Origin of the sequence: Kitasatospora sp. NPDC097605 (assembly GCF_040302725.1) — a bacterium.
GTDB lineage: Bacteria > Actinomycetota > Actinomycetes > Streptomycetales > Streptomycetaceae > Kitasatospora.
Window position 1 is genome coordinate 231,300 of the sequence record NZ_JBEOSF010000002.1, and the last position, 57,671, is coordinate 288,970.

At 74.9% G+C, this 57,671-nt stretch carries 41 protein-coding genes and 1 pseudogene (1 of these 42 only partly in view); 15 read left to right on the forward strand and 27 right to left on the reverse strand.

The window, feature by feature from the left end; all coding sequences use genetic code 11:
- Positions 1-153 precede the first annotated feature (153 nt).
- From ABTX81_RS03110 to ABTX81_RS03145, 8 genes are all read right to left on the reverse strand, one after another.
- Positions 154-1,944 carry a non-ribosomal peptide synthetase gene (locus ABTX81_RS03110; protein ID WP_350541193.1) on the reverse strand — a complete coding sequence of 597 codons (1,791 nt, stop codon included), beginning with the start codon at positions 1,942-1,944 and terminating at the stop codon, positions 154-156.
- A gap of 60 nt (positions 1,945-2,004) precedes the next feature.
- Positions 2,005-6,462 carry a non-ribosomal peptide synthetase gene (locus tag ABTX81_RS03115; RefSeq protein ID WP_350541194.1) on the reverse strand — a complete coding sequence of 1,486 codons (4,458 nt, stop codon included), beginning with the start codon at positions 6,460-6,462 and terminating at the stop codon, positions 2,005-2,007.
- Between the two features lie 44 nt (positions 6,463-6,506).
- On the reverse strand, positions 6,507-11,204 hold the full coding sequence (locus ABTX81_RS03120; protein ID WP_502892702.1) for an amino acid adenylation domain-containing protein: 4,698 nt from the start codon (positions 11,202-11,204) through the stop codon (positions 6,507-6,509).
- A 193-nt stretch (positions 11,205-11,397) separates the two neighbouring features.
- The gene (locus ABTX81_RS03125) at positions 11,398-12,660 is read right to left on the reverse strand and encodes a glutamate synthase-related protein (protein ID WP_350541196.1); all 1,263 of its coding nucleotides are present in this window, start codon (positions 12,658-12,660) and stop codon (positions 11,398-11,400) included.
- Positions 12,657-13,667, reverse strand: coding sequence for an asparagine synthetase A (locus ABTX81_RS03130; protein ID WP_350541197.1), 1,011 nt, complete (start codon positions 13,665-13,667; stop codon positions 12,657-12,659). The genes ABTX81_RS03125 and ABTX81_RS03130 overlap by 4 nt, the downstream gene beginning before the upstream one ends.
- Positions 13,664-15,136, reverse strand: a complete 1,473-nt coding sequence (locus ABTX81_RS03135) for a methylaspartate mutase (RefSeq protein ID WP_350541198.1) — start codon at positions 15,134-15,136, stop codon at positions 13,664-13,666. Before ABTX81_RS03135 ends, ABTX81_RS03130 begins: the two co-directional genes overlap by 4 nt.
- Positions 15,133-15,618: a cobalamin B12-binding domain-containing protein gene (locus tag ABTX81_RS03140; protein ID WP_350541199.1), complete on the reverse strand. Its 486-nt coding sequence runs from the start codon at positions 15,616-15,618 to the stop codon at positions 15,133-15,135. The genes ABTX81_RS03135 and ABTX81_RS03140 overlap by 4 nt, the downstream gene beginning before the upstream one ends.
- 111 nt (positions 15,619-15,729) lie before the next feature.
- Positions 15,730-16,989, reverse strand: a complete 1,260-nt coding sequence (locus ABTX81_RS03145) for a helix-turn-helix domain-containing protein (RefSeq protein WP_350541200.1) — start codon at positions 16,987-16,989, stop codon at positions 15,730-15,732.
- 298 nt (positions 16,990-17,287) lie between these two features.
- Between ABTX81_RS03145 and ABTX81_RS03150 the strand changes: the two genes are divergently transcribed.
- Entirely contained in the window at positions 17,288-18,229 is a 942-nt protein-coding gene (locus ABTX81_RS03150; RefSeq protein WP_350541201.1) for an ankyrin repeat domain-containing protein, read from the forward strand.
- Positions 18,230-18,290: 61 nt separating this feature from the next.
- On the opposite strand, the gene ABTX81_RS03155 is transcribed toward ABTX81_RS03150, so the two are convergent.
- The 4 genes from ABTX81_RS03155 to ABTX81_RS03170 form a co-directional block, all read right to left on the reverse strand.
- Positions 18,291-19,934, reverse strand: a complete 1,644-nt coding sequence (locus ABTX81_RS03155) for an alkaline phosphatase D family protein (RefSeq protein WP_350541202.1) — start codon at positions 19,932-19,934, stop codon at positions 18,291-18,293.
- A 204-nt stretch (positions 19,935-20,138) separates the two neighbouring features.
- A complete protein-coding gene (locus ABTX81_RS03160) occupies positions 20,139-21,164 on the reverse strand; it encodes a hypothetical protein (protein ID WP_350541203.1) in 1,026 nt (341 codons plus the stop codon).
- A complete protein-coding gene (locus ABTX81_RS03165; protein ID WP_350541204.1) occupies positions 21,161-22,438 on the reverse strand; it encodes a hypothetical protein in 1,278 nt (425 codons plus the stop codon). The genes ABTX81_RS03160 and ABTX81_RS03165 overlap by 4 nt, the downstream gene beginning before the upstream one ends.
- 4 nt (positions 22,439-22,442) lie before the next feature.
- A complete protein-coding gene (locus ABTX81_RS03170) occupies positions 22,443-28,277 on the reverse strand; it encodes a tetratricopeptide repeat protein (protein WP_350541205.1) in 5,835 nt (1,944 codons plus the stop codon).
- A gap of 738 nt (positions 28,278-29,015) precedes the next feature.
- Here ABTX81_RS03170 and ABTX81_RS03175 point away from each other — a divergent pair.
- From ABTX81_RS03175 to ABTX81_RS03205, 7 genes are all read left to right on the forward strand, one after another.
- Entirely contained in the window at positions 29,016-29,861 is an 846-nt protein-coding gene (locus ABTX81_RS03175) for an SAM hydrolase/SAM-dependent halogenase family protein (protein ID WP_350541206.1), read from the forward strand.
- A 7-nt stretch (positions 29,862-29,868) separates the two neighbouring features.
- On the forward strand, positions 29,869-30,873 hold the full coding sequence (locus tag ABTX81_RS03180) for a DMT family transporter (RefSeq protein ID WP_350541207.1): 1,005 nt from the start codon (positions 29,869-29,871) through the stop codon (positions 30,871-30,873).
- Positions 30,870-31,841, forward strand: coding sequence for a quinone oxidoreductase family protein (locus tag ABTX81_RS03185; protein WP_350541208.1), 972 nt, complete (start codon positions 30,870-30,872; stop codon positions 31,839-31,841). Before ABTX81_RS03180 ends, ABTX81_RS03185 begins: the two co-directional genes overlap by 4 nt.
- Positions 31,842-32,037: 196 nt before the next feature.
- A complete protein-coding gene (locus ABTX81_RS03190) occupies positions 32,038-34,047 on the forward strand; it encodes an FAD/NAD(P)-binding protein (protein ID WP_350541209.1) in 2,010 nt (669 codons plus the stop codon).
- A 279-nt stretch (positions 34,048-34,326) separates the two neighbouring features.
- Positions 34,327-36,195 carry an amidohydrolase gene (locus tag ABTX81_RS03195; protein WP_350541323.1) on the forward strand — a complete coding sequence of 623 codons (1,869 nt, stop codon included), beginning with the start codon at positions 34,327-34,329 and terminating at the stop codon, positions 36,193-36,195.
- Between the two features lie 91 nt (positions 36,196-36,286).
- A complete protein-coding gene (locus ABTX81_RS03200) occupies positions 36,287-36,811 on the forward strand; it encodes a DoxX family protein (protein ID WP_350541210.1) in 525 nt (174 codons plus the stop codon).
- Entirely contained in the window at positions 36,792-37,520 is a 729-nt protein-coding gene (locus tag ABTX81_RS03205) for a YoaK family protein (protein WP_350541211.1), read from the forward strand. The genes ABTX81_RS03200 and ABTX81_RS03205 overlap by 20 nt, the downstream gene beginning before the upstream one ends.
- A gap of 177 nt (positions 37,521-37,697) precedes the next feature.
- Here ABTX81_RS03205 and ABTX81_RS03210 read toward each other — a convergent pair whose 3' ends face one another.
- From ABTX81_RS03210 to ABTX81_RS03225, 4 genes are all read right to left on the reverse strand, one after another.
- On the reverse strand, positions 37,698-38,732 hold the full coding sequence (locus tag ABTX81_RS03210; RefSeq protein ID WP_350541212.1) for an alpha/beta hydrolase: 1,035 nt from the start codon (positions 38,730-38,732) through the stop codon (positions 37,698-37,700).
- Between the two features lie 54 nt (positions 38,733-38,786).
- The gene (locus tag ABTX81_RS03215; protein WP_350541213.1) at positions 38,787-39,758 is read right to left on the reverse strand and encodes an AraC-like ligand-binding domain-containing protein; all 972 of its coding nucleotides are present in this window, start codon (positions 39,756-39,758) and stop codon (positions 38,787-38,789) included.
- Positions 39,759-39,873: 115 nt separating this feature from the next.
- The gene (locus ABTX81_RS03220; RefSeq protein ID WP_350541214.1) at positions 39,874-42,621 is read right to left on the reverse strand and encodes a helix-turn-helix transcriptional regulator; all 2,748 of its coding nucleotides are present in this window, start codon (positions 42,619-42,621) and stop codon (positions 39,874-39,876) included.
- A 105-nt stretch (positions 42,622-42,726) separates the two neighbouring features.
- Complete coding sequence (locus ABTX81_RS03225) at positions 42,727-43,839, reverse strand: hypothetical protein (RefSeq protein ID WP_350541215.1); 1,113 nt, start codon at positions 43,837-43,839, stop codon at positions 42,727-42,729.
- A gap of 249 nt (positions 43,840-44,088) precedes the next feature.
- Here ABTX81_RS03225 and ABTX81_RS03230 point away from each other — a divergent pair, with 249 nt between their 5' ends.
- The gene (locus tag ABTX81_RS03230) at positions 44,089-44,688 is read left to right on the forward strand and encodes a hypothetical protein (protein ID WP_350541216.1); all 600 of its coding nucleotides are present in this window, start codon (positions 44,089-44,091) and stop codon (positions 44,686-44,688) included.
- 226 nt (positions 44,689-44,914) lie between these two features.
- On the opposite strand, the gene ABTX81_RS03235 is transcribed toward ABTX81_RS03230, so the two are convergent.
- The 3 genes from ABTX81_RS03235 to ABTX81_RS03245 all read right to left on the reverse strand — a co-directional run bounded on the left by ABTX81_RS03235 (position 44,915) and on the right by ABTX81_RS03245 (position 47,239).
- On the reverse strand, positions 44,915-45,217 hold the full coding sequence (locus ABTX81_RS03235; RefSeq protein ID WP_350541217.1) for a cupin domain-containing protein: 303 nt from the start codon (positions 45,215-45,217) through the stop codon (positions 44,915-44,917).
- Between the two features lie 103 nt (positions 45,218-45,320).
- The gene (locus ABTX81_RS03240) at positions 45,321-45,992 is read right to left on the reverse strand and encodes a response regulator (protein ID WP_350541218.1); all 672 of its coding nucleotides are present in this window, start codon (positions 45,990-45,992) and stop codon (positions 45,321-45,323) included.
- On the reverse strand, positions 45,989-47,239 hold the full coding sequence (locus ABTX81_RS03245) for a sensor histidine kinase (RefSeq protein WP_350541219.1): 1,251 nt from the start codon (positions 47,237-47,239) through the stop codon (positions 45,989-45,991). The genes ABTX81_RS03240 and ABTX81_RS03245 overlap by 4 nt, the downstream gene beginning before the upstream one ends.
- A gap of 133 nt (positions 47,240-47,372) precedes the next feature.
- On the opposite strand from ABTX81_RS03245, the gene ABTX81_RS03250 reads away from it, so the two are divergent.
- Positions 47,373-48,593, forward strand: a complete 1,221-nt coding sequence (locus tag ABTX81_RS03250; protein WP_350541220.1) for an alpha/beta hydrolase family protein — start codon at positions 47,373-47,375, stop codon at positions 48,591-48,593.
- 119 nt (positions 48,594-48,712) lie between these two features.
- On the opposite strand, the gene ABTX81_RS03255 is transcribed toward ABTX81_RS03250, so the two are convergent.
- From ABTX81_RS03255 to ABTX81_RS03280, 6 genes are all read right to left on the reverse strand, one after another.
- Entirely contained in the window at positions 48,713-50,224 is a 1,512-nt protein-coding gene (locus ABTX81_RS03255; protein ID WP_350541222.1) for an alpha/beta hydrolase, read from the reverse strand.
- Positions 50,225-50,439: 215 nt separating this feature from the next.
- Positions 50,440-50,844, reverse strand: coding sequence for a hypothetical protein (locus tag ABTX81_RS03260; protein ID WP_350541223.1), 405 nt, complete (start codon positions 50,842-50,844; stop codon positions 50,440-50,442).
- Positions 50,845-50,901: 57 nt separating this feature from the next.
- Positions 50,902-51,270 carry a hypothetical protein gene (locus ABTX81_RS03265; protein WP_350541224.1) on the reverse strand — a complete coding sequence of 123 codons (369 nt, stop codon included), beginning with the start codon at positions 51,268-51,270 and terminating at the stop codon, positions 50,902-50,904.
- Between the two features lie 82 nt (positions 51,271-51,352).
- Positions 51,353-51,619, reverse strand: a complete 267-nt coding sequence (locus tag ABTX81_RS03270; protein ID WP_350541225.1) for a hypothetical protein — start codon at positions 51,617-51,619, stop codon at positions 51,353-51,355.
- A gap of 31 nt (positions 51,620-51,650) precedes the next feature.
- Positions 51,651-53,126 carry an NF041680 family putative transposase gene (locus ABTX81_RS03275; RefSeq protein WP_350541324.1) on the reverse strand — a complete coding sequence of 492 codons (1,476 nt, stop codon included), beginning with the start codon at positions 53,124-53,126 and terminating at the stop codon, positions 51,651-51,653.
- Positions 53,127-53,262: 136 nt separating this feature from the next.
- Complete coding sequence (locus tag ABTX81_RS03280; protein WP_350541226.1) at positions 53,263-54,384, reverse strand: serine hydrolase domain-containing protein; 1,122 nt, start codon at positions 54,382-54,384, stop codon at positions 53,263-53,265.
- Between the two features lie 215 nt (positions 54,385-54,599).
- On the opposite strand from ABTX81_RS03280, the gene ABTX81_RS03285 reads away from it, so the two are divergent.
- Entirely contained in the window at positions 54,600-55,124 is a 525-nt protein-coding gene (locus ABTX81_RS03285; RefSeq protein ID WP_350541227.1) for a P-loop nucleotide/nucleoside kinase family protein, read from the forward strand.
- A gap of 163 nt (positions 55,125-55,287) precedes the next feature.
- Here ABTX81_RS03285 and ABTX81_RS03290 read toward each other — a convergent pair whose 3' ends face one another.
- Positions 55,288-55,461, reverse strand: coding sequence for a hypothetical protein (locus ABTX81_RS03290; RefSeq protein WP_350541228.1), 174 nt, complete (start codon positions 55,459-55,461; stop codon positions 55,288-55,290).
- Positions 55,451-55,912 (reverse strand): ATP-binding protein, encoded by a 462-nt coding sequence (locus ABTX81_RS03295; RefSeq protein WP_350541229.1) that lies wholly within the window; start codon positions 55,910-55,912, stop codon positions 55,451-55,453. Before ABTX81_RS03295 ends, ABTX81_RS03290 begins: the two co-directional genes overlap by 11 nt.
- A 141-nt stretch (positions 55,913-56,053) precedes the next feature.
- On the opposite strand from ABTX81_RS03295, the gene ABTX81_RS03300 reads away from it, so the two are divergent.
- From ABTX81_RS03300 to ABTX81_RS03315, 4 genes and pseudogenes are all read left to right on the forward strand, one after another.
- Positions 56,054-56,929 carry a helix-turn-helix domain-containing protein gene (locus tag ABTX81_RS03300; RefSeq protein ID WP_350541230.1) on the forward strand — a complete coding sequence of 292 codons (876 nt, stop codon included), beginning with the start codon at positions 56,054-56,056 and terminating at the stop codon, positions 56,927-56,929.
- A gap of 2 nt (positions 56,930-56,931) precedes the next feature.
- Positions 56,932-57,117: a DUF397 domain-containing protein gene (locus ABTX81_RS03305; protein WP_350541231.1), complete on the forward strand. Its 186-nt coding sequence runs from the start codon at positions 56,932-56,934 to the stop codon at positions 57,115-57,117.
- A 62-nt stretch (positions 57,118-57,179) separates the two neighbouring features.
- Positions 57,180-57,362 (forward strand): DUF397 domain-containing protein, encoded by a 183-nt coding sequence (locus ABTX81_RS03310; protein WP_350541232.1) that lies wholly within the window; start codon positions 57,180-57,182, stop codon positions 57,360-57,362.
- A gap of 54 nt (positions 57,363-57,416) precedes the next feature.
- A pseudogene (locus ABTX81_RS03315) lies at positions 57,417-57,671 on the forward strand (mycothiol transferase) (its annotated part continues 36 nt past the right edge of the window); the annotation flags it as partial.

The window sequence follows — 57,671 nt, forward strand, 5'->3', positions numbered from 1 at the left end:
GCAACGGGCGGGCGTTGCGGGCCGAAAGCGCGGGCGCAGCGACCGGCGGGCGGGCGCCGGGAGCCAGCGGCGCGGACGCAGGAAGCAACGGGCGGGCGTTGAGGGCCGAAGGCGCGGGTGCGACGGCCGGGCGGCGGGGGGATGGGCGCGGGGTCATCGGACGGCCGGGCGGCGGGCGGTGAGGGCGGGGCGGGCGGGGGCGGGGCCGGCGGCGGTGGCGCGCTGCACGGCGGCGGTGAAGGCGGCCAGGTCGGCGGCGTCCAGCAGGTGGCGCAGCTGGAGTTCGACGTTGAGCTTGCGGCGCAGCAGGTGGACGACGCGCAGGGCGGCGAGCGAGTGGCCCCCGAGGGTGAGGAAGTCGTCGGTGGGCAGCACCTCGGGGACGCCGAGCACGGTGCGCCACACCTCGGCGACCTGCTCCGCCACTCCCCCGCCCTCGCCCGACGGCACCGCCTCGGCGGCGGGCGCCGGCAGGGCCCGGTGGTCGGCCTTGCCGTTCGGGGTGAGCGGCATGGCGTCCAGCACGGTCACGGTGGACGGCACCAGGTGGGCGGGCAGGGTGCGGCGCAGTTCGGCCAGCAGGGCGGCGGGCTCGGCCGACGGCCCGGTGACGTAGGCGGCCAGCCGGGTGTCCCCGGGGGCCGGCTCGTGCATGGTGACGGCGGCGGCCGTCACGCCGTCCAGCGCCGCCACCGCGTGCTCGACCTCGCCGAGTTCGATCCGGAAGCCGCGCAGCTTGACCTGGCGGTCCACCCGTCCGACGTACTCCAGCAGCCCGTCCGCCGTGCGCCGGGCCTGGTCGCCGGTGCGGTACATGCGCGCGCCGGGGGCGGCCGGGTCGGCGACGAAGCGCCCGGCGGTCAGCCCGGCCTGCCCGGCGTAGCCGTGCGCCAGGCCGGGCCCGCCCAGGTACAGTTCGCCGACCGCGCCGGGCTCGGTGACCGGCGCCAGCCGCTCGTCCAGCAGGTGCACCCGGACGCCGGGCAGCGGCGCGCCCAGGTGCGGGCCGGGGCCGGTGATCCGGGCGGCGATCGCGTCGACCGTGCACTCGGTGGGCCCGTACAGGTTGAACGCCTCGACGCCGCCGTCGGCCAGCTCGCGCCAGGTGCGCTCGGGGACGGGCTCGCCGCCCATGAACAGGCGCGGGACGCCCGCCGCGCCCCCGAGCAGCGGCTCGCGGAGCAGCTGCCAGTGGGACGGCGTCAGGTCGAGGTCGGTGACGGCGTGCTCGGCGAGCAGCGCGGCCAGCGCGGCCGGGTCGGCGCGCCGGGCGTCGTCGACGACCACCAGGGTGTCACCGCGGCAGACCCGGATCCACTGCTGGACGGAGGCGTCGAAGGAGACGCTGGCGTTCCAGGCGACCACGGACGGCACGGGCCGGTAGGCGCCGATCCCCTCCAGGCCGGCGGCGAGGTCGGCGACGGCGCCGTGCGGCACCTCGACGCCCTTGGGGCGGCCGGTGGAGCCGGAGGTGTAGATGACGTAGGCGGGGTCCAGCGGGTGCGGGGCGGCGGCCTGGAGCGGCGCGGGCGCGGCGGCGTCCGGGCGCAGCACCGCGACCCCGGCCGGGACGGGCGGCGCCGCATCGGCGCTGACCACGGCGGTCAGCCGGGCGTCGGCGGCCATGAAGGCGATCCGCTCGGCCGGGTAGGCCGGGTCGAGCGGGACGTACGCGGCGCCGGCCCGCCAGACGGCGAGCAGGGCGACGGGCAGGTCGAGGGTGCGGGCGAGGTGGACGCCGACCCGGTCGCCGCGCCGGACGCCGGCGGCGCGCAGGGCGCCGGCCAGGCCGTTGGTGCGGCCGTCCAGGGCGGCGAAGTCGAGGCTGCCGTCGGCGGCGTGCACGGCGGGCCGGCCGGGGTGGGCGGCGACGGCGGCGCGCAGCCTGGTCAACAGGTCGGCGGTGGAGGGCGCGATGGTGGCCGGCTCCGCGAAGGTGGTCATGGCGGGGGTACTCCTCGGTGAAGGTCGGGTGGGGGTGGGACGGCGGTGCTCGATGCCGGGTCAGACGTCGGCGGCCAGGCGGGCCAGGGCCGCCGCGTAGACGTCCGTGAACTCCTCCGCCGTGGCGTCGTCGACCAGCGCCCGCTGGTGGTCCACGGCGAGCAGCACCCGCTGGGTGACCGGGTCCTGGATCAGCGAGGCGCCGAAGGTGAAGCTGTTCGGCTCGTGCCGGTAGGTGGGCTCGGTGCCGATCCGGCCGTCCTCGATGCGGGCCGCGCTGAGCCGGCCCAGGGCGTGGAAGCGCAGGTAGCCGAACTGGCTGTCGAGCGCGGTGTCGGCCATCATCCGGGCCAGCCGGGCGAACGGCACCCGGCGGTGCGGCATCATGTCCAGTTCCTCGCGGTGCACGTGCCGCACCAGCGCCGCCAGGTCCTCCCCCGGTTCGGCGACCAGCGGGACGGTGTTGAGGAAGAGCCCGTACACCTCGGTGCCGCCGAGCCGTTCCAGCCGGCCGTTCATCGCCAGCCCGGTGGTGACCCGGCGCCGCCCGGTGATGTGGGCGAGGGCGTGCAGATGGGCGGCGAGCGCCACGGACTTGACCGGGACGGCGAGCGCGTCGGCGACGGCCCGCAGCTGGCCGGGCGCGTCCGGCAGCACCCGTTCGACGGTGCGCGGCAGCTCGTGGACGTGCTCGCTGCCGGGCCAGAGCTGGCCGGTGGCGCCGTCGAGCCGCTGGTGCCAGTAGGCGAGCGAGTCCGGGTCGGCGGCCGCCGCGCGTTCGACGGCCACGAAGTCGCGGAAGGCGGTGCGCGGCGGCGGAGTGGGCGCGGAGACGGGGTCGGCGGCGAGCGCGGCGTGCCGTTCGAGGATCTCGGTGAGCAGGGAGGTGAAGCTCCAGCCGTCGAGGATCGCGTGGTGCTCGGAGATGGTCAGCTGGAAGGCGTCGGCGGCCAGGCGCTGCACGGTGATCCGGAACAGCGGGGGCGCGGTGAGGTCGAACGGCCGGTCGCGGTGGTGCTCGAAGACGGCCCGGATCGCCGCGTCCTGGTCCGCCTCGGTGCGACCGCGCAGGTCGGCGAACTCGACGGGGGCGGGCAGCGTGCCGTGCACCAGCTGCAGCGGTTCGCCGTAGCCGGAGAGGTCGAGGCCGGTGCGCAGCACGGCGTGCCGGGCCATCGCCTCGTTGACGGAGCGGCGCAGCGCGGTCTCGTCGAGTGCGCCGGCGAAGCGGTAGGAGTTGACGTTGTGGTAGCTGTCGGTGCCGCCGGCGACCTCCATGTGGAAGACCATCGACAGCTGCATGGAGACCATCGGGTAGGCGTCGACGATGCCGGGCGGCAGTTCGGCGCGGTCGTCCTCGTCGATCAGCGCGAACGGCCGGTCGGCGCCGGGGTCGGCCTCGACGGGCCGGGCCAGCGGCAGCAGGGCGGCGACGGTGGGCGCGTTGAAGACGTCCCGCAGGGAGAGCTGCCAGCCGCGGTCGTGCAGGGCGCCGGCCAGCTGGACGGCGCGGATGGAGTCGCCGCCGAGGTGGAAGAAGTCGTCGTGGACGCCGATCCCGGACACCCCGAGGACCTCGGTCCAGACGGCGGCGAACAGCTCCTCCTCGGGGGTGCGCGGCTCGACGTGCCGCCCGGCCCGTTCGGGGGCGGCGCGCCCGGGGGCGGGCAGCGCGGCCCGGTCGGCCTTGCCGTTGACGGTGAGCGGCAGCGCGTCCAGTACGGTGACGCTCGCCGGGACCATGTAGGCGGGCAGCGAGCGGGCGAGGAAGCCGCGCAGGTCGTCGGGGGCGCGGCCGGTGACGTACGCGGCGAGCCGGTCCTCGTGCACGGTCACCACGCAGGCCTCGACGTCCGGGTGGGCGGCGAGGGCGTTCTCGATCTCGCCGAGCTCGATCCGGAAGCCGCGCAGTTTGACCTGGAAGTCGGCGCGCCCGACGTACTCCAGGCCGCCGTCCGGCAGCCGTTTGGCGACGTCGCCGGTGCGGTAGAGGCGGGCGCCGGGCGGGCCGGCGGGGTCGGCGACGAAGCGGCCGGCGGTGAGGCCGGGGCGGCCCCAGTAGCCGTGGGCGAGGCTGCCGCCGCCGATGTACAGCTCGCCGGGGACACCGGGCGGGCAGGGGCGCAGCCAGTCGTCCAGGACGGCGGCGGTGAGGTGGGGCATGGGCTCGCCGATGAGGCTGCGCCCGAAGCCGGCGCCGCCCTCGGCGACGTCGTGGACGGTGACGTGGACGGTGGTCTCGGTGATGCCGTAGAGGTTGCAGAGCCGGGCGGGCGGCAGCGGGTCGAGGTCGTGCCAGCGCTGGACGACGCCCGGGTCCAGGGCCTCGCCGCCGAGCATGATCCAGCGCAGTGCGGGCAGCGCCCGGGGGCGGCGGCGCAGGGCCGGTTCGAGCTGGCGCAGCGCGGACGGGGTGAGGCAGAGGTGGGTGACGCGCTGGTCGTCGAGGAGTTCGGCGAACTCCTCGGGCGAGCGGCTGGTCAGGTAGGGCACGACGAGCAGCCGGGCGCCGTGCAGCAGCGCGCCCCACAGCTCCCAGACGGTCCAGTCGAAGGCGTAGCTGTGGAAGAGCGTCCAGGTGGTGTCGGGGCCGAAGCCGAAGTGGTCGCGGCCGGAGTCGAGCAGCCGGCTGACGTGCTCGTGGGCGACGGCGACGCCCTTGGGGCGGCCGGTGGAGCCGGAGGTGAAGATCAGGTAGGCGAGGTCGCCGGGGCGGCCGGCGGCGGGCGGGCGGGTGTCGGGGTGGGCGGCGATCTCGGCGGCCCGGGCGGTGAGGTCGAGGGTCTGCCAGGGGCCGGCGGGGGCGCGGTCGGGGCGGTCGGTGAGGACGGCGGTGACGGCGGTGTCGCCGAAGACCAGGGCGGCCCGGTCGGCGGGGGCGGCGAGGTCGACGGGTACGTAGGCGGCGCCGGTCTTGAGGACGGCGAGGATCGCCACGGGGACGGCGACGGTGCGTTCCAGCAGCAGGCCGACCCGGTCGCCGGGGCGCACCCCGCGGGCGCGCAGGGTGTGCGCCAAGCGGTTGGCGCGGCGGTCGAGTTCGGCGTAGTCGAGGCTCTCCTGCCCGTCGTCGACGGCCGGCCGTTCGCCGTACGCGTCGGCGGCGCGCTCGAAGAGGTGGTGCAGGCAGTGGCCCTGGTCGAGCCGGGCGGGGCGGGGCCGTTGCCCCGCCGCGGTGAGCCGGAGCACGGTGGCGTCCGGGTCGGCGAGGGCGGCGTCCAGCAGGGCCGCGTAGTCGGCGGCGAGGCGGCGGACGGTGGCCGCGTCGAAGAGGTCGGTGCTGTACTCGGCCTCGCCGCGCAGTTCGCCGCCGGCGCCCTCGGCGGGTTCGAAGACGGACCAGGTCAGGTCGAACTTGCTGGTGCCGTTGGAGCGGACGGTGCGCCGGCCGGTGGCGGCGCCGAGCACGAGCGGGGTGTCGTCCTCGCCGTGGGCGCCGAACACCACCTGGACCAGCGGCGGGTGCTGCGGGGTGCGGGCGGTGCCGAGGTGGTCGACCAGCTGGTCGAACGGCACGTCGAGGTAGCCGAAGGCGTCGAAGGCGCCGTCCTGGAGGTCGGCGACCAGCTCGCGGAAGGTCGCCCCCGGGGCGAGCCGGATGCGCAGTGGCAGCAGGTTGACGAAGTAGCCGATCAGATCGGCGAGTTCGGGCCGGTTGCGAGTGGTGACCGGGGTGCCGACGAGGAGGTCGTCGGCGCCGGTCCAGCGGTTCAGCAGCAGGGCGAAGGCGGCGAGCTGGACGGTGAACGGGGTGGCGCCCTCCTGTTCGGCGAGGGCCCGGACCCGGGCGGCGGCGCCGGGGGCGAGGCCGAAGTGCTCGGTGGCGCCGCGCTCGCCGCGTTCGGCGGGGCGCGGGCGGTCGCCGGGCAGGTCGAGCAGGGCGGGGGCGCCGTCGAGGCGGTCCTTCCAGTAGGCGAGGTGTTCCTCGTAGGAGGTGTGCCGCTCCTCCTCGGCCCAGTCGGCGTACTGGGTGCCGAGGGCGGGCAGTTCCGGGGCCCGCTGTTCGGCGAACGCCCGGTAGCACTCGGCGAGTTCGCGCTCGAAGAGTTCGGCCGACCAGCCGTCCCAGATGATGTGGTGGACGACGAGGAGCAGGGTGGTGCGCTCGTCGGCGAGCCGGATCGCCTCGGCGCGCAGCAGCGGGCCGGCGGCGAGGTCGAACGGCCGGGCGGCCCGTTCGGCGATCAACTGCTCGGCCCGGTCCTCCCGTTCGCCCTCCGGGAGGGCGCGCAGGTCGGTGACGGCGAGCGGCACGGCGAGGCTGTCGTGGACGTGCTGGCGCGGCCCGTCGGGGTGCAGGGCGAAGGTGGTGCGCAGCGCCTCGTGCCGGGCGGTGACGGCGTCCAGGGCGCGGGCCAGCAGGCCGAGGTCGAGCGGGCCGGTGACCTCGTAGGTCCAGGGGGTGGTGTAGGTGATGCTCCGCGGGTCCAGGTGGTCGAGGAACCAGAGGCCGCGCTGGAGCCCGGAGACGGGTGCGGTACGGGCCGGAGCGGCCTGGGCGTCGGCGGACGGGCGCACGGCCTCGTTCCCTTCGGTGCGACGGGTGTCGGGGCGGCCGGCCATCACGAGGCCAGCCGTTCGGCGATGGCGCCCACGGTGCGGCCGCGGAAGACCACGTGCGGCGGGACGCGGGTGCCGGTCTGCTGCGAGAGCTTCATGGCGACCCGTACGGCGGCCAGCGAGTTGCCGCCGATCCGGAAGAAGTTGGCGTCCGGCCCGACGTCCTCGGGCAGGTCGAGGACGGCGCGCACGGCGTCGGCGACCAGCCGCTGGTGCGGGGTGAGCGTGTCGGCCGGCTCGGCGGCGCGGCGCCCGGCGGGGGCCGGCAGGGCCTTGCGGTCGATCTTGCCGTTGGAGTTGAGCGGCAGCGCGTCCAGCACGTCGACGGTGGCGGGCACCATGTGCTCGGGCAGCAGGGCGGCCAGGTGGTCCAGCAGCGCCTCGGGGTCGGCCCCGTCCGCGCCCGCGTCGAGGGTGACGTAGGCGGCGAGCCGGTGGTCGCCGGGGGCGGGTTCATGGACGGTGACGGCGGCCTCGCGGACGGCGGGGTGGCGGGTCAGCGCGTCCTCGATCTCGCCGGGCTCGACCCGGAAGCCGCGGACCTTGATCTGGTCGTCGATCCGCCCGGTGATCTCCAGCAGGCCGTCCGGGCGCCGGTGGCCGAGGTCGCCGGTGCGGTAGAGCCGCTCGCCGGGGGCGCCGAACGGGGAGGCGACGAAGCGCTCGGCGGTCAGCGCGGGCCGGCCGACGTAGCCGTGGGCGAGGCCGCCGCCGGCCGCGTAGAGCTCGCCGGTGGCGCCGTCGGGGACGGGCCGCAGCAGGTCGTCGAGGACGTGGACCGCCTTGCCGTGCAGCGGGCGGCCGATCGGGATGGCGGCGCCGGCGGCGTCCCCGGGGGTGGCGCGGTGGCAGGTGGTCAGGCCGAGGCTCTCGACCGGGCCGTAACCGTTGGCGACGACCAGGTCCGGGTACTGGCCGAGCGCCTTGCCGACATGGGTGACGGAGGCCCGCTCGCCGGCCGTGAAGGCCACCCTGAGGTCGTCGTAGGTCTCCGGGAACTCCTCCAGCAGGAAGTTGAACAGGCTGGCGGAGAGCTGGAGCTGGGTGACGCCGTGGCGCCGGGTCAGCTCGGCGATGGCCTGCGGGTCGGGCCGCTGGCCGGGCTGCAGCACGCAGACGCCGCCGAAGGCCAGCGCGCCGTACAGTTCCAGGGCGAAGGCGTCCCAGGAGACCGGGGAGCACTGCAGCCAGACCTCGTCGGGGCCGAAGCGGGCGTAGTCCTGGCCGAGGTAGGTGGTGGTGAGTGCGCGGTGCGGCACGGCGACGCCCTTGGGGCGGCCGGTGGAGCCGGAGGTGAACATCACGCAGGCGAGGTCGTCCCCGGCGACCGGCACGCCCGGGTCGTGGCCGGGGCGGGCGGCGATCGCGGCGGCTTGCCCGTCCAGGTCGAGGTGGCGCCCGACGGGGAACGGCGGGCTCGCGTGCCGGTGGGTGACCAGCAGGGCGGCGGCGCTGTCGGCGACCGCGCCGGCCAGCCGCTCGGCCGGGAAGTCCGGGTCGAGCAGGGTGTAGGCGGCGCCGGTCTTGAGCGCGGCGAGCAGGGCGACCACCAGGTCCGGGCCGCGCTCGACCAGGACGGCGACGGTGTCGCCGCGCCCGATCCCGGCCCCGGCCAGGTGGTGGGCGAGCCGGTTGGCCCGGGTGTTCAGCTCGCCGTAGGAGAGCCGGTGCTCGCCGGAGACGACGGCGAGCGCGTCCGGGGCGGCGGCGGCCCGGGCCTCGACCAGGGTGTGCACGGGCGCCTCGACGGCGGTGGCGAGGGTGCCCAGCCAGGCGTCGCACAGTTCGGCCATGGTGGCGGCGTCGAACAGGTCGGAGTCGTACTCGAAGCGGCCGGTGAAGTCGGTGCCCCGGTCGTCGACGGAGATCGACAGGTCGAAGCGGGAGACCGGGTTGGAGTACAGCTCGCGGGTCACCTCGGTGCCGCCGACGGTCAGCGGGCGGGTGTCCAGCGGGTGCAGCTCCAGCAGCACCTGGCAGAGCGGGTTGCGGTTCTCGGCGCGGTCGTCCGGGCGGTCCTCCAGGACGCTCGCCGCGATGTCGTCGAACGGCGCCTCCTGGTGGCGGTAGCCGGCGATCGCCACCTCGCGCACCTGCCGGACCAGGTCGCGGAAGCCCATCGACTCGTCAAGTCGCACCCGCAGCGGCAGCAGGTTGACGAAGTAGCCGACCAGGGCGTCGAGTTCGGCCCGGCCGCGGACGCTCACCGGGGAGCCGAGCACCAGGTCGCGCTGCCCGGTGCGGCGGTGCAGGGCGAGCGCCAGGCCGGCCAGCAGCACCATGAACGGGGTGGCGTCCTCGCTGCGGGCCAGCGCGCGGACCGCCTCGGCGACCGGGCGCGGCATCGCGAAGCGGTGGAAGTCGCCGCGGAAGCGCTGCACCTCGGGCCGGGGGTGGTCGGTGGGCAGCGCCGGTTCGGTCGGCGCGTCGGCCAGGTGCTCGCGCCAGTGGGCGAGTTGGCGCTCGGCGTGCTCCGGGTCCCGGTAGCGCCAGGCGCTGTAGTCGGCGTACTGGACGGCGGGCTCGGGCAGAGCGGCCGGACGGCCGGCGGCCAGCGCCTCGTACAGGGCGGCGAGTTCGCCCTCCAGGACGGGCAGCGAGCCCTCGTCCCAGACGATGTGGTGGCAGAGCAGCAGCAGGGTGGCGGTGTCACCGGTGCGGTAGAGGTGGGCGCGCAGCAGCGGGCCGCGCTCCAGGTCGAAGGGCACCAGCGCGGCCTCGGCGACCAGCCGCTCGACCTGCCCGGCCTCGGTGTCCAGGACGGCGAACGGCACCTCCACGGACGGGTGGACCAGCTGGCGGGGGCCCTCCTCGGTCAGCTCGAAGGTGGTGCGCAGTGCCTCGTGCCGCGCCACCACGCCCTCCAGTGCCCGGCGCAGCAGCCCCGGGTCGACCGGACCGGCGAAGCGGAACACCCAGGGCACGATGTAGGTGGGAGCGTCCGGGTTCCACTGGTCGAGGAACCAGAGGCCGCGCTGGTACGGCGAGAGCGGCGCCGACGTGGCCCCGGCCCGGGTCAGCGGCGGGCGCTCGCCGCCGGCCGCTGCGGTGACGGCGGCGGCGAACTCGGCGAGGGTGGGGGCGTCGAAGATGGTGTACGGGGAGATCATGCCGAAGACGTCGAAGACCCGGCCGACCACCCGCACGGCGGTCAGCGAATCGCCGCCCAGGTGGAAGAAGTTGTCGTCGGCGCCGACCTCGGGCACGCCCAGCACATCCGCCCAGACCGCGGCGATCAGCTGCTCGGCGGGGGTGCGCAGCGGCCGGCCGGCCGGAGCCTCGGCGGCGGGCGCGGTCCGCGGGTCGGGCAGCGCGCTGCGGTCGATCTTGCCGCCGGCGGTCAGCGGGAAGGCGTCCAGCGCGGTGATGGTGGCCGGGACCAGGTGCTCGGGCAGCCGCTCGGCCAGGTGGGCGCGGAGCGCGGCGGGGTCGGGGTCCTCACCGGTGACGTAGCCGGCGAGCCTGCCCTCGTGGGCGACGACCACGGCGCCGGCGACGCCGGGGCGGGCGGCGAGCAGTTGCTCGATCTCGCCGGGCTCGACCCGGAAGCCGCGGATCTTCAGCTGGTGGTCGGCGCGGCCGACGAACTCCAGCGGGGCGTCCGGGCCCTCCCGGCGCACGACGTCGCCGGTGCGGTACATCCGGGCGCCCGGCTCGGGCGCGAACGGGTCCGCCACGAACCGGCCCGCCGTCAGGCCCGGGCGGCCGTGGTAGCCGGAGGCGAGCAGCGGCCCGCCGAGGTACAGTTCGCCGCTCTCGCCGGGCCCGGTGACCGGCCGCAGCCGGTCGTCCAGGACGTAGGCGCGGCGCTCGCCGAGCGGGGTGCCGATCGGGACCGGCTCCGCCCCCGAGGGGCCGGACAGCTCGTGGACGGTGGCGGTGACCACGGTCTCGGTGGGCCCGTAGGCGTTGAGCAGCGGCACCCCGGTGGCGGCCCGCCAGCCGGCGGCGGTGTCCGGGTAGAGGCGGTCGCTGCCGGAGATCATCAGCCGCAGGGTGCGCGGGGCGCGGCCGCGGGCGCGCAGCGCCGTCACCACCTCCTGGAAGTAGCCGGCGGCCAGGTTGGCCACGGTGACGCCCTCGGCGTCCAGCAGGTCCAGCAGGGCGTCCGGGGCGAGCAGGTGCTGCTCGGGGACGAGCAGGCAGGCGCCGGAGGACAGCGCGGTGAGGGTCTGCTCGACGGCGACGTCGACGGTGGGGCGGGCGAGGTGCAGCACGGTGTCCTCGGCGGTGAGGCCGAAGCGGTCGACGGCGGCGGCCAGGTGGCCGGTCAGCGCGGCGAGCGGGACGTGCACGCCCTTGGGGCGGCCGGTGGTGCCGGAGGTGTAGATGAGGTAGCCGGGGGTGGGCGCGGCCTGGCCGCCGTCCTCGGACGGCCGGAGCTCGACGAGCTCGCCGTCGGTGAGGGCGAGGCCGGCGCCGGCGTCCTCGCGGATCCAGCGGTTGCGCTCCTCGGGGGCCTCCCGGTCCAGCGGCAGGTAGGTGGCCCCGGCGCGGAGGGCGGCGAGCAGGCCGACCAGGTGGTCCAGCCGGTCGCGGCCGGTGACGGCCACCGTCCGTCCGGGGGCGATCCGGGCGGCGAGGGCGCCGCTCAGCTCGTCCAGCTCCCGGTAGCGGACGGTCCGGGCGCCGAGCCGTACGGCCGGCCGGTCCGGGAACCGGCGCGCGACGGATATGAAGGGGAAACCGCGAGATTCCATCATCCAACCCCGATGAATTAACGACGCTGCGGGCAGTGGTTCGACGATAGGGCGGCGTTCCGGAACCGATCGGCAGAATTCCCGGAAGACGAACGGCAGTTTCAACTGCCGCTTGGCATAAGGGCGTTGACACAACGCGACCGGCCCGCCGGGGCGCACGGAGGCGCCTCGACGGGCTCGGGGAACGGCTTTTCTAAGGGAAGTCCGGGGACCACACGTCGGCCCGTTCCAGGGCCGCCGGGGTGTATTTTCCGAGCGCGCTGATCAGCAGCCGAAGTTCGAGCGCGAGGCAGTCGGTGAACCGGATCAGCCCCGCCTCCGGGTCCTCGGCGGCGGCCAGCAGGGCCGCCCGGCCCAGGCCCACCGCGCGGGCGCCCAGCGCCAGGCTCTTGACCGCCCGGCCGCCCTCCCACATCCGCCCGGAGACCAGCAGGCAGGGCGGCGGCCCGGCGGCCGCCAGCCGGCGCAGGCACTCCGCCAGCGGCAGCCCGACCTGCGCCGGGAAGGCGCCCGGCGCCCATCCGGTGCCGCCCTCCGCGCCGTCCACGGTGACGGCGTCCGCGCCCGCCTCGGCGGCCACCCGGGCGGCCTCGGCGACGTCCCGGCCGGGGTGCAGCTTCACCCAGACCCGGGCCCGGGGGAAGTTGTTGCGCATCAGCCGGACCTGCTGGCGCAGGATCTCCGCGGTGAAGGTGCCCGGCGTGCCGGCCCGCAGCACCCGGCCGTCCTCGCCGAAGACCGGGTCCAGGCCGTAGCGGTCGCCGAGCCGGGCGGCGGCTTCCGGCTCCAGCACGGTCATCCCGCCGAGCCCGGGCTTGGCACCCTGCCCGACCTTCAACTCGAAGGCCAGGCGGCCGGATTCCAGCAGCGGCCGAGCCGCCGGGTCGCTGTGGACGAGGTTCCAGACCTCGGCGTCGGCGTCCTCGGTGGACTGCTGGACGGCCACCCCGCCCAGCCCGTCGGGCAGGTGCTCGGTGTAGGCGCGCAGCCGGCCGAGCAGGGCGCGGTCGGCGTCCTCGCCGAGCCGGCCGTAGCCGTTCACCGGGACGACGTTCTCGCCGATCACCATCGGCAGGCCGAGCGCGCCCGCCTGCCGGCTCAGCGCCAGGCCGAGCTCCCCGCCGGCCGCCCGGGTGGAGCCGGTCGCGGACACGTACACCGGCAGAGCGGAGCTGAACCCACCGATGGCGGTGGTGAGTTCGACGTCCCGGTAGTCCGGCTCGCGGCCCAGGTCGATCAGCTTGGCCAGCCGCTGCGGCACGAACACCGGCGGCACGATCCGCAGCGCGTCCAGGGCGTCCGACGGGTCCGCCGCGCCGGGCCCGCCGGCCGGGCGCTCGGCGCCGAACAGCACCTGCCCGTAGCTGCCGGGCGGCGGGAAGGCCGCCGCCGTCCCGGCCCGGGCCCGCTGCCGGACCTCCTCCTCCGGGAACCCCGGTGCGCTCAGATCGCTCACGGCGTCACCACTCCCGCCACCTTCGGGAAGGCGCTGGCCTGCCAGACCGCGTCCAGCCCGGCGACGTAGCGGGTCAGGCGCTCGACGCCGATGCCGAAACCGGCGCTGCCGGGCACGCCCTCGCGGACCAGGTCCAGGTACCAGCGGTACTTCTGCGGGTTCTCCCCCGTCTCGCGCATCCGGGTGACGATCTCGGCGTAGTCGTTGGTGCGCTGGCTGCCGCTGCACAGCTCGCCGTAGCCCTCGGCCGCGATCAGGTCGAAGTTCCGCAGCAGGCCCGGGTCCTCGGGGTTCTCGCGGTCGTAGAAGCCGCGCGAGCCCTTGGGGTAGTCGGTGACGAAGAACGGCCGGTCCCGCCGGCCGGAGAGCAACGCCTCGCCGGCCCAGTCGAGTTCGGCGTCCGGGCTCTGCGGGTGGCCGAGCCCCTGGAGCTCGCTGACCGCCTCGGCGTGCCGCATCCGCCCGAAGGAGCCCTTCAGCAGCTCGGCGAACGCGTCGGTGTCGCGGCCGAGTTCGGCGAACTCCTTGGGCAGCTCGCGCACCACGCTGTCGACCATGTGCACCACCAGCTCCTCGACCAGCTGCACGGCATCGTCCCGGCTCGCCCCGGCCACCTCGACGTCGAGCTGGTGGAACTCGGCCAGGTGGCGGCTGGTCCCCGCGGTCTCCAGCGGCTCCAGCCTGACGTTCGGCGCGATGCAGAAGATCTTGTCGAAGGCCAGCAGCGAGGCCTGCTTGTAGAGGATCGCGCTGGTCATCAGCTTGTAGCGGTGGCCGTAGAAGTCGATGTCGACCTGCTTGGAGCCGCGCGAGCCGGGGTCGGTGACCGGGCCGATGATCGGCGGCAGCAGTTCGGTGAAGCCCCGGCCGCGCAGGTGCTCGCGGGCGGCGGAGAGCAGGTGGTGCTGGATCCGCAGCGCGGCGCGGGTGGTCGGGGAGGTCAGGTGGCGGCCGGGGTCCGGGAGCGTCGCGGCGGCGGTCGCGGGGGTGGGCCCGTCGGTGGTCATGGCGTGGTGAGTCCCAACTCTCGTGGTGCGGCGGGTGTTCGGTCGAGGGCGAGGTCCGAGGTGTCGAGGCGTGAGGTGTCGAGGACCGAGGTGTCGAGGCGTGAGGTGTCGAGGCCCGAGGTATCGAGGCCCGAGGTGTCGAGGCCCGAGGTGTCGAGGCCCGGGGCGGCGAGGGCCAGGGTGTCGGCGGCGCGGCTGTCGTAGCTCCACTGGACGTGGGAGAGCGCGCCGAGCAGGTCGGCGGAGCGCAGGATCGGCGGGCGCGGGCCGCCGGACCGGGCGGCGATCGGCATCGAGCCGACGTCCGACCAGTGCAGCCGCCCGTCCGGGCCGAGCGAGCTGCGGGCCCGGCCGGCGTTGTCGGGGTGCAGGCAGTAGGGCACGTCCAGGTAGCCGGCCGCGAAGGCGCGCACCAGCGCCCGGCCGATGTCGGCGTCCAGCTCCAGCACGGCGCCGATCAGCGCCCGCGCCTCCGCCTCGATACCGGTGTCCGGCACGGCGAGCGGGGGACGCGCGTGCTCGGCGCCGGCGGCCGCGGCGGCCGTCTCCAGCGCCCGGACGTTCTCGGCGACGGTCGGGATCCGGTGCGCCTCCGCCGTGGTCTTCACGATCAGCCGGGCCGCCCCGGTTCGCACCGCCAGCCGGGCGGCGTCCTCCAGCAGCAGCCGGGCCCCGCCGGGGGTGCGCGGGAAGACGCCCATGTAGGCGTAGAGCACGAGGTGGTGGTCGACGTCGGGCAGCAGCTCGCCGGCCAGCCGGCCGAGCACGGTGAGCGCCTCCTCGTCCTGGCGCGGGTCGGGCTGCTGGGCGTAGCTGAGCGAGACGCTGCGCAGCCCGTGCTGCCGGAAGAACAGCGCCTCCAGCACGCTCACCGCGATCAGCAGGCTCGGCGGGCAGAGCTGGCCCATCAGGCAGCCGCCGAACGTCTCCAGATGCGGCTCGGCCCCGAACTCCCGGATGGAAGAGAGCAGTTCGCAGCTGCGCCGCCAGCTCTCCACCGCCTCGCGCAGTGGCGTGCGGCTGTAGGGCAGGCAGTAGGAGACCGGGCCGCCCTCGGTGGCGTCCAGGCCGACCGCGAGCAGCGCGCGGACGATGTGCTCGGCGCGCGCGGAGCCGTGCCGGACCTGCACCGGGAAGCCCTCGCCGGCGACCCCGCGCAGCACCGCCCGGGTGACGTCCGCCGGGTGGCCCGCGATCGGGTAGCCGTTCAGCCCCACCCCGTCGACCAGGGCGCGGCGGGCGGCGGCGAGGTCACCGGTGCGGGTGTAGCTGTCCAGGGTGATGGTGCCGACGGTGACGGCGTCCGCGCCCCGGGTGGCGAGCAGGCCGTCGCGCATCCGCAGCGGGTCGGCCATGCCCATCCGGGGCTGCACCACCAGGGCGCCGGCGGACCGGGCCCGGGCGACGAAGGCGCCGAAGCCGGCTCTGGCGGGGAGGGAGCCGCCCGGCGCGGCGGCGAGGCCGCTCATCGCGGCACCCGGGAGGCGGTCGCCACGGGCAGGGCGGGAGTGCGCAGCGAGCCCACGAAGGCGCGGAAGTCGGCGACCGAGCGGCCCTCCTCGAAGACCCCGTCGAACCCGGCGGCGAGCAGCGACTGCTGCCGGTCCGGGTCGCCGGGCCCCGCGATGGTGAGCTTGCCGCCGATCACCGTGGGCGTGCGGGCCAGTTCGGGGCGGGCGCGCAGCGCCCGGATCACCCGCAGGCCGTCGTGGTAGCCGTGGCCGTTGACGCTGCTCAGCACGATGAGGTCCGGCTCGGTCCGGCGGCACTCGGCGACCAGCAGGTCGTCCGGCACGCAGGCGCCCAGGTTGGTGACCCGGTGGCCGAGTTCCTCCAGCAGCAGTTGCAGGAAGACCAGGTTCCAGGTGTGCGAATCCGAGGCCATGGTCGTCACGACCACCTCCAGCCGGGCCGGTTCGGCCTCTCCGCGCTGCTGCTCCAACTGGTCCACGGCGCAAACCCTCTGTGTCGGTGAGTGATGGACAGAACGCTAGGGAGGATCCGGCGGGCGGACCGGCAGCTCACCCGGCAAGTGACGGGCAGTATCGGCTGCGGACCGGATTCAGCTCGCCGTCGCCAGCACGGGGTAGACCCCGGCGGCGCCGAACAGCCGGCGGCAGAGGTTCAGCACGGTGAAACGGACGCCGTCGCGGGCCGGGATGCTGCGGATCAGCCCGCTCGCCAGCAGTTCGTGCACGGCGGCCAGCGACTCCTGCGGCGGCCGGCCGCTCAGCTCGACGGCGTCCTCGCCCGACCAGTCCCCCGGCTCGGCCGCCAGCCGCGCCAGCAGGTCGCGCTGGCCCAGCGTCAGCCGGTCGAGCGCCGCGTCCAGCGCCTCGCCGACCCCGCCGCGTCCGCCGAACCCGGCCGGGGGCGGCGCCAGTTGGAACGGCCCCTCGGCCAGCCGGGCCACCAGCTGGCGCGGCGAGAGCACCGTCGACCAGCCCGCGGCCAGCTCCAGCGCGCCCGGCAGGCCGTCGAGCAGCCGGCAGAGCGCGGCCACCGCCGGCGCCTCCTCGGGCTCCAGCCGGTAGCCGGGGCGCAGCCGGCGCAGGTGGGAGAGCAGCAGCCGGACGGCACCCACCTCGGCGAGCGCCACCGGATCGTGGTCGAGCTCCGGTCCCGGGGTGGGCAGCGGGGCGAGCGGGATCACCTGGCCGCCGGGCAGCGGCTGGGCGACCCGGGCGGTGATCAGCACCCGCAGGCCGGGGCAGCGCTGGAACAGCTCGTCCAGCAGGGCGGGTTCGACCCCGCTGTCGGCGCCGTCCAGGACCAGCAGGGTGGGGCGGGAGCCGATCGCCCGGACCAGCTCGGCGCGGCGCTCGGGGCCCATCCCGGGCTGGCGGGCCCAGTCCGTCCAGCGCACCGACCAGCGGGCCGTCAGGTGCAGCCGGCGCGCGGCCTCCAGCACCAGCCGGGTCTTGCCGACGCCGCCGAGGCCGGTCACGGTGACCAGCCGGTCGCCGTGCACGGCGAGGGCCTCGGTCAGCACGTCGACCTCCGGCTCCCGGCCGACGATCGCCGCGCGGGCCACCGGCGGGGCGGCCGGCTCGTCGCGCGGCTCCTCGGCGAGCGCCTGGCGGCGCGCGGCCGCCTCGAACACGGTGCGGCTACGGCCCTCCAGCCGCAGCGCGTCGGCCAGCAGCCGGACCGTCTCCTGCCGGGGGCGCTGCACCCGTCCGCTCTCCATGTCGCGGATCGCCCGGACGCTCAGGGTCGCGTGATCGGCCAGCACCTGCTGGGTCAGGCCGATGCGCTCGCGCCGGATCCTGAGCAGCTCTCCGAAGCCCGCCGTCGACTGCAGGGTGTGAACGCCGTCCATGCTCCGTCCGCCTTCCGTGGGTTGGCCAACTACCGGGGACCAGGGGCCCGGGTTCGCCTCACGGCGTCCCGGGGGCGGCGCCGGGCGGTGGTGACCGCCGGGCCGGGTTCCCCTGCCCGCAGATGGTCCACGGCCGTGTTCTACGGTCGATCAACGGCCGATCACCGCAGGTTCACGACACCTCCGCATCGTCCACGAACCCTCCCGGCGGCCGGGCACCCGCGACGCCCCGCTGTCGGACCCGTGTGCGACGGTGGGGCCACCCGGACTCGACCGGGACCGCCAGGGAGGTGCGCGAGTGACGCTGGACGACGGCTGGGCCGGCATGGGGTGGGACTGGACGGACGTCGAGGAGGTCCGCCGCCGGCTCGACGCGGGCGCCGACCCGGCGCGGTGGAACGGCGGGCGCCCCCTGCACCGGGCGGCGGTGTTCGGCTCGCCCGAGGTCGTCGCGGAGCTCGCCCGGCGGGTCGGTGACGTGGATGCGCTGGAGAACGGAGTGACGGCCCTGTGGCACGCCGTCGTGTGCCGGCGGCCGGACACCGCGCGGGTCCTCACCGACGTCGGCGCCGATCCCTGGCGGCGCTCGCTCGGCGGCTGGTCACCGGGGCGGCTGAGCCTGGCCGGGCCGACACCGGACCTGTTCCCGGCCCCGGCGGGCGAGCACCTGACGGAGGCCGAGCGCGCGGCCGCCGACGAGGCGCGGCGGCTGCTCGCGGCCCTGGGCCGCTATGTCGAGCAGGGCATCGGCCTGGCCTGCGTGGCGGGTGTCGACGCGGACGAGGCGATCCGGCGGCTGGCGGCCGTGCCGGTGCCGGAGGAGGAGATCGAGGAGTTATTGGAGGAGCCGTACGCGTACGAGCCGGAGGAGATCGAGGCGATCGTCGGGGTGACGTCCGTTCCCGGCGGCTGCGTGGTGACCCAGCCGTGGGGGTACGCGCCCTACATGTCCGAGGTGCTGGTCCCGCTCTCCGCGGGCACGGTCTGCTACGGCCTGTACGCCAATCCGAAGAGCGGCAACCAGGGCGTCATTTCCCGGGACGGCACGCTGGTCGCCGGGGACCTGCACCCGGGCGGCGGGCCGTACGAGGGCGGCACCGCCGAGGAGGTGCTCACCGACTACCTCTACCAGGGCGCGCCGGCGGCCTACGCGTGCGCGTTCGCCGGGCTGCGCCCCACCGACGACCGGGCGGTCACCGGGCCCGCCGACCACTGGGTCCGGCTGCCCGAACGCGGGTGACGGACGGCCCGGGCGCACCGCGTCGGGATGCGGCACGCCCGGGCCGGACGGCTCCGGGGCGTCAGACGCGCTGCATGCCCGGGTTGTAGGCCTCGCTGACGAAGGAGGCGGCGGTGCTGACGGTGCCGCCCGGGCGGGTGATGTGCGAGATCACCCGGTAGTCGGCCCGCGCGTGCTCCTCGTTGAGCGTGATCGCCGTGTAGCCGCGCCGCCCGTCGTAGAACTTCATGTGCGGGTTGGCGGCCGTCAGGGTGGCCCAGTTGCCCGGGTGCTCCGCGCCGTCGCCGTCGCTGGCGATCGAGGTGCCGACGATCTCGACGCCGACGGTCCGCGAGTCCGGGTCGTCGAAGTCGCGCTTGATGTCCATCGCGTAGGCGACGTGCACGTCACCGGTGAGCACGACCAGGTTCTCCACGCCGATGTCCTCGACGCCGGCCAGCAGCCGCTCGCGCGCGGCCGGGTAGCCGTCCCAGGCGTCCATGGAGAGCCGGGACAGCGCCTCGGTGGCGTTCTTCCGGCGGGAGAACACGACCTGCTGCGGGACGACGTTCCAGACCGCCTTGGACTTGCGGAAGCCGTCCAGCAGCCAGCGCTCCTGGGTGGCGCCCATCAGCGTGCGGCCCGGGTCGGCCGACTCCGGGGTGGGGAACTGCCAGCCGTCGCCGTTGGCCTGGTCGGAGCGGTACTGGCGGGTGTCGAGGATGTCGAACTGGGCCAGCTTGCCGTAGTGGTGGCGGCGGTACAGCTTGAGGTCGGTGGCGTTCGGCTGGGGCATGCGCAGCGGCATGTTCTCCCAGTAGGCGCGGGTGGCGGCGGCGCGGCGGGCGACGAAGGCCTCCACCGACTGGTTCTTCTCCGGGATGCCGGCCGCGTAGTTGTTCTCGACCTCGTGGTCGTCCCAGGTGACGAACCAGGCGTGCGCGGCGTGCGCGGCCTGGAGGTCGGGGTCGGACTTGTAGAGGGCGTACCGCAGGCGGTAGTCCTCCAGGGTGGTGGTCTCGTGGTTGAACAGCGCCGGGAGCGTGCGGTCGGTGTACTTGCGGTCGCCGCCGACGGCGTCGATGCCGTACTCGTAGATGTAGTCGCCGACGTGGAAGACGGCGTCGAGGTCCTCGTCGGCGAGGTGCTTGTAGGCGGTGAAGTAGCCGTCCTCGTAGGCCTGGCAGGAGACCAGGCCGAAGCGGACCTCGTCGATGTGGCGGCCGCGCGCCGGGGAGGTGCGGGTCCGGCCGACCGGGCTGATCCAGTTGCCGACCTTGAAGCGGTACCAGTGGACGCGGTCCGCGTCGAGGCCGTCGACGTCGACGTGCACGGTGTAGTTGAACTCGGCGTGGGCCTTGGCGGTGCCGCGCCGGGCGATCTTGCGGAACCTGTCGTCCCGGGCGATCTCCCAGTCGACCTTGACCACGCCGGTGGGCGGCAGGCCGTTGCCGGGCTCCAGCGGGCGGGGGGCGAGGCGGGTCCAGAGCACGACGGCGTCACTCAGCGGGTCGCCGGACGCGACGCCGAGGGTGAACGGGTTCTCGGTCAGCGTGCGGGGCGCGATCTCGGCGTCCGCGGCGTGGGCGCTCGGCAGGTTGGTGGTGAACGCCAGCGCGGCGGCGGCCGAGGTGACGGTCAGGAAGCGGCGGCGGCCGATCCCCAGCCGGCTCGCGGCCTCCTGGAGCTGCTGGTCGTGCGACGCCTGGTCGTCTGTGCGGGCCATGGGTCTGGACTGCCTTCCGTACGCTGGGCTGAGCCGGCGCGGGCACCGGCTGTGTACGGAGGGTATTGGAGTGGACGGCGCCGTACGGGGGGCGTCGTGATCCCTGCGGAAAGGTGATCATCAGGTGATGACACCGGCCGAATCGGGCAATCGGCTGATTATCGACTCGCGATCGGCCGATACCGCTCGCCGGGCCCCCTCGGCTCACCGGGAGAAGGCCGCCAGGCTCAGCAACAGGTGGGCCGACTCCGGGTGCTGGAAGTCCGAGTGCGCGCCCGCCGGCGCCAGCCTGCGCCCCACCGCGCTCCCCCGGAACACCCGGCCCGCGTCGACGTTCACGATCGGGTGGTCCAGCGTCGGCTTCCGGTACGGCGTGTCCGTCGCCAGCAGCGCCGTCGAGAACTGCCCGACCGGTGCCGTCCCCACCCCCGAGTGCCCGATCCCCGGCAGGCCCTCGGCCCGCAGGTGCCAGAACCCGGTCGCCCGGTCCCAGCGCGAGTGCGTCAGCACCAGCGGGCCGCGCAGCGGCGCCGCCGGCCGCCCCGGCGCCGGGAACAGCCGGGGGAACAGCCGGTCGAAGGCGTCGCGCGGCGCGGCCATCTGGAACACCAGCGCGCTGTCCACCGTGAACGGCCGCGCCGGATCCGTCCGCCCGCTCCACCCCAGCACCCGGGGCCCGGCCGCCGGCCGCTCCGCCGCCCACTGCACCGCCTCGCACAGGAACCGGCCGCCGAAGGAGTGCCCGACCAGGTGCAGGTACTGCCCCGACCGGTTCGCCAGCATCTCGGGGGCGTCCGGCCGCCCGCGCGCCGCGTCCAGGTAGCCGAGCAGGTGCCCGATCACGAACCCCGCCTGCCCGCGCCCGGGCGCGCTCATCGCGTGCGCCCGGTCCCGGATCCGCCGGTAGCCGGCCGGCGAGGGCAGGCTCGACGACGGCCAGCGCACCACCACGCACCACGGCCGGTACCCGCGCCCCGCCAGCCCCGGATACGCCGCCGGCGCCGCCCGCCCGAGCTCGACGGCCCGCCCGATCAGGGCCTCCGCCGCCCGCCCGGCCGCCTGCGCACCGGTCTGCCAGCCGTGCACGTACACATAGAGGTCGGTGGCCCGCTCCGGCACCCGCAGATGCCGCGCCAGGTGCTCGGCCACCCGCCCCTCCGGCACCGGCGTCCGGGTGCCCGGCACCAGCAGCCGCCCGTTCTCGTCGAGGTCCACCACGGCGTGGGTCATGGCGTCAGCTCCAGCATGCTGTCGATCCCGCAGTGCAGGGAGTAGGTGAGGGCGAGCGGATTGCGGTACACGTCGGCGAAGTGGCGGGCCAGGTGCCAGGTGATCTCCCCGGCCGTGGCCTGTCCCCTCAGGTAGAGGTCCAGGAAGGCGAAGGCGTACTCCGCCCCGAACACCTGCGGGATCTCGATCTGCGGCCCGAGGACGCCGCTGGCACCGAGCTCCACCAGGGCCCGGCCGAGGTGCTCCAGCTCGGCTTCGGCCGACTGGCCGGCAAAGCAGGCGTTCAGCAGCACGAAGGGCCGGAACAGGGCGTCCGGCACGTCCTGATGGTTCCGGCGCAGTCGGCGGACCAGGTCCGCGTCGATGTCCCGCGGATCGGAGAGCCGGACGCTCAGCTGAGCGTAGAGGGAGCCGTTGGCGACGAACTGGCCGTGGCACCAGAAGTACATGAGGTCCTCGTCGAGCACCGCCCCGGAGAAGGCCTCCAGGAAGCGGGTCGACTCGGTGCGGACGGTCAGCTCCGTCCGCTCCTCCAGCAGCTTGCGCACCTCCGGCGCCCAGCCGACCGACTCCAGGGCACTGTCCGTGTTGAGGCTGGTCACCGCCCGGGTCCGGGGCGGGTACGACGCCTGGGCCCTCGGGTAGGCGGCTCCGGTCTGCTCGATCTGGTGCCGATAGCCGAGGAAGTCCTGCCAAGGCTCTCCCTGGCCGGCCGTCACGGCCATCATCGGCCAGGGCAGATGGAGGTCGGAGTCGAAACTGACCCGCAGCGGCCCTTCCTCGGTGAGCGTCGCGGTGAGGAACGCCCGCAGCTCGGCGAGGTCGCGGCCCGGCCCGGCGAGCATCTCCTCGAACGCGTACCGGCCCTCCTCCAGGAGTTCCTCCGTCCGGCTGCGGGCCAGCGGCATCCATGCGGACAGGTCGACGGCGGACGCGAACGGGTAGTCCAGCGGCATTCCGTCGTCGTCCACCACCGGATGGTTGACCAGCTGCTGCTTCCAGGCCCACCGCAGCCTGCCCGCCAGCTGGAGCAGCCGGCCGGCGGAGATGTCCAGGAAGGCGTGGTGGCCTCGGGTCAGCGGCTCCCGGACACCCGCCCGGTTCACCGCCATGTGCAGCAGGTCGGCGGTGCCGTGCCGACGCAGGGACACCTTCAGGTCCAAGGGCTCCGCCCCGCGCGCGCCGGGCCGGTCACCCGGTCCGCCCTGGCGCGGCAACAACGTGTAGTCGGCGGAGGGGTTCTGCCGTATCTCGACGACGAGTTCCCGGGGCACGTGGCTACTCCTGCTCCTGTCCGTGTTCCTCGCCGCCGGCCGCCGGAGCGACGTCGACGACGGTCACCAAGTCCTGCAGCGCGACCCCGAACCCCCGGTCGAAAACGGTGAACCGGACCCGGTGCGCCCCCGGCACGGCCGGGGTCAGCGCGAAGCCGGCCGGCTCTCCCGACGGGAGGTAGTCGGCGACGGGCGGCTCGATCACCGCGTCGGAGAGCGCCGCGGCGACCAGGTGCAGCTCCGGAAGCCGGGCCGGATCGGCCCCGGCCGGGTCGCCCTCCGCCTCCAGCCGCAGGCTCAGCCGGGCCGGGACACCCACCTCGGGCTCGTCGAGCAGGGTGATCCGGGGCCGCCACACCACCGGTGCGACGGGCACGGCGGGCACGGCGGGCTGCTCTGGCCGGGGGCGCGGGGCGAGCGCCGCGCCGGGAGGAAGCTCCGGGGCGGCGGGGAGCGGCGGCAGTTCCCCGACCGGTCCGGTGTCCCGCTCTCCCGTCGCCAGGTGCGCCAGCGCATCCCGGCTCTCGACCGCGAGCGGGTGCTCCGGTCCCATCAGGGCGTCGCGTCCCGCGCACGTGGCGAGGAGCAGGTCCCGCGCCGCTCCGACGCGCCCGCTCGCCGCCATCGCCCGGACGAGGCCGACCATCAGGGTGGGGAACGGCGCGGCATCGCCCGTCCGTCGGCTGCCGACGGCCACCGTCGGCTCGTCGCCCGTCCGGTGTCCGGCCGCGAGCAACGCGGCAGCACCCGCGAAGGGCGGCTCGGACCAGAGCCCGGAGTCCGCGACCACGGTGTCGTAGGTCCGCACCGCCCCGGTGTGGTCTCCGGCCAAGTGCCGGGCGAACGCGAGGTTCTGGCGCACCTGGAGGGTGAGCGCGTGCCCCGGGCCGCGGCTCTCGACGCACTCCTCGACGAGCACGCCCAGCAGCACCACCGAGCGGAACGGCCGTCCGCCGAAGGCCGGCAGCAGGGCGTGTGCCGCCCGGGTCTCGACCGCCTCCGGGTGCGCCGCGCCGAGCACCTGCGTCGCCCGGTCGGCCAGGGAGGCCAGCATGGTCACGGCCGTCCCGGGGTCGCCCACCAGCCGGGAGGCATGGGCGAGCCGGCGCCCGACACTGAAGATCCCCGGGTGGCCGGGGCCCAGCACCCGCGCCCAGTCGGCCACCAGCGCGGTCAGCCCGTCCCGCGCCGCACCGTACTCCCCCGCGGACCACAAGGTGACGGCGAGGTCCGAGCGGGCGTGCAGCACGACCGGGTGCTCCGGACCGAGGGCGCCCGACGCCACGGCGACCAGCTCCCGATAGCGAGCCTCCGCCTCCTGGTACCGCCCGGCCTCGCGCAGGTTGAGCGCGATGCTGTCCAGGACGTCCAGCGTGTCCGGATGGCCCGGCCCGCGCAGCCGGGCGAGGTCGGCCCTGACGGATTCGTAGACCTCGGCAGCTGCGGCGTGGTCCCAGCCCCATCGCAGGGCGTGCGCAAGGCTGAACCGATCCATGAGGGTGTCCGGATGGTCCGGCCCGCACAGCCGGGCAGAGTCGTCCAGCACGAGTTCGCGTTCGCGGACCTCACGGCGGTGCCGGCCTGCCATGCGATGGGCAAAGGCCCGGTGACGGCGTTCGGCGAGCGTGTCGGGGTGGTCCTGCCCCTTGATCCGGACCCGGTCGGCGATCAAGGCCTCATAGTGCTCGGCGACCGAACGGTGCTCACCACTGTCCCGCCGAAGCGCCGCCACCCAGGATCGCGCGGCCAACGTGTCAGGATGGTCGGCCCCCTGGATCCGGATCCGGTCGCGCAGCAACGCCTCGTGGGCTTCCAACGACTCTCGGTGGGCCCCCGCCTCGTCCAACGCCCAGGCCTGCCGCACTCGGTCCTGGAGCGTGTCACCGTGGTCGGCGCCCTGGATCCGGATCCGGTCCGCTATCAGGAGCCCGTACCCCGCGACCGCTTCGCGGCACCGGCCGGCCAGAACGAGCGTGCGAAGCAGCGAGGACCGGTCGTCCAGCGCAAGCCGATGATCGGGCCCGTGGATCCGGATCCGGTCCCGCAGCACGTCCTCGAACAGTTCAGCGGCGCGGCACGGCTCACCGACATTGCGGTACGCCAGGGCGAGCCACCACCTGACGTCGAGCGTCTCCTCGTGATCGGCTCCCCGGGTGCGCTCCCAATCGGCGGCCAGCTCCTCCAAGAGGGTCGTCGCACGGCGGTGGTCACCGGTGCCCGCGAAGGCCTGCGAGAGCGACCAGCGCACCCTCAGCGTCGTGGTGTGGTGTGCGGGCAACACCCGGGTGCAATCGGCGAGCAGTCGTTCATGCAGCTCAACAGCGCGCCGGTGATCGCCCCGCTCCCGAGCCGCTTCGGCCTGCTCCGAACGAATTCTCAGCGACGCGGGGTGGTCCGCGCCCTGAAGCCGCTCGTGGTCCAGAACCAGTCGGTCGTACAACTCGGTGGCCCGAGCGTGTTCGCCGGACCGGCGGCAGGCCCACGCGAGCCATTCCCTGGTAGTCAGCGTCTCCGGATGGTCCGCTCCTTGAAGCCGGGTCCGGTCGGCGACGAGCGTGTCGAAGAGCCCCACCGCACGCCGGTCCCCCGCCAGCCCGCACACCCCGGCCAGGCCGAACCTGGCAACGAGCGTCTCCGGGTGGTCGGGGCCGTGCAGCCGGACCTGATCAGTGGTCAGCGCCTCGAACTGCTCCAAGGCGTCACGGTGCCGATCGGCACGCTGGAGGGCGAGAGCAAGGTGCCACCGCGCATCGAGGACATCGGGGTGAGTCGGCCCCTGCATCCGCGTGCGGTGCTCGACGAGTGCCAGACAGCCCTCCACGGCACGCTCGTGCTCACCGCTGTCTGCGAGTGTGTTCGCCACACAGGCCCGGGTGGCGAGCGTTCCGGGATGGTCCGACCCGTGCAGACGTTCCTGGTCGGCCAGCACGGACTCGTAGATCTCGAGGGCCCGCCCGTATTCACCCGCCTCATGGTGAGCCCGGGCCAATCCGCTCCGGGCGGAGAAGGTTTCCGGGTGGGTCGCACCCGAGACCCGCAGCCGGTTCGCGCAGAGGGCCTCGTACAGGCCGATCGCGCGATCGTGATCACCGGCGACCCGGCACGCCCAGGCCTGCCACCACCGCGTGTCGAGCGTACTGGGATGGTCGGCGCCGTAGAGCCGGATGCGATCGGCGGTCAGGGCCTCGAAGAGAGCCGTCGCCCGGTCGTGCCGACCTGTGGTGGAACAGAGCCAGGCCAGCGTCCAGCGCGCGCCCAAGGTGTCGGGGTGTTCCGCCCCCTGGTCCTGCGTCCAGTCAGCTACCAGCGACTCGGCGAGCCTCAGCGCCCGGTCGTCCTGACCGGCCCGCTGGCACGCACGGGCCAGGCGGTCCCGCTCCGCCAGGGTGTCCGGGTGGTGCGGTCCCTGGATCCGCAGCCGGTCCGCGACAAGCCTCTCGCGGTCGGACAGCTCCTGGCCGGGCGCGCCGGAGACGCGCCGGGCCTGCGCCAGGTTCGACCGCTCCTCCAAGGCGTCCAGGTGCTCTGCCCCCTGGATCCGCCGACGGTCCTGGACCACGGCCGCGTAGAGGGCCACCGCGCGACTGGGCTCACCGACCGTCTCATGGGCCCAGGCAAGTCGCGAACGGGCGTCGAGGGTGTCCGGATGGTCCGGGCCGAGTACCCGGGTACGGTCGGCCAGCAGTGCCGCCATCGCGGCCACCAGGCCCGTCAGCTCCCCGGCCTCGACCCGTGCCTTCGCCAGCCCGGCACGGGCTTCCATGGTCTGCACGTGGTCCGCGCCCTGGGCCCGCGTTCGATCGCGGAGCACCGTCTCCCACTCCGCGACCGCCGCCCGGTGGTCGCCGGCCTCCGCGTGGGCGGCGGCGAGCCAGCCGCGGCTGGTGAGCGTGTCGGGGTGGTCCACGCCGAGCACCCGCGCCCGGTCGGCGACCGCCTGCGCGTAGAGCTCCAGGGCGAGACGATGCTCGCCCGCGCTGAGGTGGGCGTACGCCAGGCTGTTGCGGTTGGCCAGGGTGTCCTCGTGGTCGGTGCCCAGCTCGCGTGCCAGGCACTCGTGCAACTCCTCGAACTCGCGGACCGCCTCCCGGTGGTGGCCGGCGAGCTGGAGCGCGTACGCCAGACCGCCGCGCGCGGCCAGGGTCTCCCGGTGCGCGGCGCCGAGCACCCGCGTCCGCTCCGCGACCACCGTCCGGAACTCCTCGACCGCGCGCCGGTGGTCGCCGGCCTTCCGGCGGGCGTGGGCCAGCGAGAAACGGTCGGCGAGGACGGCGGGATGCCCCGGCCCCTGGACCCGGGAGCGGTCGGCCACCACCGCTTCGCACAGCTCCACGGCCTTGACCGGATCGCCCACCCGGGCGTGGAGTTCGGCGAGCCGGCCCCGGGAGGCGAGCGTGTCGGGGTGGTCCGGGCCGAGCAGCCTGCGCTGTCCCTCGACGACCGCCGTCACCAACGGGATCACGAAGACCCGCTGCTCGGGCGCACCGAGTTCCGCCGCGGCCAGCCGGTAGAGTTCGACGGTCTCCCGGGTGGGATCCGGCGAGGCGTGTCCGGCCGTCGTCAGCTCCCGGACGTGCGGCAGCAGCGCCCGGCGGACGGCCTGGTCCGCCTGCGGCCAGAGCCGGGCCACCGCGCCGGCGAGGTTGCGTTCCGCCCGCGCCCACACCTTCCGGTCCTCGTCGCCGGCCCGCAGGGTGGTGCGGAGCAACCGGTGGACGGCCACCGTGCGCGGGCCGAGGGTGACGAGGCTGTAGTCCGCCAGCACCTTCAGGGCGCTGTCCACCTCGTCCGGGCGACGGGAGCCGAACGGCAGCAGCGCCTGGCGCGGCAGCGCCTCCGGGGCGTACCAGGCCAGCGTGCGCAGCAGCTCGACGGCGAACGGGGCGGTCTCCTGGACGGTGCGCAGCGTCGTCCGCCAGAGCCGGGACACCGTGTCGAGGGCACTCGGCATGGCGCCGGACGTCGATGGTGCCACGGTGCGCAGCAGTTCCCGGAAGGCCCGGAAGGTCGTGTCGGTCTGCCGGATGTGGGCGCCGGCCTGGGCGAGCGCGATCGGCAGATGACCGAGTTCGTCGGCGAGTCCCCGGGCCTCGCCGCGCTCGGCCTCGTCGATCTCCTCCCCCCGCCCGGCGGCCCGGTGGAGCAACCGGACGGCGAGCGGAGCGTCGAGCACGTCGATGCGGATCGGGCGGATGCCGTCGTGCCAGCCGTCGGCGCGACGGCTGGTGACCAGTTGGTGTCCCCGTCCGAGCAGCCGTCCCAGGTAGGGCGTCAGGTGGACCGGGTCCTCGACGTTGTCGAAGACCAGCAGCCACCGGTCGTGCGCACGGAGCCAGGCCAGCGCCCATTCGACCTGCCGGCTCGGCGACTCGGCCAGCGCCCAGTCCCGGTGCAGGTGGACGGCGAGGTCGGCGAAGGCCTCGGCGAGCTGCTCGGGCGATTCGGCGGTGATCCACCACACCAGGTCGTACTCGTGCAGGTGCGCGTAGGCGTAGTGCAGGGCCAGGGCCGTCTTTCCGACGCCGCCCAGCCCGTGCAGGGTCGTCGCCTGGGTGACCAGTCCCCCGCCGCCGGCCAGTGCGGCCCCGACCGCCGCCAACGCTTCGGTGCGCCCGACCAGTTCGGCGGTCGGGCTCGGCGGGAGATGGCGCGAGCCGGGCGGGGCGCCGATGGTCCGGGCGGCCGCCTCGGCCTCGGCGGTGAGCACGACCGTCCGCTGCTCGGTGTGCGGGTTGCCCCCGCCGACCACCGGCGAGGCCTTCTGGGGGCGCTGTGCGAAGGGCTCCTGCTCCGGCATTCCCGGGTCGGGGCGGGCGTTCACCGTCATGGACATACTCATGGCGATGTCCCTCCCCCCAGGTCGACCGACTGTCCGACCGACCGTAGTCGCCCGGAAGCACGTTGTCCCCGCCTTCGGCCGATTGCGGCCTTCGGTGTCGCAATGGTGACCTGCCGGAGGTGCGGCCTCACCGGATTCGCGCTCGCCGGGCGAACGGTCCTGCCACCGAGGCGCATCCACCGAATGGGGCGGCCGGCGCGGACCCGCCCGCCCCATCCGGCTCGCTGGTCATGCCCGCTCGCAGGCGGGCGGGCGCCGCCCGTCCCTCCACCGCGAGCGGGTGGCCGTCCGCGAACACAGCCTCCCGGCCTGCGCAGACGCCGACCATCGGGCGGCAGCCAATCACGCCTCCCCGCCCGCTCGCAACTCGCCGCTCATGTCATCCGACGGACCGTCATGTTCGGTACGCGCTGGGGGCGCTGTGGCATCCGGCACCTCCGGAGCGGGGACGGGGCGGACGGGGGCGGCTTCCCGCGGCTGCCGCGGCCCGCGGCGGTTCACGCCCGCGCCATTTCCGCACGGCGGCCGCTATTCCGCGAAACGGCCGGTATCGTTCCGCTTCTTTAAAACGACTTCACGCGGACGAAACAGCACACGCTTTCTTCGGGGCCGACCGGATGCTAGCCTCACTTCAATCTCGCGCCGCTTGAACCGTCCTTTACCCGGGCGGGCGATTCACCGGAAATCCCGGACCGCCATGCACGCCGCCCCGTTTCGGTAATCCTGAAAGGGTTCAGCATGTCCGCTCCCATCAGTTCCCCCGGCCTGCTCGCGCCCCGACCGATCGTCGGGCTGCTCACCGACTTCGGGCTCGTCGACGACGCCGTCGGCATCTGCAAGGGCATGGTGCTCAGCATCGCCCCGCACGCCAACATCGTCGACGTGACGCACGACGTCACGCCGTTCGACATCTACGAGGCCGGCCTGTACATCCGCGACTCGTTCCGCTACTTCCCGGCGGACGCGGTCTTCGCCTGCGTCACCTTCCCGCACACCGGGGTCCAGGACAACGCGATCGGGCTGCGCACGCCCCAGGGGCACACCTACTTCGCCCCCGACAACGGCCTGCTCACCCGGATCGTCCGGGAGGCGGGCGTCGCCGAGGTCCGCCGGATCACCGCCGACAAGGTCCGCCGGCCCGTCATCGACCCGACGTTCTACGGGCGCGACATCGTCATTTCGGCCGCCGCGCACATCGCCAACGGAGTGCCGTTCAGCGAAATCGGCGAGGAAATCGAGGCCTCCGGAATCACCCTCCTCGAAGTCGCCGAACCGGTCGTCGAGGGCGACTGGATAATCGGCGAGGTGGCGATTCTCGACAAGAACTATGGAAACGTCTGGACGAGCATCACCCGGGAATTCCTGGACTCCCGGGGCATCGCCTTCGACGCCGAACTGGAGATCGAGATCGGCGGCGCCAGGCTCACCACCCCGCTGCGCCGCACCTTCGGCGAGACCGGCGAGGGCGAGCCGCTCGCCTACATCGCGAGCCGCGACCAGCTCGGACTCGCCCTCAACCAGGGCGACTTCGCCGCCCGGTACGGGGTCGAGCGCGGGCACGCGGTCCGCGTGAAGGCGCGCTGAGCCCACCGTGCGCGCGCAGGGGTACGCATTCGCGCTGCTGACCGCCGCCTTCTTCGGCGCCGGCGCCGTGCTGGCCAACCGGGTCACCCGCGAGATCGACCCGCTGCTGACCACCGAGCTCAACCTGTCGATCGGCGCCGTGCTGCTGGCCGCCCGGCTCGCGGTGCGGCGCCGGCCGCTGGTCCCGCGCGGTCTGACCGGACGGGACTGGCTGCGGCTGGGCTTCGTCTCGGTGGTCGGCACCGGACTCTCGCTGGCCCTGGTGATCAGCGGGCTGAGCCGGACCAGCCCGGTCAACGGCGGCTTCCTCATCCAGCTCCAGGGCCCGACCGCCGTGCTGGCCTCGGTGCTGCTGCTCGGCGACCGGCTGCGCGTACGGCAGTCCGCCGGGCTGGCGGTCACCCTGGCCGGCGGGGTGCTGGTGGTGCTGCGCGACCCCGGCGCGGGCTTCACCGGCGTCGGTACCGGCGACGCGCTGGTGCTGGCCGGCGCGGTGCTGGCCGGTCTCGCCTTCCTGCCCGCCAAGACGCTGATGGCCAAGGTGCCGGCGGCGCAGCTGGGCCTGTGGCGGCTGGTCCCGGCGGCGGTCGTGCTGCTGCCGGTCCTGCTGCTCGCGCCCGGCCCGCTGCGCTGGCACCCGACGGCCGGCACGCTCGGCCTCCAACTCCTGCTGGCCGTCACCAACTTCTGCCTCGCCTACGTCACCCTGCACCTGGCGCTGGAGCGGCTGCGGCCGTGGGAGACGGCGAGCGTGCTCCAGCTGGAGCCGGCGTTCACGGTGCTGGTCGCCCTGCTGGCGCTCGGCCTCGCGCCGACACCGCTGCAACTGCTGGGCGGGGCCCTGATGATCGGCGGCGGCCTGCTCGCCAACCGGCCCGCGCCGACGCCCGCACCGGCCCCCACCCCGGCCCCCGATCCGGCGCCGGCCCACGACCCGGGCGGCGGCGACCCGTCGCCGCCCGTCCCCACCACCCGACCCGCCTACCAGAACAGCCGAGGTACCACCCCATGAAGGCGATCCGCGTCCACGCCCCCGGCGGCCCCGAGCGGCTCCAGGTCGACGACGTGCCGGTGACCGAGCCCGCCGCCGGCGAGATCCGCATCCGCACCGAGGTCATCGGCGTCAACTACGTCGACGTCTACCACCGCCAGGGTGTCTTCCCCGTCGCCCTGCCGTTCGTCCCGGGCATGGACGCCGTCGGCACGGTCGACGCCGTCGGCCCCGGCGTCACCGAGCTCGCCGTCGGCGACCGCGTCGCCTACGGCGAACTGCCCGGCGCCTACGCCGAGTTCGTCACCGTTCCGGTCCGGCTGGCGACCACCGTGCCGGACGGCCTGGACTCCGGGACGGCCGCCGCCGCAATGCTCCAGGGACTCACCGCGCACTACCTGGCGCACGACTCGCACCCGGTCGCCAAGGGCCAGGTGGTCGTGGTGCACGCCGCCGCCGGCGGGGTCGGGCAGTTCCTGGTCCAGTTCGCCAAGCGGGCCGGGGCGTACGTCATCGGCACCGTCTCCACCGACGAGAAGGCCGCGCTGGTCCATGAGTTGGGCGCCGACGCCGTCGTCCGCTACGACCGGGAGAACTTCCGCGAGGCGGTCCGCCGGATCACCGACGGCGCGGGCGCCGACGCGGTCTACGACTCGGTCGGCAAGGACACCTTCGCCGACAGCCTCGACTCGCTGCGCCCGCGCGGCACCCTGGTCGTCTACGGCCGGGCCAGCGGCACGCCCGACCCGATCGACCCGTTCTCGCTGGTCCAGAAGGGCTCGCTGAAGCTCACCTGGCCCAGCCTCACCCACCATGTGCTCACCCGCGAGGAGTTCACCACCCGCACCGGCGACCTCTTCTCGGGGCTGCTCGACGGCACCCTGCGGGCCAGGATCGACAGCACCTACGACTTCGCCGACGCCCCCGCCGCGCACGCCCGGCTGGAGGGCCGGAAGAGCCTCGGCAAGATCCTGCTCCGCCACCCGTGACACCGGCCCCCTGACCACCCGTACCACCCACCGACCACCCGCACCACCCACCGACCGACGCCCCGCCGGACTCCGCCTTCGCCCGGCGGGGCGTCACCCCGACAGAACGGTCCGAACGGCCTTGGGGCGTGTCTGGCCATTCCCGCCGGGCGCGCGACGCCAGGGCACGCCCCTCAGCACGGGAGGACACTCACCCATGGCTCCCCACTCCCCCGGCCCGACCGCCCGCCACCGCCGGATCGCCGTGGTCGGCGCCGGCCCGCGCGGCCTGTCCGTCCTCGAACGCCTGCTGGCCAACGAGCGCTCCCGCCCGTCGGCCGCCGCCCTCACCGTCCACCTCGTCGACCCCTACCCGCCCGGCGCCGGCCGGGTCTGGCGCACCAACCAGTCCCGCCTGCTGCTGATGAACACCGTGGCCTCCCAGGTCACCGCCTACACCGACCCGAGCGTCACCATCGACGGCCCCGTCGAGGAGGGCCCCAGCCTCTACGAGTGGGCCAAGTCGGCCGTCCCGCAGGGCGGTCCGGGCGAGTACGACGAGCAGGTGCGCGCCGAGGCCCGCGCCCTCACGCCCGACGCCTACCCGACCCGCGCCTTCTACGGCCGCTACCTGCGCGACGTCCACCGCCGGGTGCGCGCCGCCGCGCCGCCGCACTGCCGGATCGTCGAGCACCGCACCCGCGCCGTCCGGCTGACCGACGCCGACCCGCTGCCCGGCGCCGCCCAGGTGCTGGTGCTCGCCAACGGCCGCCGGATCGCCGACCTGGACGCGGTGGTACTGGCGCTCGGCCACCTGGCGACCGGCCCGACCGCCGCCGAGCACACCCTGACCCGGGCCGCCGCCGCGCACGGACTGGTCCACCTGCCGCCCGCCAACCCGGCCGACCTCGACCTCGACGCCCTGCTGCCCGGCCGCCCGGTGCTGGTCCGCGGCCTGGGCCTCAACTTCTTCGACCACCTCGCCCTGCTCACCCGCGGCCGCGGCGGCCGGTTCGCCCAGCGGCACGGCCGGCTCGTCTACCACCCCTCCGGCGAGGAGCCGCTGATCCTGGCCGGCTCCCGGCGCGGCGTCCCGTACCACGCGCGCGGCGAGAACGAGAAGGGCGCGCACGGCCGTCACCACCCCCGGCTGCTCACCGAGGCGCACACCGCCCGGCTGCGCGAACGGGCCGCCGCCGGCCGGCCGGTGCGCTTCGCCCGCGACCTGTGGCCGCTGGTCGCCCGCGAGGTCGAGGCCGTCTACTACGCCACCCTGCTCGCCGCCGCCGGCCGCCCGGAGGACGGCGGGCGCCTCGCCGAGGAGTACCTGGCCGCCGCCGTCCCCGGCCGCGCCACCGGCATCCTCGACCGCTTCGGGGTCCGCGCCGAACAGCGCTGGGACTGGCACGCCCTCGCCCACCCCTACGCCGGCCGCCGCTTCGCCTCCCGCGCCGAGCACCGCGCCTGGATCGTCGACCGGCTGGAGCGCGATGTGCACGACGCCCGGGCGGGCAACCTCAGCGGCCCGCTCAAGGCCGCCCTGGACGTGCTGCGCGACCTGCGCAACGAGATCCGGCTCGCGGTCGACCACGGCGGCATCGAGGGCTCCTCCTACCGCGACGAGCTGGAGTCCTGGTACACCCCGCTGAACGCCTTCCTGTCGATCGGCCCGCCCGCCTCCCGGATCGACGAACTGCGCGCCCTGATCGAGGCCGGCGTGGTCGACCTGCTCGGCCCGGACGTCCGGATCGCCCTCGACCCGCGCGGCGCCCGGCCCGCCTTCACCGCCCACTCGCCCGCGATCGACGCCCCGCCGCTGCGCGCCGGCGTCCTGGTCGAGGCCCGGCTGCCCGAGCCCGACCTGCGCCGCACCGGCGACCGCCTGCTGCGCGGGCTGCTGGACGACGGGCAGGCCGACGCCTACCGGATCCCCGACGCCGCCGGGCCCGGGTACCGGACCGGCGGGCTGGCCGTCACCGAGCGCCCGTACCGCCTGCTCGACACCGCGGGGCGGGCGCACCCGCGCCGCTTCGCCTACGGGATCCCCACCGAGGCGGTGCACTGGGTCACCGCGGCCGGCATCCGCCCGGGCGTCAACTCGGTCACCCTGGGCGACTCCGACGCCATCGCCCGGGCCGTCCTCGCCCTGCACCCGCTGCGCCCGGCCGTCACCGTGGTCCCGGCCCAGCGCCGACCGGCCCCGCGCACCTCGGTCCGCCCCGGCTGACGCCCGCCGGGCACCGCGAGAGCCCCGGTCCCCGCCGTCCCCCGGGCGGAGGCGGCCGGGGCTTCGCCGTGTCCGGCGGGCGGCGGAGACGGAGGTGCGCTGGCGGGACGGTGACGGTGCGCTGTGGGCCAATTCGGCGCCACGCCCCCGGCCTACCGTCGGGGAGTCGGTGGGAGGAACGGGCCCGGCCCCCGGGCCCGTTCGGCCGCCGCCCCCACGCCGCCGCCCACGTCGGGCGGCGGTCGCACCCCAGCACAGGAGGCTTTCGAGGTGTCTGTCATGCCGGTCGGCGGGATCGTCCCCCGCACGGAGGAGGACGCGGCCGCGAACGCCGCCGACGTCGTCGTCCGCAACGCCAGGATCCACACCGGGGACGCCCGCCGCCCGCAGGCCGGCGCCCTCGCGATCCGGGACGGCGTGATCACCGCCGTCGGGGACGACGCCGACGTCGCCCCGTTCGTCGGCGCGTCCACCACCGTGGTGGACGCGCTCGGCCGGCGCGTCGTGCCCGGCCTCAACGACGCCCACCTGCACGTCATCCGGGGCGGCCTCAGCTACGTCCTGGAGCTGCGCTGGGACGGCGTGCGCTCGCTGCGCCAGGCGCTGGCGATGCTGCGCGAGCAGGCCGCCCGCACGCCCGGGGGCCAGTGGGTGCGGGTGGTCGGCGGCTGGTCCGCCGAGCAGTTCGCCGAGCGCCGGCTGCCCACGCCCGCCGAGCTGAACGAGGCCGCGCCGGACACCCCGGTGTTCGTCCTCCACCTCTACCAGTCGGCGATCCTCAACCGCGCCGCGCTCAAGGCGGTCGGCTACGACGCGACCACCCCCGACCCGAAGGGCGGCCAGATCGTCCGGGGCCGCAACGGCGAGCCCAACGGCATGCTGCTGGCCGCGCCCAGCGCGCTGGTCCTCTACTCCACCCTCGCCAAGGCCCCCGCTCTGCCGCCCGAGGACCGCAAGGCCTCCACCCGGCACTTCCTGCGCGAGCTGAACCGCTTCGGCCTGACCTCGGCGATCGACGCCGCCGGCGGCTTCCAGAACTTCCCGGAGAACTACGCGACGGTCACCGAGCTCGCCCGGGAGGGCCTGCTCTCGCTGCGCATCGCCTACCACCTGTTCCCGCAGACCGGCGGCCAGGAGCTGGACGACCTCAAGCGCTGGATCGAGATGGTCCGCCCGGAGGACGGCGACGAGTGGCTGCGGCTCAACGGTGCCGGCGAGAACCTCACCTGGGCCGCCGCCGACTTCGAGAACTTCGCCGAGCCGCGCCCCGAACTCGGCTCCTACGAGGCCGAGTTCGAGAAGGCAGTCCGGCTGCTCATGGAGAACGGCTGGGGCTTCCGGCTGCACGCCACCTACGACGAGACGATCCGCCGCGACCTCGCGGTGTTCGAGAAGCTCGCCGCCGAGGGCCTCTTCCCGCAGGGCAACCGCTGGCTGTTCGACCACGCCGAGACCGTCTCCCGGGAGAGCCTGGACCGGATCGCCCGCCTCGGCGGCGCGCTCTCCGTGCAGAACCGTCTCTCCTTCCAGGGCGAGACCTTCACCCGCCGCTACGGCGCCGGCGCCGCCGCCGAGGCCCCGCCGATCCGCGCGATGCTGGACCGCGGCCTGAACGTCGCCGCCGGCACCGACGCCACCCGGGTCTCCTCCTACAACCCGTGGGTCGCCCTGCACTGGCTGGTCTCCGGCCGCACGGTCGGCGGCCTGGCGATGCGCCCGCCGCAGAACCGGGTGGACCGGGAGACCGCGCTCGCGATGTACACCACGGCGGGCGCCGCGCTCACCGGCGAGCAGGACGTCAAGGGCATGCTGCGGCCCGGCAGTTACGGCGACCTCGCGGTGCTGTCGGACGACTTCTTCACCGTGCCCGAGGCGGAGATCCCGCACATCGAGTCGGTGCTGACCGTCGTCGGCGGCCGGATCGTGCACGCGGCCGCCGAGTACGAGGGCCTGGACGAGGAGCTTCCGCCGATCACCCCCGAGTGGAGCCCGGTCGCCCGCTTCGGCGGCTACCAGTCCAGCGGCGCCCGCCAGGCGGAGCTGCTCGGCGAGGTCGTCGCCGAGTCCGAGCTGCAGCGCACCTGGCGCGTCGCGCGCGGCCGGCACGTCGAGCGGGAGCTGCCGTTCGACCCGTGCTTCGTCCTCTGACGCCCGCCGCCGTCCCCGGCCCGCACACCACGGGCCGGGGACGGCCCGTTTCGACCACAGACACCATGACGAGGAACAGGAACAGGACACGATGGATACCGGACTGCTGATCATCCGGGTGGTGGTGGGCCTGCTCATCGCCGGACACGGCGTACAGAAGGTGAGCTACCACCTCGGCGGCAACGGCCTCACGGGCGGCACCGAGGAGTTCCGGCACGACGGGTTCCGGGGCGGGACGCTCACCGCGCTCGCCGCCGGCGTCGGACAGATCGGTTCGGGCCTGTTCCTGGCCCTGGGCGCGCTCACCCCGCTGGCGGCCATGGTCGCCATGGGCGTGATGACGGTGGCGATCACCGTCAAGGTGCCGCACGGGCTCTGGGTGCAGAACGACGGCTACGAGTACCCGCTGGTGCTGGTGGTGGTCACGGGCTCGCTCGCGCTCACCGGCGCGGGCCGCTTCTCCGTGGACCACGCCGTCGGCCTGACCTCCTGGCCGCTCTGGCTGGCCCTCGCCGCCGCGGTGTTCGGGCCGGTCAGCGGTCTGCTGACGCGGGCCGTCCTGCACCACACGGACCCGACGACGGGAGCGGCAGCCGGTGCGCGCGCTGCTGACTGACGCCCTGCGCACGCTGGTCCCGCCGCGCGCCGACCGGCACGGGCCGCTGCCGCCGCTGATGCTGCTGCTGACGCTCGCCACCGGGGTGGTCGACGCGGTGAGCTACCTCGGTCTCGGGCACGTGTTCGTGGCGAACATGACCGGCAATGTGGTCTTCCTGGGGTTCGCCCTCGCGGGCGCCCCGGGCCTGTCGGCCGTCGCCTCACTGGTCTCGCTGGCGGCCTTCCTGGCCGGCGCGCTCACCGGCGGGCGGCTGGCCGCCCGGACGGCCGCCCACCGGGGACGCCTGCTGACCGTGGCCGCCGGTGTCCAGACGCTCCTCACGGCCGCGGCGGCCGGCACCGCCGCGGCCGTCGACGGCGACCGCGCCCAGTACCCGCTGATCGTGCTGCTGGGCCTGGCGATGGGTCTGCAGAACGCCTCGGCCCGCCGGCTCGGCGTGCCCGACCTGACCACCACCGTGCTCACGCTCACCCTGACCGGCCTGGCCGCCGACTCCCCGGCGGCCGGCGGCGCGGGGCCCCGCCCGGGGCGCCGGATCCTGTCGGCCCTCGCGATGCTGCTCGGCGGCCTGGTGGGCGCGGTGCTGATCCTGCACGGCCACCTCGTGATCGCCCTGGCGCTGACCGCGTTCCTGCTGCTGGCCACCACCGTGGCCGCCCACCGGCTCTCGGCCCCGGACGCCCACTGGGCCCCGCCGACCGGCTGACCGGGCCGGCCCGCACGACAACACGCACGACGACACGCCGCGGCCCGGCGTCCGCCCCACCGCGGACGCCGGGCACCCGCCGTCCTCACACCGCGACGCCGTGCCCGAACCGGTCGTCCGGGCCCGGGCCGTCCACCGGGCCCGACGGCCCGCCGACCGCCCGCCGGCCGGCCGTCGTCACCACGCGCGCCGGTGCAGGGCGACGTGCACGGTGTCGACCACCTGGATCAGCGCGGCCCGCGCGGTGCCGGTCGGGCAGCGGGCGTCCAGCAGCAGGAAGCCGTGCACGGTGCCCTGGTAGCGGATCGCCACCACCGGCACCCCGGCCGCCCGGAGCCGGGCCGCGTAGGCCTCGCCCTCGTCGCGCAGCACATCGGCCTCGGCGGTGACCACCAGCGCCGGCGGCAGCCCGGTCAGCTGCTCCAGGGTGGCGTGCAGCGGCGCCGCGGTGGCCTCCCGGCGCCGGCGCTCGTCGGGCAGGTAGGCGTCCCAGTAGCGGCGCATGTGGTCGCGGTGCAGGAAGTAGCCGGTGGCGAACCGGCGGTAGGACGGGGTGTCGAAGTCCGCGTCGGTCACCGGGCAGACCAGCACCTGGTGGACCAGCCGGACGTCCCCGCGCTCGCGGGCCAGCAGCGTCAGGGCGGCCACCAGGTTGGCGCCCGCGGAGTCGCCGAGGGCGGCCACCCGCTCCCCCGCCAGCCCGATCTCGTGGCCGTGCGCGTGGATCCACCGGACCACGGCGTAGCACTGCTCGACGGCCACCGGGTAGCGCGCGGCGGGCGCCCGCGTGTAGTCGACGAACACCACGGCGGCGTCGGTGCCCAGGGCGACCTCGCGGACCAGCCGGCGGTAGCCGGCGGCGTCGCCGGGCGACCAGCCGAGGCCGGGCAGGAACAGCACCACGGGGCACGGCTCGGCGGCGCCGGCGGGTCTGGTCACCTGGACGGACACCCGGCCGGTGGGGCCGCAGGGCAGGGCGAGCCACTCGGTGGTGGTGCCGTATGGGTCGTCCGGGTCCGGGTCGTCGGGGTCCGGGTCGCCCCCGCCGGGCCCGCCGCCGGGCCGGTCGCCGGTCTCGTAGCCGGCGGGGAGCAGCGCGAGGAGGTCCGGCGGTTCCCCGGCCGACCGGTCGGCCGCCCGGGCGGCCAGGAACTCCTGGAGCGCCCGGTCGAGCACCGGTCCGCGGTCGGGAAAGGGGGTGGGGTCGGACAACTCTTCGCTCCTGGCTTTCGGTCGGTGGTGAGCGCCGGCTCGTCGCCGGCCGCGTCAGCCGGTTTCCTCCGCTCCTAACCCACGGGCCCGCCATTCGCGCGGCGGCACGCCGTAGGCGGCGCGGAAGGCCCGGCTGAAGTGTGCCGGATTGACGAACCCCCAGCGCTGGGCGACCGCCGAGACCGTCGGCGCGGTGCGGCCGCGCCGGGTCAGCTCACGGGCGCACGCCTCCAGCCGGCGCTGCTGGATGAGCCTGCTCACCGTCACTCCCTCGCCCTCGAACAGCCGGTGCAGGTACCGGACCGAGATGTGGTGGGCCTGGGCGATCCGCTCGGGCGCGAGCGCGGGGTCGCCCAGGTTCCGGTCGATGTACTCGCGCATCCGGCGGACCAGCCGCGCGTTGGGGTTGTCCGGCCCGTCGGCCGGGCGGGTCAGGGTGAGCTGGGCGACGAGCGCGCTGAGCAGGTCGGCGACGCTGCCGGCCAGCCGGTCGCCGACCGGGGCGGGGTAGGAGTCGGCGGAGGCGGCGAGGCCGCCGAGGAAGGACAGCAGCACCGGTCCGCACCCGTCGGCGGGGCCGACGGCCGTCGCCGAGGCCTGCCGCAGATCGCGCTCCGGCACGCCCAGCAGCCGGCGCGGCAGGTGGAACAGGTGGGTGCGGAACCGCTCGGGGTAGTCGAAGGCGTACGGGCGCGCCGTGTCGTAGAGGACGAGCCCGCCGGCCGCCACCTCCGCCCGGCGCCCGTCCTGCTGCAGCACGGCCCGGCCGGACACCTGCACGCCGACCCCGACCTGCGGTTCGCACCGCGGGGCGCGGGCGATCAGCGCGGCCGTGCGGGAGAACCGGGCGGCGTCCGCCTCCAGCGTGGAGACCCGTACGTATCCGAGCCGGTGCGAGACCAGCTGGCCGTCGAACGGCCGTCCGGTGAGCGGGCGCAGCTCGACCGGTACCAGCGTCCGCGACACCGCCCCGCCCAGGTACGCCGCCTTCTCGCCGTCCGGGACCGCCGCGGTCGTCACCCGCATGCCCATCTGACCGCCCTTCCGTCGAATCCCTGCCCGATCAGCCTGACCGACCGGGCAAGCGAAGGGTTAGGTCATCTGACTGGTGTGCTGGGCGGGGGCCTCGGCAGCGGGTACGTCAGGCCGGGCCGACGGTCTGGGCGAGGGCGTGGGCGAGCGCGGCGCGGGAGGTGATGCCGAGCTTGGGGAAGATCTTGTAGAGGTGCGCCGCGACCGTGCGCGGCGACAGCTGGAGCCGCTGGCCGATCTCCTTGTTGGTCAGGCCGGTCGCGGCCAGCCGGGCGATCCGCAGCTCCTGGCCGGTCAGCAGGGTCGGGGCGGACGGGACCGCGGCCGGGCCGCGCTGCGGCGGGACCACCAGGTCGCCCGCGGCCCGCAGCTCCTCCTCGCACTGCGCCGCCCAGGGCCCGGCCTCCAGCCGGCGGAAGACGTGGTGGGCCGCGCGCAGCACCTCCCGGGCCCCCGGGCGGTGGCGGCGGCGCAGCCAGGAGCCGTGGGCGAGCCGCAGCCGGGCGAGGTCGAAGACCCACCGCTCGGCGCCCGGCACCTCGTAGGCGGCGCGGTAGGCGTCGTCGGCGTCGTCGTCCTCGGCGGCCACCGCGGCGGCGGCCGCGACCAGGAAGGCGTGCCGGCCGGAGATCTCCGCGGAGCGGGCCGCCCGCGCGGCGGCGAGGTGGGCCAGTGCCTCCTCCCGGCGGCCGGTGTGCACGGCGGCCGCCACCAGGTCGAACACCAGCGCGTGCTGCCAGGGCGGGCCGCCGGCCGGCCGGCCCGGCGGGACGAGCTCGCCGATGTGCGCGTACGCCTCCTCGTGCCGCTGGTGGGCGAGCGCGGCGAGCCCGCGCAGATGGGTCAGCCGGTCGAGGACGTACCGCATCCGGGCGCGGGTGGCGATCGGGCGGACGGCCCGGTCGACCGCGTCCAGTGCGGCCTGGTCGCCGCGGCCGGCCAGGAAGGCGGCGTGGTACTGGCGGAACAGCAGGGCGTTGGTGTGGTAGCCCAGTTCCTCGGCGATCTCCGCCTCGCGCAGGCAGTCCCCGGCCCGGTCCCAGTCGCCGAGCAGGAAGTCCTGGTGGCACTTGGCCTTCGCCACCGAGCCCTGGCTGGCGTAGCCGTGCAGCCCGGTGAAGCGCTGCCACAGGTCGGCCTCGGGGCAGTCGAGGGCCGAGCTGGTCCAGAGCAGCAGCCAGGCCGCGCCGGCCTCCTGCTCCTCGGTCAGGTCCCCGGCCACCGCGAGCAGGGCGTCGGCGACGCCCGGGCCGGGCTCGGTCCAGGCCCGCAGGCAGAGCCGGCCGACCTCGGAGACGGCGTCCCGGTGCCGGCGCAGGGCCTGCCAGGCCCATGGGTCGTCGGTGTAGCTGGCGGCCAGCAGCAGCTTGAAGTAGGCCTGTTCGACCAGCCCGCCGAAGGTGTCGGCGCCCGGTGCGGTCAGGGTGTCGAGGGCGCCCGGCAGCAGGGCGGCCGAGGACGCGAAGTCGATGTGGTGGCTCTGGTCGGCGTAGACCACCGCGTAGGCGAACAGCGGCGCGACGTCCGGCGGGACGGTGCAGGTCTTCAGTTCCTCGACCAGGGCGGCGGTGTGGCGCAACTGGCCGCCGTGGGCGGCCACCACGGCGGCCCGGGTGAGCCGGCGGACGCGGTCGTCGGCGTCGGGGCTGAGCACGGCGGCGCGTTCGAGCAGCAGCGCGCCCTCGGCGGCGCCGCCGCGCTCGGCGAGGTCGCGGCCGGCCGCCTCCAGGCGCCGCGCGAGGTCGGCGTCGGGCAGCAGCGCGGCGGCGGCCTCGTGGACCAGCCGCCGGGGGTCGCCCGGGGCGAGGGCGGCGGCCAGCGCCCGGTGGGCGTCGCGGCGCGCGGCGTCGGAGGCCGCGGAGACCACGGCGGTGCGGGCCAGCGGGTGGCGGAACACCAGCTGCCCGGTGTCGTCGAGCCGGGCCAGGCCGTCCGCCTCGATCCGCTCCAGGGTCTCCCGCACCTGGCCGTCCGGGAGGGCGCGCAGCCAGGTGCCGCTGTTGAGGTCCGGGCCGGTGGCCAGGGCGCCGAGCAGCAGCAGCCGGCCGACCTCCGGGGTCATCGCGTCCAGCCGTTCGGCGAACATCCGCTCCAGCCGGCGCCCGAGCGGCAGCCGCTCGGGCAGCGGGGCGACCCCGCGCTGCTGGGCGGCGGCGAGCTGCCGGGGCAGCTCCACCAGGGCCAGCGGGTTGCCGTCCGCCTCGGCGAGCACCCGGTCGCGGGTGCTCCCGGCCAGGTCCGGGTAGCAGGTGCCGAGCAGCACGGCGGCGTCCGCCCGGGGCAGCGCCCGGACGTCGACGGCTTCGGCCGACCAGGTCTGCGCGGCCGTGCCGTCGGGGCGGCTGGCGCCGACGATCACCAGCGGCAGCTCGGCGCTGCGCCGGTGCAGGAAGCCGAAGACGGTGGCACTGGAGGAGTCGATCCAGTGCAGGTCGTCCAGGACCAGCAGGACGGGGGCGGTGCGCGCCGCGTCGGCGAGCAGCGCCAGCGCGGCGGCGCCGACGGCGAAGCCGCTGGGGGTGCCGGAGCGGGCGCCGAACGCGCTCTCCAGGGCGTCCCGCTGGTGGGCGGAGAGCGCGTCGGAGCGCTGGAGCAGCGACCAGAGGGCCTGGTGGAGGGCGCCGAACGCCAGGTCCGTCTCGGCCTCGGCGCCGACCGCGCGCAGCACCGTGAACCCCCGCTCGCGCGCGACGCGCTCGGTCCAGGCCAGCAACGTGCTCTTGCCCACACCCGCGTCACCGCGCAGCAGCACCGTGCCACCGCCCGCCCCGCCCCCGGCCCGGGCCAGCGCACCGGCCAGCAGCTCCGTCTCCCGCCGCCGCCCGATCAGTGCCGGGTCCTGCCTGTGGTACGCCACGCTACTTTCCTCTTGGGTCGGCCGCCCGCCTCCGGGGCACCCAAGGTTATCCCCTGCCGGAGAACGCTCCGTCCGCCCCGGCGACGCCCCGGGGATCCGCGGGCGTCAGGCCATCAGGGCGCGCACCTGGTGGTCCGGGTCCGCGGCGTCGTACAGCGTCTCGACGCCCGTCCCGTCCGGCCGGAGCGAGCAGACGACCGTGGCCCGGGACAGCTCCTGCCCGGAGGGTCCGACCGCCAGCAGCAGCCGGTCCCCCGCCACCACCGCGTCGGTGACGGCGACACCGGGGGCGCCGGGGAGCAGGCCGCGCAGCACGGGGGCCAGGTCCGTGGCCGTCCACCGGTGCGTCCCCCGCCCGTAGCGCCACAGCTGCCCGGATTCCATGACGACGGTGGCACCGTCCGCCGTGACCGAGGGCCGCCCCGCCACTATGTCGTTGGAGCGGGCGCGGAACGACCACGATCGATCGGCCGAGTCCATCCCGTGGAGCACGGTGTGTTCCCACCAGAGGCCGAACTCGGTGGTCGCGCACCAGAGGTTCCCGGCCCCGACCGCCGTGACGAACGCGCCCGTGCCCGGCTCGACGACCAGGGCGCTCTGCATCCTTCCGCGCCGGCCGCCCGACGGCCGCCCCCACCCTGCGGGGTCGATCTCACGCCACCCGTGCCCGGCGGGCGCCGGGGTGAGCAGCACGGGCACGGAGCGCTCCTCGCCCGAGCGGCCCGGCGGCTCCAGCCTGCCGCCCGTCAGCACCAGCGGCTCCTCCGAGGTGCTGGTGGCGCCGAGGACGAGGTACCGGTCCGGGACGTCGATCCGCTCCCAGGCTGTCGCTCCCCAGGGAAACCGGTGCACACTGCGCACTCTCCCGAGAGGCGTCGACCAGTGCTCCGCACCGACCAGCACGGTCGTCCCGTCCCGCAGCACGTGGTACTGGCCCGGCTGCGGGTCGGTGGCCGGTGAGGCCGGGACGGTGGCGAACGCGCCGCCCACGCCGTCCGCGACGTGCACGGGGGCACCGCCGTCTGCGGACGCCACGACCACGGAGACCCCGTGATCGTGGCGGACGATCCGCACCGGGTACGCCCGGAGTCCGCGGACCTGGCACCCCGGCAGCCGGGAGCGCCGGACGAGCCCACCGTCCCGCAGCTCGGCGAGGACCAGGTCATTGCCCTCCCGGAGCGCCACCGTCGGGGCCGCGCCCCGCATCGGCTCCCTCATGCGAACAGTGCTCCCATCCGGCCGCCGGTCCGCCGGCCCCAAGAAGAACCTACCGAGACCTCGTTCTCGCGTCATCGGGACCGTTGTTCCCCCGGCCGGGACCAACGGCCCGCAGACCCGGGGGTGGGCGGGCGGCAGGCTTTACCCCAGAACGAACCGCACCGCCGCTCCGCCGCACGGCCCGGTCCGACGTCCGTCGGGCCGCCCCTGGTCCCGTCCGAGGACCCGCCCCCACCGAGGAGCCCCGCCATGGCCGTTCAGCACCTCACCGCCGCCCGTACCTCCGGCACCTCCCTGCGCCGCGCCGCCTCCGCCGCCGCCGCCGCTCCGGTCACCGCGAGCGGCGCCGCCCTCGCCACCGCCCGGATCGCGCTCGGCTCCGTGTTCCTCTGGGCGTTCGCCGACAAGACCTTCGGCCTCGGCTACTCCACCGCCGACGGCCGGGCCTGGCTCAACGGGGTTTCGCCGACCAAGGGCTTCCTCAGCCACGTCGCCGCCGGCCCGCTGCGCGGGACCTTCCACGCGATGGCCGGCCAGGCCTGGGCGGACTGGATGTTCATGCTCGGCCTGCTGGGCATCGGGCTCGCGCTGGTCGGCGGTGTCGCGCTGCGGGTCACCGCCGCCGGCGGGACCGCGCTGCTCGCCCTGATGTGGGCCGCCGAGTGGCCGCCCGCCCGGCACCTCACCGACGGCGGCGCGAGCGGTTCGACCAACCCACTGCTCGACTACCACGTCGTCTACGCCCTGCTGCTCATCGCCCTCGCGGTCACCGGCGCCGGCGCCACCTGGGGCCTCGCCCGCCGCTGGGCCGCCCTCCCGGTCGTCCGCGACCACGCCTGGCTGCGCTGACACCGCCCGCCTCCCCGACAGCCGGGGCCGGTCGCGATCTCCCCTCGCGACCGGCCCCGGCTCATGTCCGCCACCGGTCTGCCTGGGAAGCTGGGGCCATGCCGAGGACCGGCTCGCCGACAGCGGCGAGTCCCCGACCTACCGGCCGTTCGAGTTCGTCTCCGCCGACCGCCGGACCCTGCTCTCTCTGGAGGAGTGGTGCTGAGCCGCCGGGCCCGCCCCGGCCTCAGCCCGCCTCTTCCACCAGGACCAGCGTCCCCGTGCTGCCCGGTCGCACGGCGTGCCGGGCACCGGCCGCCACCCGGTAAACCTCACCCGGTCCGAGCGTCAACTCGACGTCTTCGACGAGCAGTTCGAGGCGTCCGTCGAGGACCAGCAGCAGCTCCGCCGCGTCATGCACCTCGACCGGCAGCGGCCGCCCGTCCATCCGCAGGACCTTCACGGCGGCGGTTCCCACCCGCCCGAGCACACGGGAGTTCCACGGCGTCGGCAGCGCGGACGCCGCCTCGTACAGATCGACCGGGTTCATGGCACACCTCTCGGCGGGTTCGAAGGGGGGACGGGCTGGACGCTACCCGGGCCCGCGGGCCGATTGGTCGACCGTTCGGTAAAACCTCGAAGCCCGGCCGCGGTCAGCGGGAGAGGCCCGCGTGGTGGGCGAGGATGGCGAGGCGGACGCGGTCACGGGCGGCGAGCTTGTGGAGCAGCCGCCCGATGTGGGTCTTGGTGGTGCCCTCGGTGATGTGCAGCCGGGCGGCGATCTCCGGGTTGGTGAGGCCGTCGCCGACCAGCGCGAGCACCTCGCGCTCGCGGGCGGTGAGCGCGGCGACGGCCGCGCGGGCCCGGGTGCGGGCCGGGTCCTCGGGGGCGCCGGCCGCCCCGTCGGCGAGCAGTCCGGCGATCAGCCGGCGGGTGATGCTGGGCGCGAGCGCGGCCTCGCCGGACGCCACCGCCCGGGTGGCGGCGAGGAGTTCGGACGGCTCGGCGTCCTTGAGCAGGAAGCCGCCGGCCCCGGCGCGCAGCGCGCCGCGTACGTACTCGTCGAGTTCGAAGGTGGTGAGGATCAGCACCCGGCTGCCGGACGGTCCGGCGGTGATCCGGCGGGTGGCCTCGATGCCGTCCAGGCCGGGCATCCGGATGTCCATCAGTACGACGTCCGGCCGCTCCCGGTGGGCGAGTTCGACGGCCTGGGCGCCGTCCGCCGCCTCGCCCGCCACCGCGAAACCGGGGGCCAGCCGCAGGATGCCGGCGAACCCGGCCCGCACCAGGGCCTGGTCGTCGGCGACCACCACCCGGATCGTCACGGCCGCACCGCCGCCGCGCCGTCCAGCGGCAGGACCGCCGTGACGCGGAACCCGCCGGCCGGGGTCGGCCCGGCGAGGCACCAGCCACCGTACGGGGCCACCCGCTCGCGCATCCCGGCCAGGCCGGTTCCGCCCTGCGGCATCGCGACGGGAACGCGGCCCGGGGCGGGGCCGTCGTCCGTGACCTCCAGCCACAGCTCGCCGTCCCGGTACTCCACCTCCACCCGGGCCGACGCCGCGCCGGAGTGCCGGACCACATTGGCGAGCGCCTCCTGCGCGATCCGGTAGCCGGACAGGCCCACGCCGGGCGGCAGTTCACGCTCCGGGCCGTGGATCCGCACTCGCACGGCAACGCCCGCGGCGCCCGTCCGCTCCGCCAGCCGCGCCAGGTCCGCCGCCGTCAGACCGGGCGCGGGGGCGGGCGGCGCGCCCGGCCCGGTGTCCTCGCGCAGCACGGCCAGCAGCGCCCGGGTCTCGCGCAGCGCCTCCGCGCTCACCGCCCGGATCGCCGCGAGCGCGGCGCCGGCCGGACCGTCCTGCTGCGCGGCGCGCTCCAGCGCGTACCGCCCGAAGCCCGCCTGGACGCTCACCACGCCCAGGCTGTGCGCCACCACATCGTGCACCTCCCGCGCCAGGAGCAGTCGTTCCTCCGAGCGGGCGGCGCGCTCCAGGGCGGCCCGGTGGGCGGCGAGGGCGGCGCTGTGCGCGCGGTGCCGGCGTACCGCGTCCCCCACCGCCCAGCCGACCGCCTGCCCGAGCACCGCGAGCGGCAGGTTGCCGTCCACCTCGCCGGGCGCGGCCAGGGTGACCGCCCAACCGGCGGCGGCCGCACCGAGCGCCACCCGGGCGGCCCGCCGGTCGTGGGCCGCCGCCGTGTACGCCACCAGCACCCCGACCAGCACCGCCCAGAACCCGACGACCAGCCCGATCGCGGGCTGCCGGCAGCCCACCACCGTGCCCGCCCAGGCGAGCGCGGCGAGCCCGCACGCCCGCCCCGGGTCCTGCCGCCGCAGCGCCAGCGCCATGCCGAGCACCACGGTGGCGAGCAGGGCGACGGCCACCGCGGCGGGGCCGTCCGGCGGCGGGTTGCCGCGCCCGTGCGGGTCGAAGTCCCGGGCGGCGTCGAGCACCCGGGCGGCGGTCACGGCCGTGCCGCCCAGCGCGGCGAGCGGGTCCGTCCAGGTCCGGTGCGCGGGCGCCAGCCGCTTGGTCCACGGGACGGGCGCGACGCGCTGGTCGTTCTGCACCCGGCCAGGCTAGCCACGGGCGGCCGGGCCGGCATCCGACCACGGTCGTATGCCCACGGCCCGACGCGCCGGACGGGGTCCGGGCGCCACGGTGGGGTCGCACAGCCGAACCCGCCAGCGAAGGAACTCCCCCATGCCCCACCGCCGTCACCGTCCGGCCGCCGCCGCGCTCGCCGTCCTGCTCGCCGCCGGCGCCCTCGTCACGACCGGCACCGCGACCCCGGCCGCCGCTTCGAGCAGCACCGTCACCGCCCCGATCCCGCTCACCCTCCCCGCGCCGGGCGGCCCGCTGCCCGTCGGCACCACCACGCTCCACCTCGTCGACCCACGGCGCCCCGACCGCTGGGCGCCCACCCCGCGTCCGCGCGAACTGATGGCGCAGCTCTGGTACCCGGCCGCCGCCTGCGGCGCGCCCGCCCACCGGCTCGCGCCGTGGACGGGGCCGGCCGAACAGGCCCACCTGGAGGCCGACTACCTCGGCGTCACCCCCGGCCGGCTCACCTGGCCGACCACCCACGCGCGCCAGGACGCGCCCGCCGACCGCACCGCCCGCCATCCGGTGGTCCTCTACTCCCCCGGCTCGCGCGCCGACCGCTCCTTCGGCACCCTCGCCGCCGAGGACCTCGCCTCCCGGGGCTATGCGGTCGTCGTCCTCGACCACACCTTCGATGCCGGCGAAGTCGCCTTCCCGGAAGGCCGGTTGGAGGTCCGCAACAAGCCCGCCGTGTTCGCCATGACGGACGAGGAGATCGTCGCCTACCGCACCGCCGACACCCGCTTCGTGCTCGACCGGCTCACCGACCTCGCCGCCGGCACCAACCCCGACGCCGAGCACCGCCCCCTCCCGCCCGGCCTCGGCGCGGCGCTCGACCTCACCGCCGTCGGCGTGGCCGGCCACTCGATGGGCGGCGCCACGGCCGTCCAGACCCTGCACGACGACCCGCGGGTGCTGGCCGGCGCCTCGCTCGACGGCCCGGTCTTCGGCACCGTCGCCACCGACGGACTGGACCGCCCACTGCTGCTGTTCGGCGCCTCGGACGTCCGCCCGGCCCGCGACGCGATGTGGGACGCGCTCTGGCCGCGCCTCACCTCCTGGCGCCGCCAGCTGCGGCTGGACGGCTCCGGGCACGGCAGCTTCGCCGACCTGGAGGTGCTGCTGACCGCCGCCCGGCCCGTCCTCCCCTGGCCCGCCGACGAGGTCGACCACCTGCTCGGCACCATCGACCCGGCCCGCGCCGTCGCCGCCCAACGCGCCTACCTGGCCGCCTTCTTCGACCTCCACCTGCGCCACCGCCCGACGCCGCTGTTCACCACGCCCTCCCCCGCCCACCCGGAGGTCCACCTGATCCGCTGACGCCGGCCGCGGACCCGCGCCGCCCGGCCGCCGGGGTGGGCCGGGCACGCTCCCGGTGTCCGCCGGTACGGACGTCTCCGTACCGGCGGACACCGGCGCGCCGTGCCTCCTGCCGGCCCTCAGGACGGCGGGGACGGCCGGCAGGACAGGTCCCGCTCCGGCAGCACGCCGGTGCTCAGGAAGCGGTCGGCGGCGGTCACCGCGCAGGACGGCACCCAGCGGTCGTAGGCGCCGTGGTTGCCGCTGTCCACCGTGACCATCCGGGCCCGTTCGCCGAGCGTCGCCCGCATGCCGAGCGCGCCGACCAGCGGGGTCGCCGGGTCGCGCTCGGTCTGCAGCAGCAGGATGTTCCTCGGTCCCCGGTCGGTGATCCGCACCGCGGGCTCCACCGGGGCCGGCCAGAACGCGCACGGCCAGACGTTGGCGCCCATGCCGTTCAGGATCGGGTTGCGCCGTCCGCTCTCGGTGACCCTGCGCTGGTACCCGGCGAGGTCGCGCGACGCCGGGGTGTCGTTGCAGAGCACCGCCGTCAGCGCGGCCACGTCGTTGTCCTCGGGGACGTCCGAGGGGCCCTTGGCCAGCCACCAGTACGGGACCGGCCCGGTGCCGTCGTCGGCGAGGAAGCGCCACCAGTCGGCGATCTCCTGGAACAGCGCGGTGTGGTACGAGTCCAGGCGGTAGACGGTGCGCCACAGGTTGCCGTTGACCGGCCCGGCCACCGGGTGGTTCACCGGTGTCCGGTCCAGCTTCGCGGCCAGCGCCAGGTAGTTGGCGCGCACGGCCGCCGGGGTCGCGCCGAACCGCAGGGTCGCGTCGCGCTCGGCCGCCCAGGCGGCGAAGTCCTCGAAGCGCAGCTCGCTGGCGTGGTCCCAGGTGGCGAGACGGTCCTGCCAGGTAACGTTGGGGCTGACGTTGGCGTCCAGCACGAAGCGGTCCGCGCGCCCCGGGAACAGCTCGGCGTAGACCACGCCCAGGTAGGTGCCGTACGACGCGGCGCGGTAGGAGATCTTCGACTCGCCGAGCGCGGCGCGGATGCGGTCCAGGTCGCGCGCCGTGTTGGCGGTGGTCGTCTGCCGGATCAGCTCGCGGTCCCCGGCGAGGCAGTCGCGCGCCAGGTCACGGGCGTAGCGCACATTGGGGGCGATCGAGCCGTCCGGGGCCGGGAACGGGAAGACCAGCTCGTACGGCACCCCGGCCGCCGTCCGGCCGCAGGTGACCGGCGTGCTGCGGCCGACCCCGCGCGGGTCGAAGCTCACCAGGTCGTAGCGGTCCAGCACCTCCTGGGGGTAACCGGCCTCCTGGGCCGTGGGCAGGTGCAGGCTCGCGATCCCCGGCCCGCCGCCGTTGTGGACCAGGATCCCGCGCCGCAGCCCCGGCTTGGCGGTGGGGAGCTTCGACACCGCGATCTCGATGGTCCGCCCGCGCGGGGCCCGGTAGTCCAGCGGCACGCGCACCGTGGTGCAGCGCAGCCGCGGGTCCGCCGGGGCCCCGGACGGGTCGGCGGGGCAGTCCGTCCACACCGGTGGGCGGGGCCGCTGCTCCGGCGCCGCCTCGGCCGCCCCGGTACCCGCACCGGCGAGTACCAGGGCGAGCGCGATGCCGACGGTTCTCAGTGGTCCTCTTAATCTCATAGGTCTGGACCATAGGGACGGAACCGCAGGCTGTCGTCCTCCTGAAGGGGTACTGGCTAGTTGATCCGCTTCGCGACGGCCGCGTTGTCGGGGAAGGCTGTGCTTGCCGCTCCCACCCCGGTGACGCATTCGGCCCCGCCGTGGTCTCCGTCTCCCCAGCCTCGGGTTTCCTCGATCACCAGCGCGCGCAGGGAACGCCACGCTGCCGATCCGGGCTACGCACCCTCCGGTCGTCGGGTGCACCCCTGGAACCGGCGCCTCAGGTCTCGAGCCTCGATGCTGTCGGGGTCGAACGTCTGATACGCGATGTCCCTTGTCACAGCGGGGCCGTAGAGCCTGACAGCTCGGCAGTCGAAGCAGAACGCGATCTCGAAGAGGACCTGCTCCGGGAAGACCGGATGGCGGCCGGTGCGGGCCCGAAGCGCGAAGCCGGGGATGAAGCACCGCATCCTGACGCCCGGTGGGATTCCCGCAACCTGCGTGAGCACCTCCTGCGCGTCCTCCCAGATCCCGATCGTGTCACCGGGAACGGAGTCTTCCCACGCGGGCCAGCCGTGGGGGTCGGTGATCCGCACGACCTCCACGATCTCGATCAAGTCGGCGGTGGTGGGTAGCAGCATCCGGTCAGTGTTCCAGAGGGCCGCCGCAGGCACCGACTCCCTCGCGCGGCACGTAGTTCATCCCACCGGTTCCGCAGTCGGCAACGGAGCCCAGGGAAGCGCTTCACGCCAGCCCGGCCGGTTGTTGGCCCAGTCCTGAAGCAATTCGGCAACGGGCTCGACGGCGAACGCCTCGTGCGTGCGCGGCACATGGGCTCGGAAGTGCCTGTCCGGGCCGCCGTCACGGTATTCGACCTGGTAGCTGAGGTCGTCGTTGAGATAGACCTGCATGTAGTGCTGACCCGCCGGTTCGAGGTCGAGTCGCTCGACCACAACGAACCGCCAGGTCAAGCTCATGTCGGCCAGGAGATCGTGCAGCTGATGGTCGGACGGGTCGTCCCACGACGTCCCGTCCCACTCGATCGCCCGCAGTACCGGTGTCGCCATGAGGGCGACCGTACTGGCTGATCACACAGCCGACATCGGCAGGGCTGGCTGACGCTTATGAAACAGGCCCTGACCTTGTCGTTTAACGACCTCGTCGGGCGAGATCGATGAGGGACGCTGTCGGCCAGCAGAGCCAGTACAGGAGCCGATTCAGCACCACGTAGTAGTGGAAGCTGACCCATCCGTTCTCCTTGTCGACGATCAGGGGTGCGCCGTCCCGGTAGACGTAGCGGAGGTACCGGCGGCGGATCGGTTCTCCGGCGATCAACAACACCGGCGAGGCCGCGATGATCCCCACATAGATCAGGGCCCTGCTGGCGATCAGTCTGGCCGGTTCGTCGATGCGCATGACGGCAGTGTGCCGGGCCTTGGTCGTCGTGTCAGCTTGATCGTCGGGGTTCGGTGCCCTTCTGATGATGGGCGGGCCGGGCGCATGCCTCGCCGGTGGCCAGGACTCTGCCCACCTCGTAGCGGGGGGTGGGCCGCTGGTTCTTCGAACCCAGCGGCCGCCCCGGGCCAGGGCGGGTGGGTTTCGGTGCACGCGCTGGTGAAGAAGACTTCGTGTGCAGGTTCCTGAACCCGCGTCGGACACGGGCGGGGGTGAGCTTGTTCGGTTCCGCCGACTTCTCCCAGGGGTGGCGAAGGTCGGCGACGAGCGGGCGGGCGAGGCGGAGCTGAGTATGTGCGGCGATGACGATCCAGGTCCAGCGGTCGGCCGCCGCCGAGTCCCGCAGGCGGGGCCGGGTCCAGCCCAACGTCTGCTTGAGCAGGCGGAACGTGTGCTCCAGGTCGAACCTTCGCAGGAACGCCTGCCAGCAGCGGTCGACGTCGGCGGGGTCGGCGCCGGTGCGCGACCACCAGAGCCAGACCGGCCGGTTCACCCCGCCGCTGGGCAGCTTCTCGACGGCCAGACGGATCACCGCGCCTTCGAGGAGCGGCAGCTCGCCGTCGTGGTCCAGCCAAGCCGCCCGTCGGGTCAGCCGGGGGTGGAGCCGGTCCCAGGCCCTGGCCACGGCGGTGCCGTAGCGGCGGGTCTCGGTGGTGGTGACCACCTGCTCGTCGCCACAGGTGGCGGGGTCGCCGAAGACAAACTCGCCACCGTGCTCGGGCGGCCGGCCCCCTGCTGGATGAGCCGCGTGCCACTCGGCCCGGGTCAGCGCCGGGCGGCGCATCACCCGGTCCGAGCGGAGCCGGCCGAGGACCTGCACCGGCAGGTCACCGAGCAGGTGGTCGATGCGCGGGGCGTCGTAGCCGGCGTCCATCACCACCAGGACCTCCGGATCGCCGGCCTTCCACTGCCCCGAAGTGATCAACCGGACTATCACGTCGCGGAGTTGGGCGGTGGTGATGGCGGCCGGGTCGGCGCCGGGCTTCAGCCGCACCGCATCCAGGATCGCCGTCCACGACGTCCGCCCGGTCTCCAGCGCGACCACGAAGGAGTACGGCCAGCCCGGGATCATCTGGTGCTTGGCGTCGCCGCGGCCGTAGGTATGGCAGAAGGAGCGGTCCGGGCAGGTCCCCGCGTCCGGCCGTAGCCACGGCGAGACGTCCACCGCGAGCACCAGGCGGCCGTCGGCGGCGCGTGCCGGCGGCAGGCCGGCCAGTTCGGTCCGCAGCCGTTCGACGTCCGGCCGGCCCTGGTTCAGCGCGCCGTACAGGGCACCGTGCCCGCGCCGGTGCTCGGGCGCCAGCGCCAGGCCCACCAGGGTCTTCACCGGCCCGTCGGTGCACAGCACTGCGTCGGTCAGCTCGAACAACGCGTCGCGCCGCCTGGTCAGGCAGTCGTAGAAGACCCCCCGGACGCGTGACAGTTCGGCGAACGGCTCGCCCTGGACATCCTGTTCCACCACAATCACCAGCACGGCCTTCACGTCAAGTCCTGTAACCCTTAGTCGAGTTCAGGATTACGCGAAGGCCGTGCCCACGCCCCAAAGACACCCGAACGAGTGATCACCAGGCCTGCTTGTTCGAGGCAGGTGGATAAATCACAAGCTAACCCGCGCGCCCGGCACCGCACAGCGCCGCGTCCACGGCCGCCTCAAGCCGCCGCGCCGTCGCTTCGTCGTCCGGCTGCACGGTGATGGTGATGTTCGCGGCGCGCCCGTCCTCGGTGGCGCCGCCGCGCGTCTCGTACCCCGGGATGCTGCCGCCGTGGCCCCAGGAGACCCCGCCGCAGGACAACGGCGAACTCACCAACCCCAGACCGTACTTGGCGCCGGGGGCGAACGGCTTTCCGGCGTCGACGGTCCGCCGCATCTCGGCGAGCTGCGCCGGCCGGAGCAGCTCTCCGTCCACCAGGGCGCCGAAGAACCGGTTGAGGTCGGAGGTGGTGGACACCAACTGCCCGGCCGCCCAGGCCCAGGAGGGGTCCATGTCCGTGATGTCGATCAGCGGCCCGCCCGCCGACTCCCGGTAGTAGCCGTGCGGATGGGCCTCGCGGATCGCCGTGTCGCCGGGGGCCGGGAAGTAGGTGTGCCGCAGCCCGAGCGGGCGGATGACGCGCCGGTCGATCTCCTCGGCGAGGGGGCGGTGGGTGACCTCCTGGACGACCAGGCCGGCGAGCACGTAGTTGGTGTTGCTGTACGCCCACCCCTCCCCCGGCGCGAAGTCGGCCGGGTGGCGCAGCGCGATCTCGACCAGCTCGCGGGGCTGGTACAGGCGGACGTCGTCGCCGAGGTAGCGCGTGTAGTTGGGCAACCCGCTGGTGTGCTGGAGGAGTTGGCGGACGGTGATGCCGCTGCCGTCGACGACGCCCGGCAGGTACCGCTCCACGGGCGCGTCCAGCCGGATCCGTCCCTCGCCGACGAGTTGGAGCACGACGGCGGCGGTGAACGTCTTGGTGTTGCTGCCGATCCGCACCTGCCCGTCCCTGGGCACCTTCGCCCCCGTGCTCACGTCGCCCACCCCGGCGGTGTAGCTCCGGCTCCGGCCGTCGAGGTACCGGACGGCCCCCAGCGCCCCGGGCGCCCCGCCCTCCCGCACCAACGCGTCGATCCGCTGCTGGACGACGTCCGGCCGCTGGGCGGCGACGGCGGACGGGGCGGTGACGGCGAGGGTTCCGACGGCGACGGCCGCGGCGACGACCGCCTTCCAGCGGAAGGTGTGCGCGTTCATGAGGTGTCTCTCCCACGGTGGTACGGGTGCTCGGTGATCCCCACGACATCACGCGCCCTGACGCACCGTCGTCAGCTCACCGAACGACCGAGATCGTCTCGCCGTGATCCCGAGGTCCCGCACCACCTCGTCCTGTGGACGTACAGCCACCGGCCGGTGGGCGCGCGCAGACGAAGGGGTGGTCTTCCGGTCGGTCTCCCTGCCAGGATCCGGGTATGACCACGTTGTTCCTGATGGTCGGCCTTCCAGGGGCCGGAAAGACCACGAGGGCTCGACAACTCGCCGCGGAGCACGGCGCGCTGCGCCTGTCGACCGACGACTGGATGATTCCCCTGTTCGACCAGGCGGAGGCCGACGGGAAGCGCGACGTACTGGAAGGACGCATGCTCTGGCTCGCCCTGGAGGCGGTCAAGCTGAGGACCAACGTCGTCCTGGACTACGGCTGCTGGTCACGGGACGAACGGGCCGCGATCCGCCGGCTGGCGGAGGCCGAGGGCGCGTGCTTCCACATGGTCTATCTGCCGGTGGACGATGAGACCCAACGCGCCCGCATCGCCCACCGCTGGGCGACCACCCCCGATGAGACGCTGCCCCTGTCGGAGGCGGACATCCTGTACGGGCGGGCGCACTTCGAGGAGCCCGACGCGGCGGAACTGACGGGCGCCGGTCCCACCGACCCGCCACCCGGCTGGACGGGCTGGCGCGAGTGGGCCGCCCACCGGTGGCCGTCGTTCGCGTGACCGCCGCGGCCCACGGCACCACGGCCGGAACGGATGCGCCCGCGCCGGCCACCAGGCCGGCGAAGGCGGCCTCGGAGGAGCTCCCGGAGGCGCCACTCCGACCCGCGCCGCCGGGCTTCGAGGCCTGCTCGAAGCCCGGCGGCCGCGTCCCGCTCCACCGGGGTCAACGGGGCGTGGCCGTGGAGGTGGGGACGGGGAACGGGCCGGAGTGCGGATGGCGATCGTGGTGGCGGGCGGTCAGGGGGTAGGCCCACGCCAGCAGGGCGAGGAGCAGCACGAACGGGAGCAGGGTGCAGAGTGCGGCGCTCCCGCCGCCGCTGCGGGGTTCAGTCGGCATCGGCGAGGTCGAGTTCGGCCCAGACGGTCTTGGCGTTGGGGTGGCGGGGAACGGTGCCCCAACGGTCGGCGAGGGCGTCGATCAGGACGAGCCCCCGGCCGGACTGGGCGTCCGAGGTCCGGGCGGTGGGCAGGGCGGCGAGGACGGGGAGGCGGTCGCCTCGGCAGTCGGAGATCTCGATCCGGAGGGTGGCGCCCCGGCGCACAAGGGTGGTGAGACAGAGGTGCAGCTCGAATCCGCGCCCCGCAACGCGACCGTGCCTGATCGCGTTCGACGCCAGCTCCGCGACGATGATCAGCGCGGAGTGGAACGCCTCTCCGAACGTGGAATCGACTCCCCAGAGCGCGAGTTGGCGTCTGGTGACGGCGCGGCAGAGGCAGGCCCCCTTCGGTGTGGCGTCGAGTGTGATGGTGTGACGGCGGGGGTTGTCGAGCGGGATTTCGGTCGTCATGGAGAAAAGCGTGGCCCGCCGGACGTACGCTGACCACGAGTCCGGCGAGCACGGAGGGTGCTTGTCCGGACGCGGAGGGTCGACCGGTCGGGGCGGCTCGGATCATTCGGTCGCAAACACGTGTGAGCAGGGGTGATTCCCATGGTGAGTGGTGTCGAGCGTACGGTCTTCGACGACGGCGAGACGGCGGAGAACTCGGACGGGGTGGCGGAGTTCTACAGCGCCGTGGGCAAGTTGATGAAGATGTTCCGCGAGCGGGCGGGGCTGACGCAGCGCGAACTGGCCGACATCATCGGCTACAGCGAGGACATGTTGGGTGCGGTGGAGCGGGGGAAGCGGACGCCGAGAATCGAGATCCTGGCGAAGGTGGACGACGCCGTGGGCGCGGGCGGGGCGCTGAAGCTCATCGCGGACGACGTGATGAAGGCGAAGATCCGGATCAGCGAGCGCCACCCGGCGTTCTCGAAGGCCTTCACGGCCGAGGAGTCGAAGGCGATCGAGATCCACGACTACAGCACGATGGTGATCCCGGGGCTTTTGCAGACGGAAGCCTACATCCGAGCGCTGTACGACATGCGTCGACCTCTGCTCTCCCCCGACCAGGTCGACGAGTGGGTCGCAGCTCGGATGGCCCGGAAGGAGATCCTCGCCCGGTGGCCATTGCCGGTGGTGACGTGGGTGATCGACGAGAGCGTGTTGCGACGCCCCCTGGGTGGTTGGGACGTCCACCGGGAACAGCTCGAGCACCTCCTCAAGGTCGGCGACATGCGAGGCCCGGAGCTCCAGGTGATGCCCCTCGACCGGATGAATCACGCGGGCATGGGAGGCTCGTTCGCTCTCCTCACTCCCCCTGGTCGGCCGCAGATCGGCTACGTGGCGGCGCAGCACGTGAATCGACTGATCACGGATCCCGTGGAAGTCCGTAATATGGCTGCACGGTACAGCAGCATCCGGGCTCAGGCCCTGGGCCTGAGGGAGTCCATGGCCCTGATCGAGCAGATTCTGGGAGAGCGGTAGGCATGACCGAGCTGGCGTGGTTCAAGAGCAGCTACAGCACCAACGAGGACGCCAACTGCGTGGAGGTCGCCGAGATGCCCGGCACCGTCCACGTCCGTGACTCCAAGGACAAGAGCGGCCCGCAGCTGGCCTTCGAGCCAGCCGCCTGGCAGGCGTTCGTCACGTTCGCCGCGAACGCCGACGTCTGAAACAGCACCCCACCGACGGCCCGCCGCTTCCCAGCGGCGGGCCGTCGGCGCATCCTGCTCCCATGACTGAACTGACCTGGTTCAAGAGCAGCCACAGCAGCAACGAGGACGCCCAGTGCGTCGAGGTCGCCAAGACCCCCGACACCATCCACGTCCGCGACTCCAAGGACAAGACCGGCCCCCAGCTCACCTTCGAACCCCCCGCCTGGCGAGCGTTCGTCGATTTCGCCGCGACCATCGACTGAGACATAGCCACAAATTCGCCACACGAGCCGTTCATGGCAAGCCTTATCCGGCCCGGTTTCTACCAGCGCGTGTGGGAGCACTCGAGCGCGACGATCAACGAGCTTCCCCTCGACGCCGCCTGCCCCGTGCCGTGGTGGCCGCAGCCTCATGGCGGCACGAACCTGTTCGCCGTCCTGGTCCACGTCCTCGGCGCGCCCGTCCGCCATGCCGGCCACGCCGACATCCTGCGCGAGGGCCTCGACGGCCGGACCGGCTTGCGCCCCGAACACGAGCAGTCGATCGACGAGGAAGCCCGTGCCGCCTACCGC

Bases quoted from the DNA above. Each gene is read 5' to 3' on its own strand.
- ABTX81_RS03250 (WP_350541220.1), top strand. From the start codon at position 47,373: ATGCCCCACCGCCGTCACCGTCCGGCCGCCGCCGCGCTCGCCGTCCTG.
- ABTX81_RS03280 (WP_350541226.1), bottom strand. From the start codon at position 54,384: ATGAACGCGCACACCTTCCGCTGGAAGGCGGTCGTCGCCGCGGCCGTC.
- ABTX81_RS03135 (WP_350541198.1), bottom strand. From the start codon at position 15,136: ATGAGCGGCCTCGCCGCCGCGCCGGGCGGCTCCCTCCCCGCCAGAGCC.
- ABTX81_RS03110 (WP_350541193.1), bottom strand. From the start codon at position 1,944: ATGACCACCTTCGCGGAGCCGGCCACCATCGCGCCCTCCACCGCCGAC.
- ABTX81_RS03305 (WP_350541231.1), top strand. From the start codon at position 56,932: ATGACCGAGCTGGCGTGGTTCAAGAGCAGCTACAGCACCAACGAGGAC.
- ABTX81_RS03295 (WP_350541229.1), bottom strand. From the start codon at position 55,912: ATGACGACCGAAATCCCGCTCGACAACCCCCGCCGTCACACCATCACA.
- ABTX81_RS03300 (WP_350541230.1), top strand. From the start codon at position 56,054: ATGGTGAGTGGTGTCGAGCGTACGGTCTTCGACGACGGCGAGACGGCG.
- ABTX81_RS03155 (WP_350541202.1), bottom strand. From the start codon at position 19,934: ATGGCCCGCACAGACGACCAGGCGTCGCACGACCAGCAGCTCCAGGAG.
- ABTX81_RS03255 (WP_350541222.1), bottom strand. From the start codon at position 50,224: ATGAGATTAAGAGGACCACTGAGAACCGTCGGCATCGCGCTCGCCCTG.
- ABTX81_RS03215 (WP_350541213.1), bottom strand. From the start codon at position 39,758: ATGCGGGTGACGACCGCGGCGGTCCCGGACGGCGAGAAGGCGGCGTAC.
- ABTX81_RS03185 (WP_350541208.1), top strand. From the start codon at position 30,870: ATGAAGGCGATCCGCGTCCACGCCCCCGGCGGCCCCGAGCGGCTCCAG.
- ABTX81_RS03230 (WP_350541216.1), top strand. From the start codon at position 44,089: ATGGCCGTTCAGCACCTCACCGCCGCCCGTACCTCCGGCACCTCCCTG.
- ABTX81_RS03175 (WP_350541206.1), top strand. From the start codon at position 29,016: ATGTCCGCTCCCATCAGTTCCCCCGGCCTGCTCGCGCCCCGACCGATC.
- ABTX81_RS03160 (WP_350541203.1), bottom strand. From the start codon at position 21,164: ATGACCCACGCCGTGGTGGACCTCGACGAGAACGGGCGGCTGCTGGTG.
- ABTX81_RS03225 (WP_350541215.1), bottom strand. From the start codon at position 43,839: ATGAGGGAGCCGATGCGGGGCGCGGCCCCGACGGTGGCGCTCCGGGAG.
- ABTX81_RS03285 (WP_350541227.1), top strand. From the start codon at position 54,600: ATGACCACGTTGTTCCTGATGGTCGGCCTTCCAGGGGCCGGAAAGACC.
- ABTX81_RS03170 (WP_350541205.1), bottom strand. From the start codon at position 28,277: ATGAGTATGTCCATGACGGTGAACGCCCGCCCCGACCCGGGAATGCCG.
- ABTX81_RS03145 (WP_350541200.1), bottom strand. From the start codon at position 16,989: ATGGACGGCGTTCACACCCTGCAGTCGACGGCGGGCTTCGGAGAGCTG.
- ABTX81_RS03270 (WP_350541225.1), bottom strand. From the start codon at position 51,619: ATGCGCATCGACGAACCGGCCAGACTGATCGCCAGCAGGGCCCTGATC.
- ABTX81_RS03200 (WP_350541210.1), top strand. From the start codon at position 36,287: ATGGATACCGGACTGCTGATCATCCGGGTGGTGGTGGGCCTGCTCATC.
- ABTX81_RS03235 (WP_350541217.1), bottom strand. From the start codon at position 45,217: ATGAACCCGGTCGATCTGTACGAGGCGGCGTCCGCGCTGCCGACGCCG.
- ABTX81_RS03265 (WP_350541224.1), bottom strand. From the start codon at position 51,270: ATGGCGACACCGGTACTGCGGGCGATCGAGTGGGACGGGACGTCGTGG.
- ABTX81_RS03260 (WP_350541223.1), bottom strand. From the start codon at position 50,844: ATGCTGCTACCCACCACCGCCGACTTGATCGAGATCGTGGAGGTCGTG.
- ABTX81_RS03195 (WP_350541323.1), top strand. From the start codon at position 34,327: ATGCCGGTCGGCGGGATCGTCCCCCGCACGGAGGAGGACGCGGCCGCG.
- ABTX81_RS03130 (WP_350541197.1), bottom strand. From the start codon at position 13,667: ATGACCACCGACGGGCCCACCCCCGCGACCGCCGCCGCGACGCTCCCG.
- ABTX81_RS03190 (WP_350541209.1), top strand. From the start codon at position 32,038: ATGGCTCCCCACTCCCCCGGCCCGACCGCCCGCCACCGCCGGATCGCC.
- ABTX81_RS03310 (WP_350541232.1), top strand. From the start codon at position 57,180: ATGACTGAACTGACCTGGTTCAAGAGCAGCCACAGCAGCAACGAGGAC.
- ABTX81_RS03290 (WP_350541228.1), bottom strand. From the start codon at position 55,461: ATGCCGACTGAACCCCGCAGCGGCGGCGGGAGCGCCGCACTCTGCACC.
- ABTX81_RS03120 (WP_502892702.1), bottom strand. From the start codon at position 11,204: ATGGAATCTCGCGGTTTCCCCTTCATATCCGTCGCGCGCCGGTTCCCG.